43 protein-coding genes (2 of these 43 running past the window's edge) are annotated in these 57,671 nt (G+C 41.6%); 15 read left to right on the top strand and 28 right to left on the bottom strand.

The genetic code is table 11. The features are described 5' to 3' along the window. The 4 genes from HLV59_RS03870 to HLV59_RS03855 all read right to left on the bottom strand — a co-directional run. Positions 1–13,285, bottom strand: the 5' portion of a protein-coding gene (locus HLV59_RS03870; protein ID WP_171429371.1) for a BapA/Bap/LapF family large adhesin. 10,097 nt of this gene lie to the left of the window's left edge; 13,285 of the gene's 23,382 nt are visible here — the first part of the coding sequence; it begins with the start codon at positions 13,283–13,285; its stop codon lies beyond the left edge, outside the window. A gap of 457 nt (positions 13,286–13,742) precedes the next feature. Then, on the bottom strand, positions 13,743–15,245 hold the full coding sequence (locus tag HLV59_RS03865) for a cation:proton antiporter (RefSeq protein WP_016143311.1): 1,503 nt from the start codon (positions 15,243–15,245) through the stop codon (positions 13,743–13,745). A gap of 236 nt (positions 15,246–15,481) precedes the next feature. Next, the gene (gene ypfJ, locus HLV59_RS03860; RefSeq protein ID WP_171429370.1) at positions 15,482–16,381 is read right to left on the bottom strand and encodes a KPN_02809 family neutral zinc metallopeptidase; all 900 of its coding nucleotides are present in this window, start codon (positions 16,379–16,381) and stop codon (positions 15,482–15,484) included. A gap of 27 nt (positions 16,382–16,408) precedes the next feature. After that, the gene (locus HLV59_RS03855; protein ID WP_031949147.1) at positions 16,409–17,338 is read right to left on the bottom strand and encodes a DUF808 domain-containing protein; all 930 of its coding nucleotides are present in this window, start codon (positions 17,336–17,338) and stop codon (positions 16,409–16,411) included. A 207-nt stretch (positions 17,339–17,545) separates the two neighbouring features. Between HLV59_RS03855 and trpS the strand changes: the two genes are divergently transcribed. Then, the gene (gene trpS / locus HLV59_RS03850) at positions 17,546–18,559 is read left to right on the top strand and encodes a tryptophan--tRNA ligase (protein WP_002116097.1); all 1,014 of its coding nucleotides are present in this window, start codon (positions 17,546–17,548) and stop codon (positions 18,557–18,559) included. A 413-nt stretch (positions 18,560–18,972) separates the two neighbouring features. On the opposite strand, the gene sucD is transcribed toward trpS, so the two are convergent. The 10 genes from sucD to sdhC form a co-directional block, all read right to left on the bottom strand. Beyond that, positions 18,973–19,863 (bottom strand): succinate--CoA ligase subunit alpha, encoded by an 891-nt coding sequence (sucD, locus tag HLV59_RS03845; protein WP_000114637.1) that lies wholly within the window; start codon positions 19,861–19,863, stop codon positions 18,973–18,975. Between the two features lie 14 nt (positions 19,864–19,877). Continuing rightward, positions 19,878–21,044, bottom strand: a complete 1,167-nt coding sequence (gene sucC / locus HLV59_RS03840) for an ADP-forming succinate--CoA ligase subunit beta (RefSeq protein WP_171429369.1) — start codon at positions 21,042–21,044, stop codon at positions 19,878–19,880. Between the two features lie 147 nt (positions 21,045–21,191). Continuing rightward, positions 21,192–22,625: a dihydrolipoyl dehydrogenase gene (gene lpdA, locus HLV59_RS03835; RefSeq protein ID WP_016143314.1), complete on the bottom strand. Its 1,434-nt coding sequence runs from the start codon at positions 22,623–22,625 to the stop codon at positions 21,192–21,194. 61 nt (positions 22,626–22,686) lie between these two features. Then, positions 22,687–23,880, bottom strand: a complete 1,194-nt coding sequence (gene odhB / locus HLV59_RS03830) for a 2-oxoglutarate dehydrogenase complex dihydrolipoyllysine-residue succinyltransferase (protein WP_016143315.1) — start codon at positions 23,878–23,880, stop codon at positions 22,687–22,689. Continuing rightward, positions 23,880–26,720: a 2-oxoglutarate dehydrogenase E1 component gene (locus tag HLV59_RS03825; RefSeq protein ID WP_016143316.1), complete on the bottom strand. Its 2,841-nt coding sequence runs from the start codon at positions 26,718–26,720 to the stop codon at positions 23,880–23,882. The genes odhB and HLV59_RS03825 overlap by 1 nt, the downstream gene beginning before the upstream one ends. Positions 26,721–26,877: 157 nt before the next feature. Continuing rightward, positions 26,878–27,006 carry a hypothetical protein gene (locus HLV59_RS03815; protein ID WP_002116082.1) on the bottom strand — a complete coding sequence of 43 codons (129 nt, stop codon included), beginning with the start codon at positions 27,004–27,006 and terminating at the stop codon, positions 26,878–26,880. 283 nt (positions 27,007–27,289) lie between these two features. After that, positions 27,290–28,000, bottom strand: coding sequence for a succinate dehydrogenase iron-sulfur subunit (locus HLV59_RS03810; protein ID WP_002116292.1), 711 nt, complete (start codon positions 27,998–28,000; stop codon positions 27,290–27,292). A 14-nt stretch (positions 28,001–28,014) separates the two neighbouring features. After that, a complete protein-coding gene (gene sdhA / locus HLV59_RS03805; RefSeq protein WP_002116225.1) occupies positions 28,015–29,850 on the bottom strand; it encodes a succinate dehydrogenase flavoprotein subunit in 1,836 nt (611 codons plus the stop codon). A gap of 12 nt (positions 29,851–29,862) precedes the next feature. Beyond that, a complete protein-coding gene (gene sdhD, locus HLV59_RS03800) occupies positions 29,863–30,228 on the bottom strand; it encodes a succinate dehydrogenase, hydrophobic membrane anchor protein (protein ID WP_000833672.1) in 366 nt (121 codons plus the stop codon). Continuing rightward, entirely contained in the window at positions 30,228–30,629 is a 402-nt protein-coding gene (gene sdhC / locus HLV59_RS03795) for a succinate dehydrogenase, cytochrome b556 subunit (RefSeq protein ID WP_075384165.1), read from the bottom strand. Before sdhC ends, sdhD begins: the two co-directional genes overlap by 1 nt. Before the next feature lie 475 nt (positions 30,630–31,104). Between sdhC and HLV59_RS03790 the strand changes: the two genes are divergently transcribed. Both HLV59_RS03790 and gltA read left to right on the top strand, forming a co-directional pair. After that, positions 31,105–31,230: a hypothetical protein gene (locus HLV59_RS03790; protein ID WP_079381127.1), complete on the top strand. Its 126-nt coding sequence runs from the start codon at positions 31,105–31,107 to the stop codon at positions 31,228–31,230. 343 nt (positions 31,231–31,573) lie between these two features. After that, positions 31,574–32,848, top strand: coding sequence for a citrate synthase (gene gltA / locus HLV59_RS03785; protein WP_002116327.1), 1,275 nt, complete (start codon positions 31,574–31,576; stop codon positions 32,846–32,848). 74 nt (positions 32,849–32,922) lie between these two features. Here the strand turns inward: gltA and HLV59_RS03780 are convergent, their stop codons facing one another. Beyond that, positions 32,923–33,408: a DUF1289 domain-containing protein gene (locus HLV59_RS03780; RefSeq protein WP_005064555.1), complete on the bottom strand. Its 486-nt coding sequence runs from the start codon at positions 33,406–33,408 to the stop codon at positions 32,923–32,925. A gap of 111 nt (positions 33,409–33,519) precedes the next feature. Between HLV59_RS03780 and trhO the strand changes: the two genes are divergently transcribed. After that, the gene (gene trhO / locus HLV59_RS03775; protein WP_171429368.1) at positions 33,520–34,452 is read left to right on the top strand and encodes an oxygen-dependent tRNA uridine(34) hydroxylase TrhO; all 933 of its coding nucleotides are present in this window, start codon (positions 33,520–33,522) and stop codon (positions 34,450–34,452) included. A 124-nt stretch (positions 34,453–34,576) separates the two neighbouring features. Here trhO and HLV59_RS03770 read toward each other — a convergent pair whose 3' ends face one another. Both HLV59_RS03770 and HLV59_RS03765 read right to left on the bottom strand, forming a co-directional pair. Then, positions 34,577–35,101: a YecA/YgfB family protein gene (locus HLV59_RS03770; protein WP_002116105.1), complete on the bottom strand. Its 525-nt coding sequence runs from the start codon at positions 35,099–35,101 to the stop codon at positions 34,577–34,579. Positions 35,102–35,175: 74 nt separating this feature from the next. Next, positions 35,176–35,382: a PA3496 family putative envelope integrity protein gene (locus tag HLV59_RS03765; protein WP_002116495.1), complete on the bottom strand. Its 207-nt coding sequence runs from the start codon at positions 35,380–35,382 to the stop codon at positions 35,176–35,178. Between the two features lie 358 nt (positions 35,383–35,740). On the opposite strand from HLV59_RS03765, the gene rpoD reads away from it, so the two are divergent. The 6 genes from rpoD to HLV59_RS03735 all read left to right on the top strand — a co-directional run bounded on the left by rpoD (position 35,741) and on the right by HLV59_RS03735 (position 42,321). After that, a complete protein-coding gene (gene rpoD / locus HLV59_RS03760; RefSeq protein ID WP_171429367.1) occupies positions 35,741–37,624 on the top strand; it encodes an RNA polymerase sigma factor RpoD in 1,884 nt (627 codons plus the stop codon). A gap of 97 nt (positions 37,625–37,721) precedes the next feature. Then, positions 37,722–38,009 (top strand): YbeD family protein, encoded by a 288-nt coding sequence (locus HLV59_RS03755; RefSeq protein ID WP_002116017.1) that lies wholly within the window; start codon positions 37,722–37,724, stop codon positions 38,007–38,009. A 202-nt stretch (positions 38,010–38,211) separates the two neighbouring features. Continuing rightward, entirely contained in the window at positions 38,212–38,865 is a 654-nt protein-coding gene (gene lipB, locus HLV59_RS03750) for a lipoyl(octanoyl) transferase LipB (protein WP_016143319.1), read from the top strand. A gap of 81 nt (positions 38,866–38,946) precedes the next feature. After that, complete coding sequence (locus tag HLV59_RS03745; protein ID WP_005072911.1) at positions 38,947–39,480, top strand: hypothetical protein; 534 nt, start codon at positions 38,947–38,949, stop codon at positions 39,478–39,480. Between the two features lies 1 nt (position 39,481). Further along, entirely contained in the window at positions 39,482–40,666 is a 1,185-nt protein-coding gene (locus HLV59_RS03740; protein ID WP_171429366.1) for an iron-containing alcohol dehydrogenase, read from the top strand. 251 nt (positions 40,667–40,917) lie between these two features. Further along, positions 40,918–42,321: an APC family permease gene (locus HLV59_RS03735; RefSeq protein ID WP_016143321.1), complete on the top strand. Its 1,404-nt coding sequence runs from the start codon at positions 40,918–40,920 to the stop codon at positions 42,319–42,321. A 47-nt stretch (positions 42,322–42,368) separates the two neighbouring features. Here the strand turns inward: HLV59_RS03735 and HLV59_RS03730 are convergent, their stop codons facing one another. Continuing rightward, positions 42,369–42,929, bottom strand: a complete 561-nt coding sequence (locus HLV59_RS03730; RefSeq protein ID WP_171429365.1) for a flavodoxin family protein — start codon at positions 42,927–42,929, stop codon at positions 42,369–42,371. Positions 42,930–43,046: 117 nt separating this feature from the next. On the opposite strand from HLV59_RS03730, the gene HLV59_RS03725 reads away from it, so the two are divergent. Further along, a complete protein-coding gene (locus tag HLV59_RS03725) occupies positions 43,047–43,427 on the top strand; it encodes a winged helix-turn-helix transcriptional regulator (protein ID WP_171429364.1) in 381 nt (126 codons plus the stop codon). 71 nt (positions 43,428–43,498) lie between these two features. On the opposite strand, the gene HLV59_RS03720 is transcribed toward HLV59_RS03725, so the two are convergent. From HLV59_RS03720 to HLV59_RS03710, 3 genes are all read right to left on the bottom strand, one after another. Beyond that, positions 43,499–44,131 carry a hypothetical protein gene (locus HLV59_RS03720; protein WP_171430574.1) on the bottom strand — a complete coding sequence of 211 codons (633 nt, stop codon included), beginning with the start codon at positions 44,129–44,131 and terminating at the stop codon, positions 43,499–43,501. Between the two features lie 16 nt (positions 44,132–44,147). Beyond that, positions 44,148–44,957: a DUF6502 family protein gene (locus tag HLV59_RS03715; protein ID WP_016143325.1), complete on the bottom strand. Its 810-nt coding sequence runs from the start codon at positions 44,955–44,957 to the stop codon at positions 44,148–44,150. A gap of 85 nt (positions 44,958–45,042) precedes the next feature. Further along, a complete protein-coding gene (locus HLV59_RS03710; RefSeq protein WP_171429363.1) occupies positions 45,043–46,233 on the bottom strand; it encodes a cupin-like domain-containing protein in 1,191 nt (396 codons plus the stop codon). Positions 46,234–46,334: 101 nt separating this feature from the next. Here HLV59_RS03710 and HLV59_RS03705 point away from each other — a divergent pair, with 101 nt between their 5' ends. Then, positions 46,335–47,864: a PT dipeptide repeat lipoprotein gene (locus HLV59_RS03705; RefSeq protein ID WP_171429362.1), complete on the top strand. Its 1,530-nt coding sequence runs from the start codon at positions 46,335–46,337 to the stop codon at positions 47,862–47,864. A gap of 59 nt (positions 47,865–47,923) precedes the next feature. Here the strand turns inward: HLV59_RS03705 and HLV59_RS03700 are convergent, their stop codons facing one another. The 7 genes from HLV59_RS03700 to rplU form a co-directional block, all read right to left on the bottom strand. Beyond that, positions 47,924–48,397, bottom strand: a complete 474-nt coding sequence (locus HLV59_RS03700; protein ID WP_171429361.1) for a tRNA (cytidine(34)-2'-O)-methyltransferase — start codon at positions 48,395–48,397, stop codon at positions 47,924–47,926. A 43-nt stretch (positions 48,398–48,440) separates the two neighbouring features. Beyond that, complete coding sequence (cysG, locus tag HLV59_RS03695; protein ID WP_016143328.1) at positions 48,441–49,814, bottom strand: siroheme synthase CysG; 1,374 nt, start codon at positions 49,812–49,814, stop codon at positions 48,441–48,443. A 67-nt stretch (positions 49,815–49,881) separates the two neighbouring features. Next, a complete protein-coding gene (gene serS, locus HLV59_RS03690) occupies positions 49,882–51,153 on the bottom strand; it encodes a serine--tRNA ligase (protein WP_081172896.1) in 1,272 nt (423 codons plus the stop codon). 118 nt (positions 51,154–51,271) lie between these two features. Beyond that, the gene (locus HLV59_RS03685; protein WP_031949155.1) at positions 51,272–52,072 is read right to left on the bottom strand and encodes an RsiV family protein; all 801 of its coding nucleotides are present in this window, start codon (positions 52,070–52,072) and stop codon (positions 51,272–51,274) included. A gap of 117 nt (positions 52,073–52,189) precedes the next feature. Next, complete coding sequence (lolA, locus tag HLV59_RS03680; protein ID WP_016143331.1) at positions 52,190–52,885, bottom strand: outer membrane lipoprotein chaperone LolA; 696 nt, start codon at positions 52,883–52,885, stop codon at positions 52,190–52,192. A gap of 239 nt (positions 52,886–53,124) precedes the next feature. Then, positions 53,125–53,382 (bottom strand): 50S ribosomal protein L27, encoded by a 258-nt coding sequence (gene rpmA / locus HLV59_RS03675; RefSeq protein ID WP_002116037.1) that lies wholly within the window; start codon positions 53,380–53,382, stop codon positions 53,125–53,127. Positions 53,383–53,400: 18 nt separating this feature from the next. Further along, the gene (gene rplU / locus HLV59_RS03670) at positions 53,401–53,712 is read right to left on the bottom strand and encodes a 50S ribosomal protein L21 (RefSeq protein WP_000271409.1); all 312 of its coding nucleotides are present in this window, start codon (positions 53,710–53,712) and stop codon (positions 53,401–53,403) included. Between the two features lie 441 nt (positions 53,713–54,153). Here rplU and sdsA point away from each other — a divergent pair, with 441 nt between their 5' ends. The 3 genes from sdsA to HLV59_RS03655 all read left to right on the top strand — a co-directional run. Further along, a complete protein-coding gene (gene sdsA, locus HLV59_RS03665; RefSeq protein WP_016143332.1) occupies positions 54,154–55,131 on the top strand; it encodes an All-trans-nonaprenyl-diphosphate synthase in 978 nt (325 codons plus the stop codon). Between the two features lie 14 nt (positions 55,132–55,145). After that, positions 55,146–57,206 carry a site-specific recombinase gene (locus HLV59_RS03660; RefSeq protein ID WP_171429360.1) on the top strand — a complete coding sequence of 687 codons (2,061 nt, stop codon included), beginning with the start codon at positions 55,146–55,148 and terminating at the stop codon, positions 57,204–57,206. A gap of 183 nt (positions 57,207–57,389) precedes the next feature. Beyond that, positions 57,390–57,671: the 5' end (the start) of a phosphatase PAP2 family protein gene (locus tag HLV59_RS03655; protein WP_061874892.1), read on the top strand. Its footprint extends 345 nt past the window's final position; only the first 282 of its 627 coding nucleotides appear in the window; the start codon lies at positions 57,390–57,392; the stop codon falls past the right edge of the window.

The following is a 57,671-nucleotide window of genomic DNA, read 5'->3' as shown; positions in this document are numbered from 1 at the left end:
GGCCTTCGCCTGTGACAGGAATCGCTGCGGTGATGAAGCCGTTGGTAATATCAGCGGCTGTCACGGTGTAGTTAGTACCGTTCACATTCACTACTGTGCCATCGATTGCATCTGGTCCCAACGCCACTTGTGCATTGAAGGTACCGTCTGTGCCTAGCTCGTCTGCATTTAAGATACCGTCGCCATTTAAGTCTTCAGGAATCGTGATCGCACCGATCAGGTCTGCAGGTAAGGTATCTACAGTGACTGTGATGTCTGCATCTGCAACATCAAGGTTACCTTGCGCATCCACTGCTTCTGCATGGATGGTCACAGGGCCTTCGCCTGTGACAGGAATCGCTGCGGTGATGAAGCCGTTGGTAATATCAGCAGCTGTCACGGTGTAGTTAGTACCGTTCACATTCACCACTGTGCCATCGATTGCATCTGGTCCCAACGCCACTTGTGCATTGAAGGTACCGTCTGTGCCTAGCTCGTCTGCATTTAAGATACCGTCGCCATTTAAGTCTTCAGGAATCGTGATCGCACCGATCAGGTCTGCAGGTAAGGTATCTACAGTGACTGTGATGTCTGCATCTGCAACATCAAGGTTACCTTGCGCATCCACTGCTTCTGCATGGATGGTCACAGGGCCTTCGCCTGTGACAGGAATCGCTGCGGTGATGAAGCCGTTGGTAATATCAGCAGCTGTCACGGTGTAGTTAGTACCGTTCACATTCACCACTGTGCCATCGATTGCATCTGGTCCCAACGCCACTTGTGCATTGAAGGTACCGTCTGTGCCTAGCTCGTCTGCATTTAAGATACCGTCGCCATTTAAGTCTTCAGGAATCGTGATCGCACCGATCAGGTCTGCAGGTAAGGTATCTACAGTGACTGTGATGTCTGCATCTGCAACATCAAGGTTACCTTGCGCATCCACTGCTTCTGCATGGATGGTCACAGGGCCTTCGCCTGTGACAGGAATCGCTGCGGTGATGAAGCCGTTGGTAATATCAGCGGCTGTCACGGTGTAGTTAGTACCGTTCACATTCACTACTGTGCCATCGATTGCATCTGGTCCCAACGCCACTTGTGCATTGAAGGTACCGTCTGTGCCTAGCTCGTCTGCATTTAAGATACCGTCGCCATTTAAGTCTTCAGGAATCGTGATCGCACCGATCAGGTCTGCAGGTAAGGTATCTACAGTGACTGTGATGTCTGCATCTGCAACATCAAGGTTACCTTGCGCATCCACTGCTTCTGCATGGATGGTCACAGGGCCTTCGCCTGTAACAGGAATCGCTGCAGTGATGAAGCCGTTGGTAATATCAGCAGCTGTCACGGTGTAGTTAGTACCGTTCACATTCACCACTGTGCCATCGATTGCATCTGGTCCCAACGCCACTTGTGCATTGAAGGTACCGTCTGTGCCTAGCTCGTCTGCATTTAAGATTCCGTCGCCATTTAAGTCTTCAGGAATCGTGATCGCACCGATCAGGTCTGCAGGTAAGGTATCTACAGTGACTGTGATGTCTGCATCTGCAACATCAAGGTTACCTTGCGCATCCACTGCTTCTGCATGGATGGTCACAGGGCCTTCGCCTGTGACAGGAATCGCTGCGGTGATGAAGCCGTTGGTAATATCAGCAGCTGTCACGGTGTAGTTAGTACCGTTCACATTCACCACTGTGCCATCGATTGCATCTGGTCCCAACGCCACTTGTGCATTGAAGGTACCGTCTGTGCCTAGCTCGTCTGCATTTAAGATACCGTCGCCATTTAAGTCTTCAGGAATCGTGATCGCACCGATCAGGTCTGCAGGTAAGGTATCTACAGTGACTGTGATGTCTGCATCTGCAACATCAAGGTTACCTTGCGCATCCACTGCTTCTGCATGGATGGTCACAGGGCCTTCGCCTGTGACAGGAATCGCTGCGGTGATGAAGCCGTTGGTAATATCAGCGGCTGTCACGGTGTAGTTAGTACCGTTCACATTCACTACTGTGCCATCGATTGCATCTGGTCCCAACGCCACTTGTGCATTGAAGGTACCGTCTGTGCCTAGCTCGTCTGCATTTAAGATACCGTCGCCATTTAAGTCTTCAGGAATCGTGATCGCACCGATCAGGTCTGCAGGTAAGGTATCTACAGTGACTGTGATGTCTGCATCTGCAACATCAAGGTTACCTTGCGCATCCACTGCTTCTGCATGGATGGTCACAGGGCCTTCGCCTGTAACAGGAATCGCTGCAGTGATGAAGCCGTTGGTAATATCAGCAGCTGTCACGGTGTAGTTAGTACCGTTCACATTCACCACTGTGCCATCGATTGCATCTGGTCCCAACGCCACTTGTGCATTGAAGGTACCGTCTGTGCCTAGCTCGTCTGCATTTAAGATTCCGTCGCCATTTAAGTCTTCAGGAATCGTGATCGCACCGATCAGGTCTGCAGGTAAGGTATCAATAGTAAGCGTAGCTGTATCTGTAGCTGTATTTCCAGCTGGATCAGTTGCGGTTACAGTCACTGTATGTGGGCCGTCTGTTAACGCAGGCAGTGTATTGTCTGCAAGCGTCCAAGTACCATCGCCATTGTTGGTGGCTGGATAGTCAACACCATCCACAGTCACAACCACGGTTGCTGTTGGGTCATTAATCGCCCCTGTTAAAGCAGGAGTCGTATCATTAGTAACCACATCATCTAAAGATACTACTGGAACGCTAGTATCAATCGTCACCACTGCTGTATCGGTACCCGCATTGCCTGCAGGGTCTGTTGCCGTCACGGTAATGGTATGTGGACCATCAGTTAACGCAGGAAGTGTATTGTCTGCAAGCGTCCAGGTGCCGTCACCATTGTTCACTGCCGGATAGTCAACACCATCCACATTCACAACGACTGTTGCTGTCGGATCGTTCACTGTACCGGTTAACGCAGGTGTGCTGTCGTTGGTGAGTACATCATCAAGGGCAACCACCGGCGGTGTGATGTCTGCAGAGACTGTGCCTGTACCCGGCAATGATGTATTGCCTGCAGGGTCAGTCGCTGTTGCAGTCACTGTATCGCCATCTACCAGGTTACCCGGGTTTGGTACTGACCAGCTGCCGTCTGTGCCTGCCACGACTGTTGCAGTGGTGCCATCAGGGAAGCTGACTGTCACGGTTGAACCAGGTTCTGCTGTACCGCTCACCGGGTCAGTTGCATTGATTGGATCAAGTACCGGTGCATTTGGTGCGGTGGTATCAATCGTCACCACTGCTGTATCGGTACCCGCATTGCCTGCAGGGTCTGTTGCCGTCACGGTAATGGTATGTGGACCATCAGTTAACGCAGGAAGTGTATTGTCTGCAAGCGTCCAGGTGCCGTCACCATTGTTCACTGCCGGATAGTCAACACCATCCACATTCACAACGACTGTTGCTGCCGGATCGTTCACTGTACCGGTTAACGCAGGGGTGCTGTCGTTGGTGAGTACATCATCAAGGGCAACCACCGGCGGTGTGATGTCTGCAGAGACTGTGCCTGTACCCGGCAATGATGTATTGCCTGCAGGGTCAGTCGCTGTTGCAGTCACTGTATCGCCATCTACCAGGTTACCCGGGTTTGGTACTGACCAGCTGCCGTCTGTGCCTGCCACGACTGTTGCAGTGGTGCCATCAGGGAAGCTGACTGTCACGGTTGAACCAGGTTCTGCTGTACCGCTCACCGGGTCAGTTGCATTGATTGGATCAAGTACCGGTGCATTTGGTGCAGTGGTATCAATCGTCACCACTGCCGTATCGGTACCCGCATTGCCTGCAGGGTCTGTTGCCGTCACGGTAATGGTATGTGGACCATCAGTTAACGCAGGAAGTGTATTGTCTGCAAGCGTCCAGGTTCCGTCACCATTGTTCACTGCCGGATAGTCAACACCATCCACATTCACAACCACAGTTGCTGTCGGATCGTTCACTGTACCGGTTAACGCAGGTGTGCTGTCGTTGGTGAGTACATCATCAAGGGCAACCACCGGCGGTGTGATGTCTGCAGAGACTGTGCCTGTACCCGGCAATGATGTATTGCCTGCAGGGTCAGTCGCTGTTGCAGTCACTGTATCGCCATCTACCAGGTTACCCGGGTTTGGTACTGACCAGCTGCCGTCTGTGCCTGCCACCACTGTTGCAGTGGTGCCATCAGGGAAGCTGACTGTCACGGTTGAACCAGGTTCTGCTGTACCGCTCACCGGGTCAGTTGCATTGATTGGATCAAGTACCGGTGCATTTGGTGCGGTGGTATCAATCGTCACCACTGCTGTATCGGTACCCGCATTGCCTGCAGGGTCTGTTGCAGTCACGGTAATGGTATGTGGACCATCAGTTAACGCAGGAAGTGTATTGTCTGCAAGCGTCCAGGTGCCGTCACCATTGTTCACTGCCGGATAGTCAACACCATCCACATTCACAACGACTGTTGCTGTCGGATCGTTCACTGTACCGGTTAACGCAGGTGTGCTGTCGTTGGTGAGTACATCATCAAGGGCAACCACCGGCGGTGTGATGTCTGCAGAGACTGTGCCTGTACCCGGCAATGATGTATTGCCTGCAGGGTCAGTCGCTGTTGCAGTCACTGTATCGCCATCTACCAGGTTACCCGGGTTTGGTACTGACCAGCTGCCGTCTGTGCCTGCCACGACTGTTGCAGTGGTGCCATCAGGGAAGCTGACTGTCACGGTTGAACCAGGTTCTGCTGTACCGCTCACCGGGTCAGTTGCATTGATTGGATCAAGTACCGGTGCATTTGGTGCGGTGGTATCAATCGTCACCACTGCTGTATCGGTACCCGCATTGCCTGCTGCATCGGTTGCAGTCACGGTAATGGTATGTGGACCATCAGTTAATGCAGGAAGTGTATTGTCTGCAAGCGTCCAGGTGCCGTCACCATTGTTCACTGCCGGATAGTCAACACCATCCACATTCACAACGACTGTTGCTGTCGGATCGTTCACTGTACCGGTTAACGCAGGTGTGCTGTCGTTGGTGAGTACATCATCAAGGGCAACCACCGGCGGTGTGATGTCTGCAGAGACTGTGCCTGTACCCGGCAATGATGTATTGCCTGCAGGGTCAGTCGCTGTTGCAGTCACTGTATCGCCATCTACCAGGTTACCCGGGTTTGGTACTGACCAGCTGCCGTCTGTGCCTGCCACGACTGTTGCAGTGGTGCCATCAGGGAAGCTGACTGTCACGGTTGAACCAGGTTCTGCTGTACCGCTCACCGGGTCAGTTGCATTGATTGGATCAAGTACCGGTGCATTTGGTGCGGTGGTATCAATCGTCACCACTGCCGTATCGGTACCCGCATTGCCTGCAGGGTCTGTTGCCGTCACGGTAATGGTATGTGGACCATCAGTTAACGCAGGAAGTGTATTGTCTGCAAGCGTCCAGGTGCCGTCACCATTGTTCACTGCCGGATAGTCAACACCATCCACATTCACAACGACTGTTGCTGTCGGATCGTTCACTGTACCGGTTAACGCAGGTGTGCTGTCGTTGGTGAGTACATCATCAAGGGCAACCACCGGCGGTGTGATGTCTGCAGAGACTGTGCCTGTACCCGGCAATGATGTATTGCCTGCAGGGTCAGTCGCTGTTGCAGTCACTGTATCGCCATCTACCAGGTTACCCGGGTTTGGTACTGACCAGCTGCCGTCTGTGCCTGCCACGACTGTTGCAGTGGTGCCATCAGGGAAGCTGACTGTCACGGTTGAACCAGGTTCTGCTGTACCGCTCACCGGGTCAGTTGCATTGATTGGATCAAGTACCGGTGCATTTGGTGCGGTGGTATCAATCGTCACCACTGCCGTATCGGTACCCGCATTGCCTGCAGGGTCTGTTGCAGTCACGGTAATGGTATGTGGACCATCAGTTAATGCAGGAAGTGTATTGTCTGCAAGCGTCCAGGTGCCGTCACCATTGTTCACTGCCGGATAGTCAACACCATCCACATTCACAACGACTGTTGCTGTCGGATCGTTCACTGTACCGGTTAACGCAGGTGTGCTGTCGTTGGTGAGTACATCATCAAGGGCAACCACCGGCGGTGTGATGTCTGCAGAGACTGTGCCTGTACCCGGCAATGATGTATTGCCTGCAGGGTCAGTCGCTGTTGCAGTCACTGTATCGCCATCTACCAGGTTACCCGGGTTTGGTACTGACCAGCTGCCGTCTGTGCCTGCCACGACTGTTGCAGTGGTGCCATCAGGGAAGCTGACTGTCACGGTTGAACCAGGTTCTGCTGTACCGCTCACCGGGTCAGTTGCATTGATTGGATCAAGTACCGGTGCATTTGGTGCAGTGGTATCAATCGTCACCACTGCCGTATCGGTACCCGCATTGCCTGCAGGGTCTGTTGCCGTCACGGTAATGGTATGTGGACCATCAGTTAACGCAGGAAGTGTATTGTCTGCAAGCGTCCAGGTGCCGTCACCATTGTTCACTGCCGGATAGTCAACACCATCCACATTCACAACGACTGTTGCTGCCGGATCGTTCACTGTACCGGTTAACGCAGGGGTGCTGTCGTTGGTGAGTACATCATCAAGGGCAACCACCGGCGGTGTGATGTCTGCAGAGACTGTGCCTGTACCCGGCAATGATGTATTGCCTGCAGGGTCAGTCGCTGTTGCAGTCACTGTATCGCCATCTACCAGGTTACCCGGGTTTGGTACTGACCAGCTGCCGTCTGTGCCTGCCACGACTGTTGCAGTGGTGCCATCAGGGAAGCTGACTGTCACGGTTGAACCAGGTTCTGCTGTACCGCTCACCGGGTCAGTTGCATTGATTGGATCAAGTACCGGTGCATTTGGTGCGGTGGTATCAATCGTCACCACTGCTGTATCGGTACCCGCATTGCCTGCTGCATCGGTTGCAGTCACGGTAATGGTATGTGGACCATCAGTTAATGCAGGAAGTGTATTGTCTGCAAGCGTCCAGGTGCCGTCACCATTGTTCACTGCCGGATAGTCAACACCATCCACATTCACAACGACTGTTGCTGTCGGATCGTTCACTGTACCGGTTAACGCAGGTGTGCTGTCGTTGGTGAGTACATCATCAAGGGCAACCACCGGCGGTGTGATGTCTGCAGAGACTGTGCCTGTACCCGGCAATGATGTATTGCCTGCAGGGTCAGTCGCTGTTGCAGTCACTGTATCGCCATCTACCAGGTTACCCGGGTTTGGTACTGACCAGCTGCCGTCTGTGCCTGCCACGACTGTTGCAGTGGTGCCATCAGGGAAGCTGACTGTCACGGTTGAACCAGGTTCTGCTGTACCGCTCACCGGGTCAGTTGCATTGATTGGATCAAGTACCGGTGCATTTGGTGCGGTGGTATCAATCGTCACCACTGCCGTATCGGTACCCGCATTGCCTGCAGGGTCTGTTGCCGTCACGGTAATGGTATGTGGACCATCAGTTAACGCAGGAAGTGTATTGTCTGCAAGCGTCCAGGTTCCGTCACCATTGTTCACTGCCGGATAGTCAACACCATCCACATTCACAACCACAGTTGCTGTCGGATCGTTCACTGTACCGGTTAACGCAGGTGTGCTGTCGTTGGTGAGTACATCATCAAGGGCAACCACCGGCGGTGTGATGTCTGCAGAGACTGTGCCTGTACCCGGCAATGATGTATTGCCTGCAGGGTCAGTCGCTGTTGCAGTCACTGTATCGCCATCTACCAGGTTACCCGGGTTTGGTACTGACCAGCTGCCGTCTGTGCCTGCCACGACTGTTGCAGTGGTGCCATCAGGGAAGCTGACTGTCACGGTTGAACCAGGTTCTGCTGTACCGCTCACCGGGTCAGTTGCATTGATTGGATCAAGTACCGGTGCATTTGGTGCGGTGGTATCAATCGTCACCACTGCCGTATCGGTACCCGCATTGCCTGCAGGGTCTGTTGCCGTCACGGTAATGGTATGTGGACCATCAGTTAACGCAGGAAGTGTATTGTCTGCAAGCGTCCAGGTGCCGTCACCATTGTTCACTGCCGGATAGTCAACACCATCCACATTCACAACGACTGTTGCTGTCGGATCGTTCACTGTACCGGTTAACGCAGGTGTGCTGTCGTTGGTGAGTACATCATCAAGGGCAACCACCGGCGGTGTGATGTCTGCAGAGACTGTGCCTGTACCCGGCAATGATGTATTGCCTGCAGGGTCAGTCGCTGTTGCAGTCACTGTATCGCCATCTACCAGGTTACCCGGGTTTGGTACTGACCAGCTGCCGTCTGTGCCTGCCACGACTGTTGCAGTGGTGCCATCAGGGAAGCTGACTGTCACGGTTGAACCAGGTTCTGCTGTACCGCTCACCGGGTCAGTTGCATTGATTGGATCAAGTACCGGTGCATTTGGTGCAGTGGTATCAATCGTCACCACTGCCGTATCGGTACCCGCATTGCCTGCAGGGTCTGTTGCCGTCACGGTAATGGTATGTGGACCATCAGTTAACGCAGGAAGTGTATTGTCTGCAAGCGTCCAGGTGCCGTCACCATTGTTCACTGCCGGATAGTCAACACCATCCACATTCACAACGACTGTTGCTGTCGGATCGTTCACTGTACCGGTTAACGCAGGGGTGCTGTCGTTGGTGAGTACATCATCAAGGGCAACCACCGGCGGTGTGATGTCTGCAGAGACTGTGCCTGTACCCGGCAATGATGTATTGCCTGCAGGGTCAGTCGCTGTTGCAGTCACTGTATCGCCATCTACCAGGTTACCCGGGTTTGGTACTGACCAGCTGCCGTCTGTGCCTGCCACGACTGTTGCAGTGGTGCCATCAGGGAAGCTGACTGTCACGGTTGAACCAGGTTCTGCTGTACCGCTCACCGGGTCAGTTGCATTGATTGGATCAAGTACCGGTGCATTTGGTGCGGTGGTATCAATCGTCACCACTGCCGTATCGGTACCCGCATTGCCTGCAGGGTCTGTTGCCGTCACGGTAATGGTATGTGGACCATCAGTTAACGCAGGAAGTGTATTGTCTGCAAGCGTCCAGGTTCCGTCACCATTGTTCACTGCCGGATAGTCAACACCATCCACATTCACAACCACAGTTGCTGTCGGATCGTTCACTGTACCGGTTAACGCAGGTGTGCTGTCGTTGGTGAGTACATCATCAAGGGCAACCACCGGCGGTGTGATGTCTGCAGAGACTGTGCCTGTACCCGGCAATGATGTATTGCCTGCAGGGTCAGTCGCTGTTGCAGTCACTGTATCGCCATCTACCAGGTTACCCGGGTTTGGTACTGACCAGCTGCCGTCTGTGCCTGCCACGACTGTTGCAGTGGTGCCATCAGGGAAGCTGACTGTCACGGTTGAACCAGGTTCTGCTGTACCGCTCACCGGGTCAGTTGCATTGATTGGATCAAGTACCGGTGCATTTGGTGCGGTGGTATCAATCGTCACCACTGCCGTATCGGTACCCGCATTGCCTGCAGGGTCTGTTGCCGTCACGGTAATGGTATGTGGACCATCAGTTAACGCAGGAAGTGTATTGTCTGCAAGCGTCCAGGTGCCGTCACCATTGTTCACTGCCGGATAGTCAACACCATCCACATTCACAACGACTGTTGCTGTCGGATCGTTCACTGTACCGGTTAACGCAGGTGTGCTGTCGTTGGTGAGTACATCATCAAGGGCAACCACCGGCGGTGTGATGTCTGCAGAGACTGTGCCTGTACCCGGCAATGATGTATTGCCTGCAGGGTCAGTCGCTGTTGCAGTCACTGTATCGCCATCTACCAGGTTACCCGGGTTTGGTACTGACCAGCTGCCGTCTGTGCCTGCCACGACTGTTGCAGTGGTGCCATCAGGGAAGCTGACTGTCACGGTTGAACCAGGTTCTGCTGTACCGCTCACCGGGTCAGTTGCATTGATTGGATCAAGTACCGGTGCATTTGGTGCAGTGGTATCAATCGTCACCACTGCCGTATCGGTACCCGCATTGCCTGCAGGGTCTGTTGCCGTCACGGTAATGGTATGTGGACCATCAGTTAACGCAGGAAGTGTATTGTCTGCAAGCGTCCAGGTGCCGTCACCATTGTTCACTGCCGGATAGTCAACACCATCCACATTCACAACGACTGTTGCTGCCGGATCGTTCACTGTACCGGTTAACGCAGGGGTGCTGTCGTTGGTGAGTACATCATCAAGGGCAACCACCGGCGGTGTGATGTCTGCAGAGACTGTGCCTGTACCCGGCAATGATGTATTGCCTGCAGGGTCAGTCGCTGTTGCAGTCACTGTATCGCCATCTACCAGGTTACCCGGGTTTGGTACTGACCAGCTGCCGTCTGTGCCTGCCACGACTGTTGCAGTGGTGCCATCAGGGAAGCTGACTGTCACGGTTGAACCAGGTTCTGCTGTACCGCTCACCGGGTCAGTTGCATTGATTGGATCAAGTACCGGTGCATTTGGTGCAGTGGTATCAATCGTCACCACTGCCGTATCGGTACCCGCATTGCCTGCTGCATCGGTTGCAGTCACGGTAATGGTATGTGGACCATCAGTTAATGCAGGAAGTGTATTGTCTGCAAGCGTCCAGGTGCCGTCACCATTGTTAGTCGCCGGATAGTCAACACCATCTACAGTCACCACTACTGTTGCTGCCGGATCGTTCACTGTACCGGTTAACGCAGGTGTACTGTCGTTAGTGAGCACATCATCAAGAGCGACTGCTGGTGCAACTGCATCAACCACAGCTGTTGCTGGGCCTGAGGTATTGCCTGCTGGATCTTCTGTTACTGCTGTTACCGTATCACCATCATTTAAGCCAGGGTTTGGCACAGTCCACGTACCATCCGGTCCTGCTACAACACTTGCCGTACTACCATCTGGATAAGTCACAGTCACTGTTGAACCAGGCTCTGCTGTACCTGTAATTGGATCGGTCCCATTAACTGGGTCGATCACTGGCGCGTTCGGTGCAGCTGTATCAACTGTCACAACACCTGTATCTGTACCTGCATTGCCTGCTGCATCGGTTGCAGTCACGGTAATGGTATGTGGACCATCAGTTAACGCAGGAAGTGTATTGTCTGCAAGCGTCCAGGTGCCGTCACCATTGTTAGTCGCCGGATAGTCAACACCATCCACATTCACAACCACAGTGGCTGTTGGATCGTTCACTGTACCAGTTAACGCAGGTGTGCTGTCATTAGTTAATAGATCATTTAGAATAACTGCTGGTGCAACTGCATCAACAGTAGCTGTACCTGGTAAAGATGGGTTGCCTGCTGGATCAGTAGCAATTGCCTCAACTTTATCACCATCATTTAAGCCTGGGTTTGGTACAGTCCAAATACCATCCGGTCCGGCTACAACTGTTGCTGTGTCACCATTAGGATAGGTTACTGTTACTGTTGAACCAGGTTCTGCTGTACCTGTAATTGGGTCTGTCCCGTTAACAGGGTCAATCACTGGCGCTGAAGGAGCAGCTGTATCCAGTGTATAAGTTTGTGTATCGTTAACTGTGCTGCTATTACCTGCTGCATCAGTGAAGGTTACTTTAGCATCAATGGTTTTATCTGTATCAGCAACCAAACCGCTGCCAGGTACACTTACTGTCCATGTACCTGCTGCACTGTCTACAGTTGCAGTATACGTCTGGCCATTGATCACAACAGTGACCACTGTATTTGCTGCATCTGCCGGAACATTTTTCAATACACCTGTAACAGTGACATTGCCTGACGCTTCTGATGCATTAATTACATTATCAGAAGTAACAGAATCAACTGCAAAGTTAACACCAGCTGTATTTGGTGCAGCTGTGTCAACAGTCACAACACCGGTATCAGTACCTTTATTACCTGCTGCATCAGTTGCAGTCACGGTAACAGTATGTGGTCCATCGGTGAGTGTTGGCAATGTATTGTCTGCAAGCGTCCAGGTGCCGTCACCGTTATTTACTGCAGGATAATCAACACCATCAATAGTAACCACAACAGTCGCTGACGGATCATTTACAGTACCTGTTAATGCAGGAGTATTATCATTAGTAGAAACATCTTCAAGTACTACTGTCGGTACTGACGTGTCAAGTGTGTATGTTTGCGTATCGTTAACAGTACTGCTGTTACCTGCTGCATCAGTGAAGGTTACTTTGGCATCAATGGTTTTATCTGTATCAGCAACCAAACCGCTACCCGGTACATTTACTGTCCATGTACCCGCTACACTATCTACAGTTGCAGTATATGTCTGGCCATTGATCACAACAGTGACCACTGTATTTGCTGCATCTGCCGGAATATTTTTTAGAACACCAGTAATCGTGACATCACCAGCTGCTTCTGATGCGTTAATCACATTATCAGCTGTTACAAGATCAACTGAGAAATCAACTTCATCTGTAGTAGGAGCAGCAGTATCAACTGTATATGTTTGCGTATCGTTAACTGTGCTGCTATTACCTGCTGCATCAGTGAAGGTTACTTTGGCATCAATGGTTTTATCTGTATCAGCAACCAAACCACTACCTGGTACGCTTACTGTCCATGTACCTGCAACCTTGTCTACAGTTGCGGTATAAGTCACCCCATTAATAACAACTGTAACGGCCGTAGTGGCCGCATCTGCTGGAATATTTTTAAGAACGCCAGTAATCGTAACGTTACCAGCTGCTTCTGATGAATTGATTACATTATCTGAAGTAACAGGATTAACTGAGAAACTTACCCCATCTGTACTTGGTGGTGTTGTATCGGTAGGTGTTGAAGAATCATCATCACTATCACTGTTCGACGCTGCAGCAATAATACCACCCGCAACTAAGGGGATAGCCCATAACCATGGGTTTATACCTGCATCGTGATAAAGTAATGGTTCAATTGAAGAAATAGGTTGATAAATAACATCAGATACCAGTTCTTGTGGGGCTTCTGCTGGTAAAGCAGCAGGTAAATCTTCTGCTACCAGAGCTTGAGGTTCAACATCACTGTCGGCATCTGCATCAGCGTCTGCATCGGCGTCCGCATCATTTTCAGCATCTTTGAATTTTGCCCAAATTAGCTGTCCATTTTCATCTTGAAAAACGAGGCTGTTATCTTTAGGCTCAGCAGTTCCACTAAAGAAGCCTTCAATAACAATGGTTTGTCCATTTTTCAGTCGAATTACTGCATTGGTACCCTCCCTATTTACGACCAACACATCACTGGCAGCCACTTTTACCAATACAACCGACGCTTCTGAAAGTTTTGCAGAAGTTCCCTCTGTTGTTGCTAAGGTCTTATGATTATCCTTAGCAATAATTTGTATTTCAGGCATATCTGTATTCCTTTTATATTATTGATTTAAATGATTTTATGTATAATTCTTTTTACTTAATGTTTCTAAGTTTTTGACCTACAACTTAAAAACATTAAGTAATGTGATCATTTTTACATTAAACACTTTAAAATAAAAAAAACAAATACTAAAGTACCTAAAGAAAAAATTTTAATTAATACAAATTATATATAAGTCTTTATTAGGTTTTTCTTATGTTAATTTAATGAAAAATCACGTTAAACGTTTTATATATAAAACAAATTTATTATTTATCTATTTACCATTTGTTGAAAAATCATTTAATTAAAATATTCATATAACAATTATTAATATCTTAATAAAATAAAATATATTATTAATGATATATATAGAAAAAAAAGGCTTTAGGTAATATTTTACTATTACACTAAAACCTAATTTTTAAATGATTTATAAAATTTAAAACTGTTTATATTTAGAAATTATCTGGACTCTCAAATCTTTTTACTTCTTGTAACTTATTCGGGTCATGCATTGTTGCAATGCCATCCTCAGTTTTTTGGTCTACAAGAATATCTGGATTAAAAACAGTGATTGTCTCTCTACCCAACGCATCTTCGCCAACAATATACTGAAAGCCTCTTCGATTCATCTTATGACACAATCTTTGATAAAAACCTTTTAAGCCTTCAGTTTCTTCATTAGGATTGTAATAAAAAGCATTCATCACAGCTGGCAAGCCCAGACCACACACGATGCCCGATAACAACACACTAATAAAAGTATAACCAATCAGGATACTGCTATAAGGACTTAATGCAGGAATATTGGCAACCGCCAAAATCAATGCAAGTGAAATCCCCCCTCGCACCCCACCCCAAGATAAAATAGTTAAACTACCGTTATAGCTTTTCATTTTCCGCATATTCGGGAAAAAGGCAAAAGCCATGAAGTTGGCTGCAAAACGAGAGATATGGAGAATAAAGAACGCAACAATACCGCCTAAAATCAGGCTAAAGTTTAAATCTAGAATAAATAGCTCTAAACCAATTAAAGTAAACAGGAATGAGTTGATGATTCCTTCTACTGTATGCCAGAAATGGTTAACTTCTTGAATCTCACGCTCTTCTCGTATTTCTTTCCATTTGTTCCCAACAATTAAGCCACCAATTACACAAGCGATTGGTGCTGATGCATGCGCAAATAAAGCAACCAAATATGCTCCGCTGGCAAGTAGCGCGGTGGTTAAAATCAGGGACTCCATTTCATGTTTACCACGTAATAGACGTAACACCCCTACCCCAAATGCCCAACCAATCCCGACAGCAACAACAATTTCATAGAGTAGAGCTTCTAATGTCGCCACCAATGAGAAGTGTTCGCCCTGTAAAACATTAAGTAAAGTCATAAACAATGCAATACACATTGCATCATTAAATAGTGATTCACCTTCTAGCTTAACAATTAAATGATGGGGTGCACGAATCGAACTAAGTACACCTTTAATACCAATTGGATCTGTTGCTCCTAAAGCTGCACCTAAAAGTAACAACACCAGAATTGGCACGTGATATCCAACTAGTAATTGGAATCCATAAAGTAAACCACCAAACAATACGGCGCAAAGTACTAAAGCAATCGTTGCTAAAATACTAATTTGTTTCCAATAACTTTTTAGATCTGAAATTTTAAATTTGAGTGCCGAAGAAGTTAGAATAAAACAAATAACACCATTAATTAAAAAATCATAAAAATCGATATGGCGTACTGCTTCTTCAATATTATGAATATTAATGGTAATAAACTGGTTACCGTTTAGTAAGCTAGCACCCCACTGTAAAATAAAGACAAAAATTGCCGAAACAAGAGGAACACCAATCGCCTGAGGAAAGCCTAAAATACGCTTATTAAAGATCGTGGTAGCAATTGATAGTGCAAAAACCACAGTGAATGCTTGTAGTAGAAAAAAATTACCCATGAATACCCTTCTTCTGGGTCAACGACCAAATAAAACTTTGCTAGATCGACCAAACTTAATAAAAAACTGACATGAACAATGCCATAATCATAAAAAACAGAAATTAGGAGACAAGTTTAACCAATTGATTGAACAATCTATCAATCTGTTAAATTTCTTAACATTATTTACAGTGATAATCTAAAGAAAAAAGATGAGCTTATTAAATATGTTTAACAAGTCTCATCCTATAAATTTTAAACTGGATTATTAAAAGTATCGCATTGGTTAATATCACCGGTTTTTAACCCGACCTGAAACCAGTGCATTCGCTGTTCACTGCTCCCGTGAGTAAAGCTATCAGGAACAACCTGACCCGTAGAGCGCTTCTGTAAATAATCATCACCAATTTTTTGAGCGGCATCCATCGCTTCTTCAATGTCACCTTGTTCTAAAAATTGAGTTCGCTGTTGATTATGACTCGCCCAAATACCTGCTAAACAGTCAGCTTGTAATTCTTGGCGAACAGACAATTGGTTCCCCTCTGTTTGGCGTACTTGTGCACGAGCTTGCTGGACTTGTGATGAAATACCGAGCAAAGTTTGAATATGATGCCCTACCTCATGTGCGACAACATAAGCTTGTGCAAAATCCCCAGCTTGATCTTGTCTAGAAAGCTCAGTTTGGTTCTGCTCACCAGAGATTCCCATTTGCTGACGCATGTCTTTGAAGAATTCTGTATCAATATACACCTTCTGGTCTGCCGGACAATAAAATGGTCCCATAGCAGATTGAGCAGTACCACATCCCGACTGAACCATTCCGCTAAACAATACTAATGTTGGTGGCGTATAGCTTTTACCTAACTGTTTAAATATAGGAGTCCACGTATCCTCCGTATCAGCCAAAACCGTTCCAACAAAATCCGAGGCTTCTTTTTGCTCTGCCGTTAAACTTTCTGGTGCAGTTGCATTTGATTGTTGTGAGGCAGTAACTTGCTGCGTTGCTTGATAAGCCTGTTGTGGATCAACACCAAAGAACTTCCAAGCAACAAATGCAACAACCAAACCAATAATACTGATACCACCAGTTCTAACACCGCCACCACCTCGACGGTCCTCAACATTGCTACTAATTCGACGACCTTTCCAGCGCATAATTTCCCTCTTCTTTTTAGAATGGCATCATGAACCCGATGCTTTTTTAGGCCACATTTTTTGTATTAAGCTTACGATTAATAAAACAATTGCACCAGCAACCAATCCTATTCCAAAGTTAATCAGTGTCGGGGTTAAAGCACCAATGATATTACCCACTGCAGGTATTGTTTCTACATGGTCAACTGTGTTTTCTGTTAAGTGATGAAGCAACGGAATCGTATGATTAATAATCCCGCCTCCCACTAAAAACATTGCAATAGTGCCCACGATTGAAAGTAATTTCATCAAAATAGGAGCAAAAGCTAATAGACCTCGACCTATAGTTTGCTTAAATGAGGTCGACTGTTCTGTTAAATATAATCCCAAATCATCAATTTTAACAATCATACCAACTAGGCCATAAACGCCGATCGTCATCACAATTGCAATAACGCTTAGAACGCTTACCTTTGTCATTAAAGTAGCTGTAGCAACTGTACCGAGCGTAATCACCACGATCTCAGCCGATAAAATAAAGTCAGTTCTTACTGCTCCTTTTATTTTTTCCTTTTCAAAAGTTGCTAAGTCTAATTCTTCATTTTCAAGCTCTGCTTTTGCTTCCTCTGAGGTAGAGGCTTTTTTATGCATAAAAGTATGAAGAACTTTTTCTACGCCCTCATAACATAAGAATAAACCACCTAGCATTAATAAAGGATTAATGAGCCAAGGGGCAATCACGCTAATTAATAATGCTAAAGGCACTAAAATAAGTTTATTAACAAATGATCCCTTCGCCACCTTCCAAACAATAGGTAACTCACGGTCTGAACGGACGCCCGTCACCTGTTGAGCATTTAAGGCCAAATCATCACCTAAAACTCCGGCAGTTTTCTTAGCTGCCATTTTGCTCATTAAAGCGACGTCATCTAAAATCGTTGCAATATCGTCTAGTAGTAAAAGTAAGCCACTCGCCATTTCTTATCCAAGTTTGTATTTATTAAGCTATTGTAAGATGATTTTTTTGAATTTCTGTAATTTTACTGAATAAATTCACAATATTATTTTAAGAAAAGTTTACCCAATCGCTGACGAAAATTTTTTATTTCCCGTACAATAATGCCAATCTTTTATATTACAGGGCTTACTACCCCTGATTAAGCCAATACGATAGTGGAATAAATAATGAGTAATGTTGATCAGCGTCCAATTATTTTGACAGGCGACCGCCCAACCGGACAACTTCATCTTGGACATTTTGTCGGTTCTTTGCGTTCACGTGTAGGTTTACAGGATAGCCATCATCAACATCTCTTGTTAGCAGATGCACAAGCATTAACAGATAATGCAGATAACCCGGATAAAGTCCGTCGCAATATTTTGGAAGTTGCCCTAGATTATTTAGCTGTAGGCATTGATCCAACCAAAACCACAATTTGTGTTCAATCTTGCTTACCAGCATTGAATGAACTCACCATGCTCTATCTTAACTTTGTGACTGTTGCACGTTTAGAACGTAACCCAACCATTAAATCTGAAATTCAAATGCGCGGTTTCGAACGTGACATTCCCGCAGGTTTCCTTTGCTACCCTGTTGCACAAGCGGCTGACATTACCGCTTTTAAAGCGACTGTGGTTCCAGTGGGTGAAGATCAGATTCCAATGATTGAACAAACGAATGAAATCGTACGCCGAGTTAATCGCCAAATCGGTCAAGATCTTTTGCCTGAATGTAAAGCTTTGCTTTCTAATATGGCACGTCTACCTGGTTTTGATGGTAAAGCGAAAATGTCTAAATCATTAGGCAACACCATCGTTTTAAATGCTTCTGATAAAGACATTAAAAAAGCTGTTAATGCGATGTACACCGACCCTAATCACCTTCGTATTGAAGATCCAGGTCAAGTTGAAGGCAATATTGTATTTACCTACTTAGATGCATTTGATCCAAATAAAGAAGAAGTTGAAGAATTAAAAGCACACTATCGTCGCGGTGGTCTTGGTGATGGTACAGTTAAAAAACGTCTTGAAGGTGTGTTAAAAGAATTAATTACACCTATTCGTGAACGTCGCGAAGAACTTGCTAAAGATCCTGATTACATTATGGATGTTTTACGCCAAGGTACAGATAAGTGCCGTCTTATTACTCAACAGACTTTAGACGAAGTTAAAGATGGTTTAGGTTTATTTAAATTTTAATCCTCTTTAAAAAACTAAAAGCCCTTCAGGGCTTTTTTTATGCTTATTTGGTTAATACAATTCATTTTTTAGAATTACTAACGTATTGACGACCATTCACACGCTTTTACCCTATTAACGTGAAGTAACACTTATTAACGCTAATAGCGATGAAGAATTTCTTAACACTCTCTATTATTCACTATGTAGGTTACATCATATGAGCCTCACGACATTTCTCCTTAAACCGAAACTGTTTTTTACAGATTCGTTGTTCTACGCAATGATCACCCCAATCATTGCGTATTTTTTTGCCTAAAAATTTTATTTTGAATCAATGTTACTAATAAAATTCTACTTATTTGTCTTTAATAAATAAAAAAGCACCGCATCATTTTCAGATGCGGTGCTTTTTAAGATTCAGGATAAAGCGATTAAGCTAAGCCTTTCTCTTTTAAAACTTGCAACATAGTTGAACCAAGCTCAGCTGGGCTACGAGTGTAAGCCATACCTGCTTTTTCAAATGCAGCGAATTTCTCTTCAGCAGTACCTTGACCACCAGAAATGATCGCACCAGCGTGACCCATACGCTTACCTTTAGGAGCAGTTACACCAGCGATGTAACCTACTACAGGCTTAGTCACGTTAGATTTGATGAATTCAGCAGCTTCTTCTTCAGCTGTACCACCGATCTCACCGATCATGATGATTGCATCAGTATCTGGATCGTCTTGGAACAATTGAAGAGCTTCGATTTGGTTCATACCTGGGATTGGGTCACCACCGATACCGATACAAGTAGACTGACCTAAACCAAGCTTAGTTGTTTGAGCAACAGCTTCATAAGTCAATGTACCTGAACGTGAGATGATACCAATACGACCTGGTTGGTGGATATGACCAGGCATAATACCAATCTTACATTCACCCGGAGTGATCACGCCTGGACAGTTAGGACCAACTAAACGAGTACCGTTACCGTTAGTTTCTAAATAGCGTTTTGCTTTAAGCATGTCGATTGTTGGAACACCTTCAGTGATCACAACGATTAAGCCAACACCTGAATCAACCGCTTCAACGATTGAGTCTAAAACGAAAGGAGCTGGTACATAGATTACAGATGCATCTGCATTTGTTTCACGTACAGCTTCTTTCATTGTGTTGAATACCGGTAAGTCAAGGTGAGTAGTACCACCTTTACCTGGAGTAACACCACCAACAACTTTTGTACCGTAGTCTAAAGCTTGTGCAGAGTGGAAAGTACCGTTTTTACCAGTAAAACCTTGTACCAATACTTTAGTGTCTTTATTAATTAATACGCTCATGATTGATACTCCCCTTACGCTTTAACTGCAGCTACAACTTTTTCTGCGGCATCAGACAAGCCGTTTGCAGAAATTAATTTCAAACCAGATTCATCAAGTAATTTAGCACCTAACTCAGCGTTGTTACCTTCTAAACGAACAACAACTGGAACAGTTACGTTTACTTCTTGAACCGCTGCAATAATCGCTTCAGCAATCATGTCACAACGTACGATACCACCGAAGATGTTGATTAAAACACCTTGTACAGATGTATCAGCAAGGATGATTTTGAACGCTTCGATTACGCGCTCTTTAGTTGCACCGCCACCAACGTCAAGGAAGTTTGCAGGCTGACCACCATAAAGTTTAATGATGTCCATAGTTGCCATTGCAAGACCAGCACCGTTAACCATACAACCGATGTTACCTTCTAAAGCAACATAGTTAAGATCAAATTCAGATGCTTTTAATTCACGCTCATTCTCTTGAGATTTGTCACGTAAAGCAGCAACTTTAGGTAAACGGTAAAGCGCGTTAGAGTCGATACCAACTTTCGCATCAACACATAAAATTTCGCCATTTTCACGAACTGAAAGTGGGTTAATTTCAAATAATGCAAAGTCATTTTCAACAAATGCTTGGTAAGCAGCTGTCATGATTTTTACAAATTGACCGATTTGCTTGTCTTTCAAATCTAATGCAAACGCAACTTCACGCGCTTGGAATGGTTGTAAGCCAACTAATGGATCAACTTCAACTTTGATAATTTTTTCTGGAGTTTCTTCAGCAACTTTCTCGATTTCTACACCACCTTCTGTAGAAGCCATGAAAGTAATACGACGGCTAGAACGATCTACAACCGCGCCCAAGTAAAGCTCACGCTCAACTGGATATACGTCTTCAGCAACAATAATGCTGTTTACTGGTTGACCATTTGCATCTGTTTGATACGTTACAAGACGAGTACCAATGATATTGTTTGCAAATTCGATAACGTCTTCTTTAGATTTTGCAACTTTAACGCCACCAGCCTTACCACGACCACCAGCATGAACTTGCGCTTTCATTACCGCGAATTTACCACCAAGCTGTTCAAATGCAGCAACTGCTTCGTCTGCATTGGTAGCCAAGATACCTTCTTGTACTGGCATACCATATTCTTTCAATAACGCTTTAGCTTGATACTCATGTAAGTTCATTTAGTTACCTACTTAACTTTGTTTGTTGTCTTCAATTTGCGCAACATTCTCATGTTGTATATGCAAATTGCTGTCTACGTCTTTCACCTTGATGCTTTTTTAATCACACCATCGAATGTGAAAAAGAGCGGAGAACCGCTCTTTATTTTATTTACGCTTACGTTGAATCGCGTGAATTGCACGACCATCTACAGCAAGTGCAGCTTCATGAACAACTTCAGAGAATGTTGGATGACCAAATGTCATTAACTGAAGATCTTCAACAGAAGATACAAATTCAAGAGCGATCATACCTTGGTGTACGATATCAGATGCAGCAGGTCCAATAACATGCATACCTAATAAACGGTCAGTTTTTGCATCAGCAACAAACTTAACAAAACCAGCACCTTCACCCGCCGCTAAAGCACGACCATTTACAGCAAAACCGAATTGACCAGTTTTAACTTCATGACCTTTTTCTTTAGCTTGTTCTTCAGTTAAACCAACCCAAGCCGCTTCCGGATGTGTATAAATAACAGAAATGATTGTGTCATAGTTCACTTGAGCTGCATGACCGTGAATACGCTCAACAGCCATTACACCTTCTTCCATTGCTTTATGAGCAAGCATTGGACCGCGAACTAAGTCACCAATCGCGTATACACCTTCTACAGAAGTTGCACAGTGATCGTTTACTTCTACTAGACCACGTTCAGTCAATTTAATGCCTGAATCATCTGCCAATAAACCTTCTGCGTAAGCTTTACGGCCTACACAAACGATTAATTTGTCAAAAGTCTGAGTTTTTTCTTCGCCACCTTGAGTGTATTTAACAGTCACTTCACGACCATTAACTTCAGTACCAGAAACTTTAGCACCAATACGAATATCAAGGCCTTGCTTAGTTAAAAGTTTTTGGTAGTCTTTCGCCAAAGCTTTATCAGCCATTGGTAAGAATGCATCCATTGCTTCGAAAACAACAACTTCAGCACCAAGACGACGCCAAACAGAACCAAGCTCTAAACCGATTACACCAGCACCAATTACACCTAAACGCTTAGGTACTTCTGGGAAGTTCAATGCACCAGTTGAATCAACAATAATATCTTGATCTACAGGAGCTACTGGAATATTTACAGGCACAGAACCAGACGCAAGAATAACGTATTTAGGTTCTAAAACTTGAGTTTCACCTTCATGAGAAACGAACTCAACTTTTTTACCAGCAAGTAATTTACCTGTACCTTTTAACCATTCAATACCATTGCCTTTAAGCAATTGATCGATACCACCAGTTAATTGGTCAACAATTTTGTCTTTACGAGCAAGAAGCTTAGCAAGATCAAAATTCACTTCACCTGTAGTGATACCGTGGTCAGCTAAGTGATGTACTGTATCTTCATAACGGTGAGAAGAGTCAAGTAATGCTTTAGAAGGAATACAACCTACGTTTAAGCATGTACCACCTAAAGATGGCTTACCGTTGTGAATACGTTTTTCGATACAAGCGACTTTAAAACCTAGTTGAGCAGCGCGAATCGCAGCTTCATAACCACCAGGACCACCGCCAATAACAACAAGATCAAACTGTTGAGACATTGTTTATCTCCATGGTCCGAGATAGAGGATCACTCTACCTCGGTAATATTATTCGAAGAAATTAAAGATCAAGGATGAGTTTAGCTGGCTCTTCTAACAATTCTTTGATTGCTACCAAGAAACCTACAGCTTCTTTACCATCGATCATACGGTGGTCATAAGAAAGTGCTAAATACATCATTGGCAAGATTTCAACTTGACCATTTACAGCCATAGGACGCTCTTGGATTTTGTGCATACCCAAGATACCAGTTTGTGGCTGATTCAAAATTGGAGTTGAAAGTAATGAACCGAAAGTACCACCGTTAGTGATTGTGAAAGTACCACCAGTCATTTCTTCGATAGACAATTTACCATCACGTGCTTTACCAGCATAAGCAGCAATACCTGCTTCAACTTCTGCATAGCTCATACGGTCAGTATCACGTAATACTGGAACAACAAGACCACGATCAGAAGATACTGCAACACCGATGTCATAGTAACCGTGATAAACAATATCATCGCCATCAATTGAAGCGTTTACAGCTGGGTAGCGTTTAAGTGCTTCAGTCGCAGCTTTAACAAAGAATGACATGAAGCCTAAACGAGCACCATGGCGTTTTTCAAACGCATCTTTATATTGCTTACGCAATTCCATGATTGGCTTCATGTTAACTTCGTTGAATGTAGTTAACATTGCTGTTTCTTGAGTAGCAGCAAGAAGACGCTCAGCAACACGCTTACGTAAACGAGTCATTGGAACACGTTTTTCGATACGTTCACCAACAGCTACACTTAACGGAGTAACGTTAGCAGCTGGTTTAGCTTGATGGTTTGCAACATCTTCTTTAGTGATACGACCACCACGACCAGTACCTTGTACGTCAGCAGCAGCAATACCAGATTCAGTTAAAGCTTTACGAACCGCAGGAGCTTGGTCAGATACAGTTTCTGTACGTTCAACAACAGGCGCTGCACCAGCTTGAGTTTGAGCAACTGCTTGTTCTACTGCTGCAGGAGCAGCAGCTGCGCCAGCACCAGCTTCAAACTGAGCAATTACTTCGTCAGAAAGAACTGTATCGCCTTCATCTTTAATGATCGCAACTAAGCTACCATCAGCAGGAGCAACCACTTCTAAAACAACTTTGTCGGTTTCAATATCACAGATCACTTCGTCACGTGATACAGGTTCACCCACCTTTTTGTGCCAAGTTGCGATGGTTCCATCTGCAACAGACTCTGGGAATACCGGTGCTTTAATTTCGGTTGCCATTATTGAGAATCTCCTGATTGTTCAGCTTCGATTGCCAATGCATCATTAATTAGCTGAGCTTGTTGTTTTGCATGCAAGTACGGTGAGCCACAAGCTGGTGCAGCAGAAGCTTCACGACCTGCAAAACTGATACGGATTTGTTTGCCAGATTTTAAGATATCATCATATAAACGCGGTGCGATAAATAACCATGCGCCTTGATTCTTCGGCTCTTCTTGTGCCCAAACAAGTTCTTTTACGTTTGGATATGCAGCCAAGATTTCAGCAAGACGCTGCTCTGGATATGGATACAACTGTTCAATACGTACAATTGCGACATTAGTTAAGTTTTGCTCACGACGTTTTTCAAGTAAGTCGTAATAAACTTTACCACCACAAAGTACAAGACGAGTTACATCTGACTTGTTAATTTGATCGATTTCGTCAATTACAGTTTGGAATGAACCATTTGCAAGCTCTTCTAAAGTAGAAGTCGCAAGTTTATGACGAAGTAAAGATTTCGGTGACATTACAATCAATGGCTTACGAATTGGGCGTACAGCTTGACGACGTAATGCGTGGAAAATCTGTGCAGGTGTCGTTGGAGTGATCACTTGCATATTATCTTCAGCACATAACTGTAAGAAACGTTCTAAACGAGCTGATGAGTGTTCTGGGCCTTGACCTTCGAAACCGTGTGGTAACAACATTGTTAAACCACAAACACGTTCCCACTTAGTTTCACCAGAAGCAATGAACTGGTCAATTACAACCTGAGCACAGTTTACGAAGTCACCAAATTGTGCTTCCCAAATAATTAAGCTCTTAGGAATTGTAGTTGCGTAACCATATTCAAATGCAAGAACAGCTTCTTCAGATAAAAGAGAGTCGTAAATCGCAAAACGTGGTTGGTTCTCTTTAACATGACAAAGAGGAATGTAAGTTGAACCATCAGCTTGGTTATGCAATTTCGCATGACGGTGTGAGAAGGTACCACGACCCACGTCTTCACCAGTAATACGAACTAGATAATCTTCATCTAATAAAGTTGCATAAGCTAAAGTTTCTGCTGCACCCCAGTTTAATGGAGTTTCACCAGTTTGCATTTTTACGCGGTCTTCAATTACTTTTTGAACCTGACGCTGCATTACAAACCCTTCAGGAAGTTTGCTCATGCCCTCGCCTAATTCTTTAAGGCGATTCAAGTCAAATGAAGTATCCCAATCGTCTGTGTAGTCATGGCCCAAATATGGAGTCCAATCAACAAACATTTTGGTATTTGGCTCAAGCACTAAAGCATTCGCCACATGATTACCAGCTTCTAAATCAGAACGGTAATCTTCAACCATTTGGTCAGCTTCAGCACGATCAAGTATTTTCTCTTGAACAAGTTGATCAGCATAAAGTGTACGAGTAGTTGCTTTCTTAGCAATTACTTGATACATCAATGGTTGTGTACCAGATGGCTCATCTGCTTCGTTATGGCCGCGACGACGATAACAGAACAAGTCAATTACGACATCTTTACGGAATTCGTGACGGAAATCATGTGCTAATTGAGTAGCAAAGATAACAGCTTCAGGATCATCACCATTTACGTGGAAAATTGGTGCCTGAATCATTTTAGCAACGTCAGTACAATATTCAGTAGAACGTGCATCACGTGGATCAGAAGTTGTGAAACCTACTTGGTTGTTCACAATAATATGAACTGTACCACCAACCGTATAGCCACGAGTTTGTGACATTTGGAAGGTTTCCATGTTCACGCCCTGACCTGCAAATGCCGCATCACCATGAACAATAACTGGTAGTACGTCATCACCGCCAATGTCTCTACGACGTACTTGACGTGCACGTACAGAACCTTCAACTACAGGACCAACAATTTCCAAGTGAGATGGGTTAAATGCCAATGCCAAGTGAACTTCGCCACCCGGAGTCATTACATTACTTGAGAAACCTTGGTGGTATTTAACGTCGCCAGAACCTTTTTTATGAATTGATTTACCTTCGAACTCACCAAATAAGTCCGCAGGGTTTTTACCCATAATATTCACAAGAAGGTTTAAACGGCCACGGTGTGGCATACCGATAACAACTTCTTTACAACCTACAGCACCAGCACGCTGAATAATCTCGTTTACCATAGGAATAAAAGATTCGCCGCCTTCAACACCAAAGCGTTTAGCGCCAACGTATTTATTACCTAAGTATTTTTCAAGACCTTCTGCAGCTGTTAAACGCTCTAAGAAGCCTTTCTTTTGATCATTTGTGTAATTGAATTTACCACGAACACTCTCAAGACGTTGTTGAATCCAACGCTTTTCTTTTGTGTCCACGATATGCATGTATTCAACACCGATTGAACCACAATAGATTGCTTCCATTGCTTCAATCATTTCAGCAAGTGTTGCTTCACTCTTGCCGATCTCAAGATTGCCTGTATTGAATACTGTGTCTAAATCTGATTTGGTTAAACCGTGAGCTGAAAGATCTAAATCTGGAATCTCTTCACGCTTAGCAAGACCTAATGGATCTAATTTAGCTTTTTGATGTCCGCGATTACGATAAGCAGCAATAAGTTGTAAAACGCCAATTTGACGACGCTCATGCTCAGTACTTACAGTACTTTGTACAACAGGTTGAACACGATTAGCATTACGTCCTAGTAATAGGAATTGCTCACGCACAGCGCTGTGTGGTTGGTCACCCTTTGGATATTTATCGAAATATTGGCGCCAGTCCTCAGCTACAGAGGTTGGGGAAGTCAGGTACTGCTCGTAAAGTTCTTCAATATACGCTGCACTATCAGCGGAAAGTTCAGTGTCAAGACGCAATGCGTCAGCAACTTCTTGCATTTGTGGACCCATTTCCTATTGCAAAAAATATTACAGGCTGCCTTTTAAGCATACCCATGATGCATAATGCCAAATTGGTAAAAAAGGCATTACTTACCCAACAGGTCACTAAGACCATGGGGCGTCATACTACCTAGAGAGAAAACTCCATAGGTAATTAATGAATCACAACGCCCTCAATGGCATCATCACTCACCTTATACTCGATTAAAACCGAGCAATTTTTTGCAAATCTTTTTAGAAAAATTAACTTTAAAATTAACTTTTCTAAAATGACTTTAACCATAAAAATTAAGCACAGATCTAAGATCGTGCTACTTAAATTAATTTCACTAGTATACGCTTTTTTCACCTATAACTTTGTGGCAAATCGTATCATGTTCTTAAACAACGATTGATTTTTTTGACACATACCACCTATAAATTGGCGAAATACATAAGCGATTTTATCTTTTAATATACGGTGCAATATATAAAATCCTCGCTCTTTTCGACCAAAGTCTAAAGTTTACATTATAAAGTTAAAAAAAAACGCACATCAAGGATGCGCGTTTTCTATTTGTGCAGAATTAACCCGCTTGATCTAATAGCATATTACGGATGTGACCGATTGCTTTAGTAGGGTTTAGTCCTTTAGGACATACTGACACACAGTTCATAATACCTTTACAACGGAACAAACTGAATGGATCGTCAAGACGAGCCAAACGGTCTGCAGTAGCAGTATCACGAGAGTCGATGATAAAACGGTATGCATTCAACAATGCTGAAGGACCCAAGAATTTATCAGGGTTCCACCAGAATGATGGGCATGAAGTTGAACAACATGCACAAAGAATACATTCATACAAACCATTTAAGTGTTCACGCTCTTCAGGAGACTGTAAACGCTCTTTAGGTGGAGCTGGTTGGTTATTGATCAAGAATGGCTGAATTTTGTCATATTGATCATAGAATTGGTTCATATCAACAACCAAATCTTTAACAACCGGCAAACCTGGTAATGGACGAATTACAATTTTCTCAGGCAGGTCGTTTAAATTCCATAAACAAGCCAAACCATTTTTACCATTAATGTTTACACCATCCGAACCACAAATACCTTCACGGCATGAACGACGGAACGTTAATGATTCATCTTGAACCTTCAAAGCAAGTAATGCATCAAGCAACATACGGTGCTTATCAGTCAATTCAAGCTTGAAAGTTTGCATGTACGGCGCTTTATCCTTATCAGGATCATAGCGGTAGATTTCGAATGTACGAGTACCTCTACTCATCTTTATACTCCCGATTAGAATGTACGTGGTGCTGGTGGAATTGCATCAACAGTCAACGGCTTGAAGCGCACTGGCTTATATTCCAAACGGTTGTCTGATGAATACCATAAAGTATGCTTCATCCACTCATCATCACGGCGACCGTATGAATAAGTTGGGTGATCAGCTGGCAATTCATAATCAACTACAGTATGCGCACCACGACATTCTTTACGCGCAGCAGCTGAAATTAATGTAGCTTTTGCAACTTCATATAAGTTTTCAACTTCAAGCGCTTCAACACGTGCAGTGTTAAATACTTTAGATTTATCTTTCAAGTGAATGTTGCGCACACGTGGCTCAAGAGCAAGAATCTCTTTAACACCTTTATCAAGCAAAGCTTGAGTACGGAATACACCAGCGTGGTCTTGAACGATATCACGAATCGCATCAGCAACTTCTTGTGCATTTTCACCAGAAGTTGATTCATCCAACTTACGTACGCGATCTAATGTTTGCTCTAATACGTTTGTTGGAAGCGGTGCATATTCATCACCATGATGCTTAGTTACGTAGTCGATAATGTGCTCACCAGCAGCTTTACCAAATACAACCAAGTCAAGAAGTGAGTTAGTACCTAAACGGTTTGCACCATGTACTGATACACAAGAACATTCACCAATTGCATAGAAACCTTTTACAGGTTTAGTGTAGTTGTCTGTACCTGCTTCAGGTAAGCACACTTGACCATGCATATTTGTAGGAATACCACCCATTTGATAATGGATTGTTGGTACTACAGGAATTGGTTCTTTAGTAATGTCAACATTCGCGAATTTTTTACCAATCTCAAATACAGATGGTAAACGCTTCATGATTGTGTCAGCACCTAAGTGGGTCATATCAAGTAAGATATAATCACCTTTTGGACCACAACCACGACCTTCTTTAATTTCTTGGTCCATAGAACGTGATACGAAGTCACGTGGAGCCAAGTCTTTTAAAGTTGGTGCATAACGTTCCATGAACGGTTCGCCGTCTTTGTTACGAAGGATCGCACCTTCACCACGACAACCTTCAGTCAACAATACGCCTGCGCCCGCAACACCTGTTGGGTGGAATTGCCAGAATTCCATATCTTGTAATGGAATACCAGCACGAGCAGCCATACCAAGACCGTCACCAGTGTTGATATAAGCATTCGTTGATGCACGGTAAACACGACCAGCACCACCGGTCGCAAACAATGTCGCTTTTGCTTGGAATACTGCGATATTACCAGTTTCTTGGTCAATCGCTGTTACACCAAGAACATCACCTGCTTCGTTACGGATCAAATCAAGAGCGATCCATTCAACGAAGAACTGAGTGCCCATTTTCACGTTGCTTTGATAAAGCGTGTGTAATAATGCGTGACCAGTACGGTCAGCAGCAGCACAAGCACGTGGAACTGGTTTATCACCATAGTTCGCAGAGTGACCACCGAACGGACGCTGGTAAATTGTACCATCAGCGTTACGGTCAAAAGGCATACCCATGTGTTCAAGTTCATATACAACTTTTGGTGCTTCACGACACATAAATTCAATTGCGTCTTGGTCACCTAACCAGTCAGAACCTTTTACCGTATCGTAAAAGTGGAAATGCCAGTTATCTTCTTGCATGTTACCTAACGACGCACCGATACCGCCCTGAGCAGCAACTGTATGTGAACGTGTCGGGAAAACTTTAGTAAGTACTGCAACTTTCAAACCTGCTTGAGCAAGTTGGTAAGATGCACGCATACCAGAACCACCACCACCAACGATAACTGCATCGAAAGTGAGGTTTTGAATATTTGAATAATCTTCTTTAGGGGTTATCGCGCCCATGATATCTTCCTATCAATTCGCCCAGAAAATCTGGATACCCCAGATTGCGTACACAAACACTGCAATAATGACAGCCGTCGTCAGTACAAGGCGTAAACCTTTCGCTGAAGGACCCATTTGACGAGTAGTGACATAGTCAGTGAAAACTTGCCACATACCAATCCATGCGTGTGCGATAAGCGATAAAATTGCCAATAAAGAAAAAATCTTCATTGGTAATGTCATCATGAAGCCAGCCCACTGTTGATAGTCAAATCCACCTTTGCAGAGAATCCAACCAAAAAGAACAACAGTATAAGCTGCTAATACAACCGCACTTACACGCTGGATAAACCAATCACGAGAACCTGAACCAGTTAAACCTGTAGCACTTTTCATTAGAACATAATCCATACAAAGGCTGCGATAATGGCTACCACAGATAAGATCAATGAAATTGTCGCTGCAATACGACCACTTTGCAGTTCTTCAGCAAAACCTAAATCTGCAAGTAAGTGCTTAACTCCAGCAATAAAGTGGAATATCAAGCCGGCTGCAAATACCCAAACAACAAAACGTACAAGGATATTTCCAAAAACGACATTTTTAACGTAGTCAAATCCTTCTGGTGAAGATAATGATTTATCTAGAATCCATAAGAGAACTGGTACTAATAAGAAAACGATGACACCTGATAAACGGTGTAAAATTGATGCAATAGCCACGGGTGAGCGTAAATTTACCGCTAACACCTGACCCATGGACAAATTGACAGGTCTGTTGCTTTTCACAGCGGGCATCCTGTAGGTAGAAACTCCGACCGGAGTTTGTTGAATTAATTCCAAGGAAAGCTGGCATTGTTAGGCAAGCACAGCTCATGCCTAACCTATAAACGACACTGAATTATAAAACGCGAAGTATCAAAATACAAACAATCCACTTTGCCATTTCAGCAAAAAACCATTAAATAAGAATCATTCAAAACAATATTACATTATTAGGTCAATAAAAAAACTATACCTATATACATCATGTCCTTGTTTAAAATAACTTTTTATTTAATTTCATTTTTTCTGAAATTTCTTTTAAATAAGCCGATTTTAGACTAAAGATAAAGTTATAAATTCCTCATATCAATAGAAAAATGATCGCAATACCCTCCTATTTTCAATGTGAGTCACATTTTCAAATAAGTGAACAGACTTATATTTCAGTTAGATATTAAGCGATCTACACTAATTTTTCGAAAGTGAATTTCATTAAAAAACAGTTCTTATGATTTTAAACTCGTCTGATAAGCTATTTTTTATACAATTAAACTTAAAAAAAGAACAATATTCTTTGTTACAACTAAATAAAAATACAATTTTTTTTGAGTATAAATTTGAAATTACATCATGAGTTTTATGATTTTTTTAAGCGGAGTGGCATTTTCTACCGTCTTATTATTCTGAATTGCAATTTATAAATTTGCTTACAATTGTACTCATCCTTCATTTTTTTTCTGCACGTTCTTGTTGAATTGACTTATTATACCATCCCGATGCAGTGATTTTACTGACTTTTTTGCTCGGGTCTTGATGACTAACTCTCTGTGGGAACGTCATTTTTTATCCATAAGTATAATTGACAAAATTTCAGTACTCACTAATCTTATAGCAAATTTTGACACCGTCTGATTCGCACATGAGAACATTAGGATTTCGAGTCAGATCAACATTCACCAGGACAGGAGATCTATTGAATGTCTGAAGCAAATGGCAAAAAAGCCGTATTACATCTTGATGGCAAAGAAATTGGATTACCAATCTACAGTGGCACTTTAGGTCCAGATGTAATTGATGTCAGCAGCATACTGAAAGAAGGTCATTTTACTTTCGATCCTGGTTTTATGGCGACAGCCGCATGCGAATCTAAAATTACTTTTATTGATGGTGACAAAGGTATTTTATTACACCGCGGCTACCCAATTGATCAGTTAGCAACTCAAGCAGACTATCTTGAAACTTGTTATTTATTATTAAATGGTGAGCTTCCAACTGCTGAACAAAAAGTTGAGTTTGATACGAAAGTACGTGCTCACACTATGGTTCACGATCAAGTTAGCCGTTTCTTCAATGGTTTCCGTCGTGATGCTCACCCAATGGCGATCATGGTCGGTGTTGTAGGTGCATTATCTGCGTTCTATCACAACAACCTAGATATTGAAGACATCAACCACCGTGAAATCACTGCAATTCGCTTAATTGCAAAAATTCCAACACTTGCTGCTTGGAGTTACAAATATACAGTAGGTCAACCATTCATCTATCCACGTAACGATTTAAGTTATGCGGAAAACTTCTTGCACATGATGTTTGCTACTCCTGCTGACCGTGATTACAAAGTTAATCCTGTTCTTGCTCGCGCAATGGATCGTATTTTCACGCTTCATGCTGACCATGAGCAAAATGCTTCTACATCTACAGTACGTCTTGCTGGTTCTACTGGTGCAAACCCGTATGCATGTATCTCTGCTGGTATCTCTGCACTTTGGGGACCTGCTCACGGTGGTGCAAACGAAGCAGTTCTTAAGATGCTTGATGAAATCGGTAGCGTTGAAAACGTTGCAGAGTTCATGGAAAAAGTTAAACGCAAAGAAGTTAAACTTATGGGCTTCGGTCACCGCGTTTACAAAAACTTCGATCCACGTGCTAAAGTGATGAAGCAAACTTGTGACGAAGTTCTTGAAGCATTAGGTATCAACGATCCTCAATTAGCACTTGCTATGGAACTTGAGCGTATCGCATTGAACGACCCGTACTTCGTTGAGCGTAAACTTTACCCTAACGTAGACTTCTACTCAGGTATCATCCTTAAAGCGATTGGTATCCCAACAGAAATGTTTACTGTAATCTTCGCTCTTGCTCGTACAGTTGGTTGGATCAGCCACTGGTTAGAAATGCACAGCGGCCCTTACAAAATCGGTCGTCCTCGTCAGCTTTATACTGGTGAAACTCAACGCGACATCAAACGTTAATATTCGAAAGAAAATTAATGAAAAAAAAGCTGCCTTCTGGCAGCTTTTTTATTTACGTCTTTTCTACTCTAGACTTATTCTTCTTCATACATAGTTAACAAGTGATGGCTAATTCCATCTGCTCGCAACCAAGCCAACTCATAGCTCGCTTTAGCCAAAGCCAAAACACGTCTTTCGAACTCAACCCATATGGTTTTGACTTGAGACTCCGAAATACCCAAACCACTCTCGTGTGCTAGATGTTTATTCTTTTCACATATCTTTAAAGCGTGATAAAGCTTACGGCCTTGGCTCGCCCCTTCCATTAACCGAACACGCTTACTTAAAATGAAGCCCTCAACATGCTGTAAGTCCGCATGAGGCAGCATCGGTACTAAGATTTGATTCAACTGATCGTCTAAACGCTTCCATACAGCCAAACGCTGCTCTGCCGTATAAGTATTCCATTGAATCACCTCGTGATTAAAACGACGACAACCACGACAAACCTGATCACCAAAAACTGTTGAACAACGCCCTGCACATGGGGTGAGAGAGAGCGTTCGATGATCATTACTCAAAACAAACTCCTTAAATAAACCATATACTTTTTATGGTTTTCTCGCTTATTACAAATTTTCGCGCTAAAATATGCGCCTTAAATTTCTATCTTAATACATTTGGAGTTTTCCATGAACGCTACTGTAGAACAGCTTGCACCTGTAGAACAGCAAGCGACCGCAGGTTGGGTTGTTGCCGCACTATATCAATTTAAAGAAGTTCAAGATCCTGCCGATCTTCAACAACGCTTATTAGACTTAGTGAAAACAATTAATCTTTGCGGAACTCTGATTGTAGCAGGTGAAGGAATTAATGGTACTGTTGCTGGCGATCGCGTAGCAATTGATACGTTACATCAATTTTTGCTCAATGAAGGCTTCGTCTCTATGGAATACAAAGAATCCCATAGTTCTGACAAGCCTTTCCGCAAAATGAAAATTAAGCTTAAAGAAGAAATTGTAACTTTAGGCGTTGAAGTTAAACCTCGCGACTTAGTGGGTCACTACCTTGATCCTAAAGAGTGGAATGATTTAATTGCTCGTGATGATGTAATTTTAATCGACACACGTAATGATTACGAATATAAAGCGGGTACATTTAAGGGCGCGATTGACCCTAAAACAGAAACATTCCGTGAATTCCCAGAATACGTTAAGAAAGAATTAGAGCAACATAAAGATAAAAAAATTGCGATGTTCTGTACTGGTGGTATTCGCTGTGAAAAATCAACGTCTTTACTTCTTCAAGAAGGATTTAAAGAGGTTTACCACCTTAAAGGCGGTATTCTTAAGTACCTAGAAGAAACCCCTGCTGATGAAAGCTTATGGGAAGGCGAATGTTTCGTATTTGACGGACGTACTGCTGTAACTCATGGCGTCGAAGAAGGCGTTAACATTAAATGTCATGCTTGTGGTTGGCCTTTAACTCCTGAAGAGTCGGCTCTACCTAGTTATGAACACGGTGTTTCTTGCGTTTATTGCATCGACAAGACCACAGAAAAGCAAAAAGCTGGTTTCCGTATGCGACAGTCACAAATTGCTGCTGCAAAACGTAAACGCCTATAAAACTATAATATAGTTTTTAAAGGGCATTTAGAATTCTAACTGCCCTTTTTTATTTTATATCACTAAATTTTTCGTAATAAAAAACGCCCTAGAAAGGACGTTATTTATTATTTCTTCTAATAAATTAATTTGGAGTATGGTACATCAAATATAATTCATTCAAATTATCTGGGATTTCTTCTGCCAGTTCATCCATTAACTGTCCATTACGACGGAAAGATTCCATCTGTGGATCTTCTTCATCAATTCCACTAAATACCATCATTGGTAAAGTTAAATCAATTAATTGTTCTTCATATTCAGGTGCAAACCATGCATCTTCATTTAAGAACATTGCATCAACAAATCCAACACTCCAGTCACCTAAGCTAGACTCAACATCGGCTTCTTCAATTTCAAACGGAAATTCAATTCCATTTTCATTTGCTAAGTCTTGTCGAATTGACTCTAACCACGCTTTGATCTGCTGAATAATTTCGGCAGGAACTTTTTTATGGTTATTATCAAATAATTCATCTAACCAACGATCAAACTGAGGGCCTACTGCAATTGCACACAGAAAACCATGAGTTGCAGCGAAATCTAGACCATACTCATTGTGGTCTCCATCTAGATATTCACTTAATTGGTCTAAATCTAACGCACTCATTGTGTTACCTGACTATAAAAAAGAAATCTACGATAGCATAGCATCTAAGCTGACGATGCCCTATTCAGATTTGATTAGTCTTCATCATCAAGATCATCATCGTCTAAATCGTAATCAAAATCTTTTAACTCACGCTCCAAACGGCGTTGAGCCAATAGATCATCAATTAATCTACGTTTTTCTAATGATTCTTTCGCAGTGATTTTGCCTGATGACTCATCAAAACCGACATCATCATCATCACCGTAGTTATCATCTAATTCAAAATCTGTAGAAGACACTAAAACTACCTCTAATGAAAAAATGTGAATGGGTCTAGCCGCTATTTATCTTGGTTATTTAAACGTGTCAAGTTTTATTTATATTTTTTTCATTAAACTGCATATTTGTACTTTTTTTCGCCCAAAAAATTGTGTATTTATAAACCTGAACTATTTTTTTGATCAGAAAAAAATTCTATGATCTTTTCGATGATTTAACCTTGAAAAAAATGATTTTAGCCCAATATTCAAAAAACAGACGTGAATTCAAAGATATTTTTTATTTAACGGTTGCTGATCAAAGCCAAAACATTTCAAGCAAATTGTGCTATCATGCACGGTTTTTCACTGCCACAGATTCAACAAAGAGTAAGCAAAGATGAGCGATATGCATTCCCCTACTTCTCAAGTAGCGGCTCTGATTAGCCGAGGCAAAGAACAAGGTTACTTAACTTACGCTGAGGTTAACGATCATCTGCCGGACTCGATTACTGAAAGCGAACAGATTGAAGACATTATTCAAATGCTTCAAGACGTTGGTATTCCTGTACACGAGCGTGCACCTGAATCTGACGATACCATGTTCGGTGAGTCGGCTGACGCAACTGATGAGGTTGCTGAAGAAGAAGCTGCTGCCGTACTTGCATCGGTTGAAAATGAGCCTGGACGTACGACAGACCCTGTACGTATGTACATGCGTGAAATGGGTACAGTTGAGCTGTTAACCCGTGAAGGTGAAATCAGCATTGCCAAGCGTATTGAAGAAGGTATCCGTGATGTCCTTAATTCAATTGCTTACTGGCCAAATGCTGTTGAAGTTGTATTAAAAGAATATAATGATTTCTTAACTGGCGAACGCCGTCTTGCCGATATTTTATCTGGCTACCTCGATCCTGAAACTGATGAAGATATTCCAGAAGTTTTAGAAGAAGTTGAAGAGCTTGAGGAAGACGAGTCATCTTCAAAAGCAACGAAAGAAGTTAAGCTTGATGATGACGATGAAGAAGAAGAGTCTGAAGGTGATGACGACTCTGAAGGTGATTCAGGTCCAGACCCAGAAGTTGCAAAAGTTCGTTTCACCGAGCTTGAAGCTGCTTGGGCTAAAACAAAAGCTGTTGTTGAAAAACATGGTCGTAACAGCCCAGAGGCAGAAGAAGCTTTAGAAGCTTTAGCTACTGTGTTTATGATGTTTAAATTTACACCACGTTTATTTGACATCATCTCTGAAATGATCCGTGGTACACATGAGCAAATTCGTGCCAATGAACGTGAAATCATGCGTTATGCAGTACGTCGTGGCCGTATGGATCGTACTCAATTCCGTACATCTTTCCCTAAACAAGAATCTAATCCAGCTTGGTTAGATGAACAAATTGCTAAAGCCCCTGCTGAAATCAAGGCGCATTTAGAAAAAGTTCGTCCAGATGTTTTAGCATTCCAACAAAAGATTGCAGATATTGAGAAAGAGCTTAGTTTAAGCGTTGCTGAAATTAAAGATATCTCTAAACGTATGGCGATTGGCGAAGCGAAAGCACGTCGTGCCAAGAAAGAAATGGTAGAAGCCAACCTCCGTTTGGTAATTTCGATTGCGAAGAAATATACTAACCGTGGTTTACAGTTCCTTGACTTGATTCAAGAAGGGAACATTGGTTTGATGAAAGCTGTAGACAAGTTTGAATACCGTCGTGGTTATAAATTCTCGACCTATGCAACTTGGTGGATTCGTCAGGCGATTACCCGTTCGATTGCCGATCAGGCTCGTACGATTCGTATTCCAGTGCACATGATTGAAACGATTAACAAGATCAACCGTGTATCTCGTCAATTGTTACAAGAAATGGGCCGTGAACCAACACCTGAAGAATTAGGTGAACGTTTAGAAATGGATGAAGTTAAGGTTCGTAAAGTACTTAAAATTGCTAAAGAACCAATTTCAATGGAAACACCCATTGGTGATGATGAAGATTCGCATCTTGGCGATTTCATTGAAGATCAAAACATCACTTCTCCAATTGATGCTGCGACTTCAGAAGGCTTAAAAGAAGCAACTCGTGAAGTATTGGAAAACTTAACTGAACGTGAAGCGAAAGTATTGAAGATGCGTTTTGGTATTGATATGCCAACCGATCACACACTTGAAGAAGTTGGTAAACAATTTGACGTAACACGTGAACGTATCCGTCAGATTGAAGCGAAAGCATTGCGTAAATTACGCCACCCTTCTCGTTCTGAACACTTACGTTCTTTCTTGGAAAATGACTAAGTTTTGAAAGCTTGAAATTTCAAAACCAAGCCCCATTTAATAGAAAGAGCTATAAACGCCTGCGCTAATGCAGGCGTTTCAAATCATGAGGTAACTTATGTTAGACCGCACTCCATCTCGCGAACTACAAGAACATCTTTGGGTATTTCCGATGGATTATCCAATTAAACTTATTGGCGATGCGGGTGAAGAATTACGTGTTGCTGTAGTCGATATCTTAGTGAAACATTTCCCAGACTTCGATCACTCAACATTAAAAGTTCAAGAATCTCGCACTGGCAAGTATCATTCTTTAACAGCACAATTGCGCTTTGAAGAATTGGAACAAGTTCATGCACTTTATGCTGACTTGGCTGCTTGTCCGCAGATTAGAACTGCGCTTTAATTTTAAGTTCTTCAATAAATACCACAGTCAGGCATTCTTACTGTGGTATTTTTTTGGAAATTTTAAAACCGCCACACCACGAAAAACCTTACAAATATTTAGAATTCCTTTTATAAAATCCTTTAAAATTACAAGGTTTTCGGCTTTATCTAGTAGATATTCACTGGACGCCGCATAAACTAACCTACAGGAAGATATTGTGATGAGCCTTGATAAACCTAACTTAATCATTCGGCAATGGAACGATTTACAAGATTATCAAAGCAAATTTGAAACCATGAAACTCTTAACAAATGAGCGAGATCAAAATACGCCCGATGAGTTATGGTTACTTCAGCATCATAATGTTTTAACTCAAGGTCAAGCTGGCAAACCTGAACATATCCTCATTTCATCAGATATTCCTGTAGTACAAACTGATCGTGGAGGGCAAGTAACTTGGCATGGACCTGGTCAACTTGTGGCTTACTTTATGTTTGATCTTAATCGTCTAAAATGGAACGTACGAACGTTAGTCAGTTTTGCTGAACAATTCATGATAGATGTTTTAAAAAAATATGGAATTGAAGCGTATGCTAAGCCTGATGCACCGGGAGTATATGTAGATGGCCGTAAGATTGGTTCCTTAGGTTTTAAAATCCGTCGTGGCCGTAGCTACCATGGGTTAGCGCTAAATCTGGACTGTGCCCTAGACGGGTTCCAGACAATCAATCCTTGTGGCTACGCAGGTTTAGAAATGGTGCGTATACAAGATTTGGTGACTCCTTATCCATCATTCACTCAACTTTGCCAAGACTTTATTGAGTATATTAAGAACACGGGGTACTTTAATGACCCAGAAGTCAAAACCGAATAAATCGCTTTGCGATGAAATAAAAATGGATTAGAGTAATTACTCTAAATTTGCTTTTGCATAATTTTAACAAGGGATACGCGAGTGATTTCGACAAAAGCTGTAAAGCCTACTCTGCAACTTGCCTACGTTAAGCTCATGATGGATGTTGTTGGTCGTGGCTTAGTCATGGCGAGTCAAGTGGACACTGAAATACAAGAGGAAGTATCTAAATTTCCTGTTCACTTTGTACTTTCAATGAATGTTTTCCCAAATGGACCAGCATTTTTTGCTCGAGTCACAGAAGACAAACAGTTAGAGCTACTCAAAAGAGCTGAAAGAAAGCCAGACTTAACTATTACATTCAAACATGTAACTCATGCCTTTTTAGTATTTTCTTTTCAAGAAAGTACTGCCCAAGCATTTGCTAATGACCGAATGATTGCTGATGGTGATGTATCTGCTGCCATTCGCTTAGTACGCTGTCTAAATAAAATGGAATCTCTTATTTTACCTAAATTGGTTGCGTCTCTTGCAGTCAAAGAATACCCAACCGAACTAACCCTAAAAGAAAAATTCAACGAAGCTGCAAATATTTATTTAAAAGTAGCTAAATCCTATTTCAAGCGGAGCGCATAACATGGCTAAACCATATTACGAATTCTTTTGTCCTGTAAAAGTCATTGCTGGTAATGCTGCGTTAGAACATATTCCGTTTGAACTTGCGACTTTAGGCGCGAAACGCCCGCTCATCATTACAGATAAAGGTGTGCGCGCAAATGGCTTACTCAACCCGATTGAAGCTGCATTCAGCACGACTGATGCTGTCATTGGTCATGTTTTCGATGATGTCCCACCAGACTCAAGTTTAGAAGTTGTTCGTCTTGCAGCAGAAGCTTATCGTACAAACAAATGTGATGCGATTATTGCCGTAGGTGGTGGTTCAGTTATCGATACTTCTAAAGCAACTAACATTTTAGTGTCTGAAGGTGGAGATGACTTACTTCAATATTCTGGTGCACACAATCTACCAAAACCATTAAAACCATTTTTCGTAATCCCGACTACATCAGGTACGGGATCTGAAGTGACTATGGTTGCCGTGGTTTCAGATACGCAAAAGAATGTTAAGTTAGCGTTCGCTTCTTATTACCTAATGCCACATGCAGCGATTCTAGATCCACGTATGACGCTTACATTGCCTCCTCATTTAACGGCAATGACAGGTATGGATGCATTAACACATTGTGTTGAAGCTTATACATGTATGGCTGCTAATCCACTTAGTGATGCTTATGCAAGTGCTGGCATTAAAAAAATCAGCGAGAACTTATTTAATGTCTTAGAAAATCCAAATGACTCACAAGGTCGTTTAGAACTAGCACAAGCCTCTACAATGGCGGGAATTGCATTTTCTAACTCAATGGTAGGCCTTGTACACTCTTTAGGTCATGCTTTAGGTGCTGTGGCTCACCTGCCTCACGGTTTATGCATGAATTTATTCTTGCCCTATGTACTTGAATACAATAAGCAAGTAAATGGCCAGAAAATTGGTGAGTTACTATTGCCCTTAGCCGGTGCTGATATCTATGCCCAAACTCCAGCAACCCAACGTGCAGACAGAGCGATTGCTACGATTTTAGCAATGCGTGATCGTCTATTTACTTTAACTAAGTTACCACGCACTTTACACGAAACAGGCAAAGTAACTGAAGCACAGCTCGATGAAGTTGCAGAGAAAGCACTAAATGATGGCTCAATTATTTACAATCCTAAAGAAGCAAGCCTAAAAGATATCCGAGATATCTTACAAAAGGCATGGTAATACCATAAGTTAAATTAAAAAAATTCTCATAAAATCCTGATTTTTATATAAAATCAGGATTTTTTTTATAGATGTGAATCTGTATTCATCATTTTATTTGTAAATATGGCAAAAAATTTGCTAAAAAATCGATGAAAGTACTGACAATTTGCATCAATTTAGGATAGATTGGCGCACTTTATCTTTTTCTGTAGGGGGGATCGTTCGTCTCAAACGATCCTTAACACCAAGCTGATCCTTGATCAACGATTATGAGGATAACGCCGTTGACAACTATCTCTGGGACTCCGTCTGTAGTTAAACTACAAAAAACGTTAGGTCTTTGGCATATTATTATTATTGGTTTAGCCTATATTCAGCCAATGACATTATTTGACACATTCGGTCTAGTTTCCGAAGAAAGTCATTACCATGTTCCGACTTCGTATATTTTTGCATTAATTGCAATTTTGCTAACATCAATTAGTTACGGACATATGATTAAGCGCTATCCGTCTTCAGGTTCAGCTTATACTTATGCACAAAAATCCATCCATCCCAATGTTGGATTTATGGTCGGTTGGTCATCTTGGTTAGATTATTTGCTTTCACCAATGGTCAATATTATTTTGGCTGGTATTTATCTTGATGCATTATTCCCTACAGTCAATCATTGGGTATGGGTGATTGTATTAACAGCGTTCATGACTGGTATTAACTTACGCGGTGCACGTTTTGTTGCTAATTTTAATAGCCTCATTGTATTTGTACAGTTACTCGTGATCGGTATATTTACTTATCTGGTCTATAGCAAATTACAAATGGGCTATAATGCAGAAGGTCCAATTACAGAAGCAACCCGTTATCAGTTATGGAGCTTAGAGCCTTTCTGGAATGAGTTGACATCCGTAGGAGCATTGGTCACTGGTGCAACATTACTTTGCTTCTCGTTTACCGGGTTCGACTCTTTAAGTTCTTTAGCAGAAGAAACAAAAGATACTGAAAAAACATTACCTAAAGCGATTTTCTTAACAGCACTTATCGCTGGAGTAATCTTTGTCATCAGTACTTACTTCATGCAAATTTACTTCCCTAATGACCCTAAAAACTACTTTGAAGATGTTGCAGCAACACAGCCAGACATTTTATTACTAGTAGGTGGTTCATTATTTCAGTCATATGTTCTTGCTTTTGCAATCATTACTGTCATGGCATCTGGTATTTCAGCTCATGCAGGTGTATCACGCTTGATGTATGCGATGGGACGTGATGGTGTAATCAATAAAAAAATCTTTGGTCATGTTAGTCCAAAAAATTATACGCCTTCATACAATATTCTTATTGTAGGTGTTGTAGCACTAGCAGCAGGCTTCATGAGCTTAGATATTGTCATTTCAATGATTAGCTTTGGGGCATTAACGGCATTCACATTTGTTAATTTATCCGTGATTTCACGTTATGCTTTACGTGATGGCCGCACGAAGAATTTCAAAGATATTTTTAACTTCGTCATTATTCCACTTCTTGGTTTCTTTAGTATCTTCGCCTTATGGCTTGAGATTGAAGAGACGGCCTTAAAATATGGTTTGTGGTGGGCAATGTTCGGTATTTTATATCTAGGTTATAAAACCAAAGGATTTAAATATCAGGCACCACAACATAATGAACATGAGTAACCCATTGTAAAAAAGGCGCTTTAAGCGCCTTTTTTTTATAGGTCAGATTAACCAAAAATTTTATTGACAATACTTTGCACACGTTGAGCATAAAGCTTCGCTGTTTCAAGGTCACCAGTAGGAACTTCCTCTACACTTGCATCAGAAGGCGATTGAACTAAAAGCCCAACTGAACCACCTAAGTTATTCACATCTTCACGTGTTGCGTCTTTTGTATTCGCAGGTAATAAACCAAGACTTACCCAAATTCCACCATGCTGCGATGCTAAAGTTTGTAATTGGATGAGAGTTACTTGCTTATCACCATTTAAGCTCGCGCTGTTTGTGAAACCTGCAAATACTTTATCTTGCCAACCACGTGTAAACCATACTTTTGAAGTTGCATCAGCAAACTTTTTAAACTGCCATGGTGCTGTGCCCATATAAGTCGGAGTACCAAAGACAATCCCCTTCGCATCATTTAATGTCTGCCAATCTTGATCAGTAATATTCCCCTCTTGATCAATTTGGATGAGCTGCGCATTAATTTCATTTGCAAACGTTTCAGCCACTACCTTGGTATGGCCATAACCAGAGAAATATACAACCGCGATATTAGAGTTAGACATGGGAGAAAACCTTTGTTTTATTAAATTCCACTTTATGATATATTTTAGAAACTAGGTGTCAATTAGTTACTAGTTGGTAACTAGGGTAATTTTTTAAGAAATTAGCAGGTAAATACTATGAATGAGTGTCTAAAATATAATGTTTTTCAACAACATTGCCCTGCTCGTTTATTTTTTGAAAAAATTGCAGATAAGTGGGTTTTATTGATTTTAAATGTGCTTGAAGAGGAAACTCAGCATTTCAATTTACTCAAAAAGAATATTCAAGGAATTTCGCCGAAAGTGCTATCTCAAAAATTAAAATTGTTGGAAAGAGATGGTTTTATCGAACGTAAAATCCAGAATACTTCTCCTATTCGTGTTGATTACTCACTGACTTCTTTAGGGCAAAATGTAGCTGCAATGGCATTCCAATTAAAGGAATGGGCTGAAACCAATATTGAACAGGTTTTAGCAGCCCAAATGACTTATGATGAAAAAGTACTAGAACAGGCTTAACTTAGAGTTCCTCTAAAATTTCAATGAACTTTATCGATTAGGCTGTGTTCTTAACTTAAAGATGGCTCAACTTAATTAATTTTAATCGGTTCAGGTGACGCACTTATTTTAAATTGAATAGTTAAAGGTTCGCATTGTTTTAACTCCTGACCATTTTTCAAATAGCTACTTTCTAAACCATATTTCCAAGTACCATTCATGATTTCAAATGCAGGATAATTGACAATAAAAGTTTTGGTTTCATTAGGCTGGTACTCGTAGGTTTGAGTCTCTTTACACTCATTTTCTGGATAAGAACGCTTTGTATTTCCAAGTAAATAGAGTTGTAAAGGTACATAACACGCAGGTTGCTTTTCTTGTATTTTCTCTAATCCCTTATTAGTTTGAGTAATTTGCAAAGCAATTGTGCCGTTTAGAGTTAACTGCTGCGCATATTTAAAAACTGTTTCTTTTTCTATGGGTTCACGCGTTACATTATTAAGAAACTGTAATTTACGCTGTAGGCCATAACAATCATCTTCAACAGGAGCAGGTAACCAGATTTCATTATCTTTTGAGTCACCTTTCTCTCCATCAGCTGGTGTCTCATAATCACCCGGTTTACCAGGTTTAGTCGGATATCCCGACCCTCCTAAACTGGCGCCGCCTGCAAATAAATCCTCTCCGCAGGCGGTCAAAAGACCGCCTATTAAAATCAAGCTCATGGATATTATTAATTTTTTATAAGTTGTTTTCGTCATATTGATAAGCTCCGAAACGGAAAGTTTTAGTTGCACCCTTTTTTCCTTCATCTAGTGCACAACGTTCAATGGCTAACTTGAGTACTTGTAGTGATAAATCTTCCCATAAGCGCAAACTTGCTTCTTTGAGTAAAGTGATTGATTCATCTGTTAGTTCATCAGCAAAAATTGCTTGTTCTAAATAGGGTTCTTTTTCTGGTTCAAATAAATTATGAACTCCGGCAGCTAAATGTGCTTCTAAATTACTTGTTAATAATTTTCGAACTTCGAATTGCTCCACATCAGGCATAAAACTACGCTGCTGTAACATCACAAGGCCATCTTCTTCTTTGACAATATTAAGGCGTTCGAGTTCGTTCAAAATAGATCGCGGATGTTTTTCAGTTGAAACTTTCTTTACTAAATTTTCAAAGCTAATCTGATCATTACTTACAAATGGAATTTTTTCTGCCAAACCCTCTGCAAGCCACAAACCAATCACCCTAGCAGGCACACTTACTGGCTCTGCTACTTTTGCCTCTGTTAAAGGCTGCCCAGCCTGCATCGCCTTTTTAAATGCATTGACGTCTTTGCGATGTAAACCTGAAAGTAAACTAACTGCTGAATCAGTTGGCTTTTGCTCTATACGCTCTAGCTCAGTTAAAGCCTGTTGATAGAAAACTGGTTTTAAAGCAGTCACAAAGTCGTTATATCCAACTCCCGAACGAATTAACCACTGTGTCAGGTATTCCATTAACATTAATACCTGCTTTTGATTAAGTTCTGCATTGTTCGTTTGGAGTGTGGTCATAGGGTAACAATTTTCCTTCATATTTGAAAAACAGTATGGGCCGAGCAATTGTCACACTGAACGGTTTAAGATGCAATTTTCATTCTTAGACCTCTTTTGGAAACCGATCAACATAATGATTTGGTGCATTAAAATGGGTAAAAGAAATACTTATTGAGACATCTAAACTTTCTACGCTATGCCACCAACCAATCGGGATGAATAGAGCATCCCCAGCATTCAAAATACATTCAACAGGAGTAATTAATTTTGCTAAAGGATATTTTTCAAAATCAATTTTATTTGTATTACTCAACTCACTAAATACCCAATGATCGTTATACAGATGGGGAACTTGTAAGGCAGGAATTAAAGTTACTTTTTTGCTCCCATAAATTTGAACTAACATATTATTTGTTAAATCATGATGTAAGGGTGTAAAAGTTCCTTTAGGTCCAAACCATAGAAAACTACGTTCATTTTTTAAAGCCAAATTACAGTAACCATCTCCAAAATCACCAATATCTAAAAATAATTCTTGAAGCATCTGATGACTATTAGATGCATTATTTGCAGTCATATAAAAATTATTGCTCGCATCAACTGACATAACTTTTGAGACAAACTCTGCCATCTTCATTTTTTGCTTTAGTGATGGAGAATGTCTTTCAAACTGCTCATCTAAATTTCTATTCATCTGAACTTCAATTGAATGATGGCCAAATTTAGAAGAAAAATATTCTGGAGACCATTTACGTAAAGCTGACCAATGTTCTATTCCTTTTTTTAAAATTACAGGCCGATGTTGACTATAGTAATCCTTCATAAAATCAGAAAAACCTGGAGCAGTAATTGAAGGAACTTTTTTACTATAGTCAGAGTTTAGCTGTGCCAACTCATCTACAGTTTCTATTAACCATTCACGCTTTTTAAGTTGATGATGCTTTTTCTTTAAAATTTTATATAACTGATTATTTTCTAAATTATTTAAATATTCTTTTACTTCTAAGCCATCATGCCCCTTCTCTATTAATTTTTTTATAATTTCCGCAGACGTTACCTCATTTAGAACTTGTTCAATTATCCATTCTTGATCGTGATCAGATAGAGTCTGAAGATTCAAATCATTTACTTTAAGTTTTGGACCAAATCCATTCGCTTTTAATACCTCAACCAATTGTTCAATTCCGCATCCTTTTTCTAAGTTTTCTTCAAGCCAGTTTTTCCATTCAAATGGCAACTGATCAAACCATTTTTTGCTTTGTTCGAATATTTCAATTTGATTATAAGCTGCCATGTTGAACCTTTTTTCAAATTTGATCTTTACAACTGCATTATAATTGATCTATTTTAAAAATGTTAAATTTTCACATTTTTAATAAAAAAAGGGTTCATGTGATGAATAATATAGTAAAAGGAAGCAGCATTGCTTTGATTTTTATAGCTTTAAGTGGTTGTGGGTCTGATGATAATGATTCGACACCGACACCAACACCAACACCAACACCAACACCAACACCAACACCAACACCAACACCAACACCAACACCAACACCAACAAGTGTAGCGGACCGCTTCGTTGGAAGTTGGTTAGCAGGCAAAGGAGGTTGTATTAACGGCTCTGCTCTAAAAATGAACGTCATCAAGGTTTCAGATAACAGCGTTCGATTTGCCAGTGAAACTGTACGCTATGAAAATGAATCAAACTGTACAGGTAACATTGTGGCAAGTTACCGCCAAGCTGAAGATTTTAGTCTTGTTTCAAATATGGGAGCGCCACAGACCGTACAAACATCAAGCTACAACAAAGTAGATTGGCAGCTTGTAGTAGCAGGAAAGCTAACTCAGAAACAGCCAGCCATTCTGGGTTTTAAAAATGCAAACCAATTCTGTCTAGTTCCTACAGATGAGCCAAATGCAATACATAACTATCTCCAGCAAGCAAACTTTGATCTCACAAATACGTGCTTCACAAAAACCACACCACCAGCAAGTATGCAAAAGCCAACACAAGTATTGGCAACAGCAAGTTATAGATTAGGAGACAATAAAGAATCTTGGGCAGATGTATTAAATCAACTGAATGACCAAGGACGTCAAGGCTATGCCCTTCTCACGCCATCTGTAAGTTTAGATAATCCTGACGGCAGTTTTGCGCTGTATAAAAATTTATATGTCAAAAATAATAAATCCACTGACACATACACCTACAAAACTGTGGATGTTAAAACGAATTCAGTGGCAAACCGTTATTTACTATGGGTGAATGAGTTAAATAAACAAGGTAGCTTAGGTTATATATATAAGCTTTCATTTGGCGAGGTTACATCTGATACAGACAAATATTTATTTGTGAAAAATGATAAGAAACCAGCAACATATTCTTATTCTAATCGCTTCTTAACCAACACTTCTCGCACAAGCATTTTAAATGCCTTCAATGAACTTGGTGCACAGGGTTGTAAACTAATTTACGCTAACTCAGAGTTCACCAATAATGGCACAACGAATGGAACTTTCTATGTACCTACTTGTGTAAATAGCAGCACACATAACGGGACTTATGCTTATCGTTATTTTGAAGTTCCACAACATATTCCGTTTAACAAGGATGATGCAATTAAGCTTGAAAAACTTCTTAAAGAGCAGGCAGCCGAAGGTTACAGACTAGTTGATGCAAACAATAATCTAGGCTTCTTTAATATTGATGGTTACTTATTTGAGCGTGATAGTGAAAATACAGGACCTATTGAATACAAAGTATTTATTGAAGATGCTGCATCCGAAACAGATGAGCCATATATCTTTGAAAATCGGATTCAAGATCAGGGTAAATTAGGCTGGTTCTTTGCAGTTCGACTTGGATCGGTCTATACCAACTCCCCAACAAATTATGACTTAGCAAGTGGTGTTGTTTTCCCTAAATAAGACATCTAAAAACAAATAAGGCCACAACTGTGGCCTTATTTGTTTTAAAAGCTATAAACTTATCCTAAGTTTTTAAAACCCTGCTGACGCCATGCTTCATAAACAATCACGGCCGTTGCATTAGATAAATTTAAACTTCTTGAGTTTTCAGCCATTGGCAAACGAATCCACTGTTCTTCTGGAAACATTAAGCGAACATGCTCAGGCAAGCCTCGTGTTTCTGGTCCCATCAGTAAAGCTACTGGTCGATTCAAATCAACTGTATGCGGAGTCGCTGAGCCTTTAGTGGTGAGTGGAAAAACATGCTCGACACCTTTAGCTTTTAAATCTGCAAGGCAAAGCTCTATGTTGTCCCAAATTTGCATACGAGCCCATTCATGATAATCAAGACCTGCTCGTTTGAGCTTCTTATCATCTAATTCAAAACCTAGAGGTTTGACTAAGTGCAACTGTGCGCCCGTATTAGCACATAAACGAATGATATTGCCTGTATTGGCAGGAATTTCAGGCTCGTAGAGGACAACATGAATCACAAATTTTCTCGACTTAAATAACCAGCAATAAACTCAGATGAACTTACTGCCATTTTAACTGTTCACGTAAACTCACCACTTCACCAATAATGGTTAAAGTTGGTGCTACGATATGATGTTCAGACACTTTAGTTGCAATATCAGCTAATGTTCCAACAACAACTTTCTGTTCTGGTGTGGTTCCTTTAGAGATTAAAGCCACTGGCATATCAGCACGTTGACCATGAGCAATAAGTTGCTCACAAATACGCTCCAAGCCAACTAGCCCCATATATAAAACCAAAGTTTGATTTTCATAAACCAGTTCATTCCAAGGGAGTTCAGGTGAACCCTCCTTTAAATGTCCAGTCAAGAAACGAACACTTTGCGCATAATCACGATGTGTTAAAGGAATACCTGCATAAGCTGAACAGCCTGATGCTGCAGTTATACCCGGTACAACTTGGAAAGTGACATTCGCCTCAACTAGCTCTTGAATCTCCTCACCACCACGCCCAAAGATAAATGGATCACCACCTTTTAGACGACAAACACGCTTTCCTTTTTGAGCATACTCCACCAATAAAGCATTGATGCCATCTTGGGGAACAGAGTGATTTGAACGAGCTTTACCCACATAAATTTTAGTCGCATCACGGCGGCAAAGTTCTAAAATGGGCGCAGAAACAAGACGATCATAAATCACCACATCTGCTTGCTGCATAAGACGTAATGCTTTTAGTGTCAGTAACTCTGGATCACCGGGTCCTGCCCCTACCAAATAAACTTCACCTTTAGGTGCAGTCCATTCCGTTAAGGCTTGCTGAATCAAATCATTTGCAACTTCTAAATTGTCATTAAAAACTTGTTCTTTTAATGGGCTAGCATATAAGTTTTCCCAAAAAATCCGACGCTCATCTGGATTGGGAATTCTTTCTTTTACCTGCTTACGCCATTGACCAGAAAACTCAGCAAGTTTCCCCATGCCGTGCGGAACAATCGTTTCTATTTGAGTACGAAGTTGTCTTGATAAAACTGGCGATGCACCATTTGACGCAACAGAGATAATCAATGGAGAACGGTCAATAATAGCTGGAACCATAAAGCGGCAGTGTGGAATATCATCGACACTATTTACCAGTAAATTACGCGCTTCACATTGTTCAAAAACAGCTTTATTCACTTGTGCATCATTAGTTGCAGCAATAACTAATCGATATGGTGTATTTAATATTTTTTCGGCAAAGGACTCGGCAAAATACTCCCCACCTGTCGTTTTGACTAACTGTAAAAGCTGCTCTTCAATTGCAGGAGCAATAATATCGATTACTGCTCCTGCTTTGGCTAAAAGGTTTGCTTTGCGCAGCGCAATATGCCCACCACCCACAATCAGACAATGTTGCTGTTGCAACTTTAAAGAGATTGGAAAAATATCCACCTTAAACCTCTACATTAATCATCTGATTTAGGTTAAGCAAAAACCGTGCACAATTTAGATGCAAAGCTTAGTCAATAAAAGTTGCACCACCCATATATGGGCGTAATACTTCTGGAATCTCGATAGAACCGTCTTCACGTTGGTAATTTTCCATTACAGCAAGCAAAGTACGGCCTACAGCCAAACCTGAACCATTTAGTGTGTGCACCAATTCGGTCTTCTTTTGATCCATTCTGTAGCGTGCTTTCATGCGGCGTGCCTGAAAATCACCCATATTAGAGCAGCTTGAGATTTCACGATATGTATTTTGACTTGGAACCCAAACTTCTAAATCGTAAGTTTTAGTCGCACCGAAGCCCATATCCCCACCACAGAGCAAAATTTTACGGTATGGCAAACCGAGTGCCTGCAAAATGCCCTCAGCATGTGCAGTAAGCTCTTCAAGTGCCTGCATTGATGTTTCAGGTTTAACGATTTGCACCATCTCAACTTTATCAAATTGATGCTGACGAATTAAACCACGCGTATCGCGGCCATAAGAGCCTGCTTCACTACGGAAACATGGCGTGTGCGCTGCATATTTTAAAGGTAAACGTTCGGCATCAATAATCTCATCACGAACAAAGTTAGTAACAGGAACTTCTGCTGTAGGGATGAGGTAATATTCTTTTTCGCCTTGAAGTTTGAATAAATCTTCTTCAAATTTTGGTAACTGACCAGTACCGCGCAGTGAATCAGCATTGACTAAATAAGGCACATAAGCTTCTGTATAGCCATTTTTTAAAGTATGGGTATCAAGCATAAACTGCGTTAATGCACGTTGTAGGCGCGCTAAAGAACCTTTTAATACGCTAAAACGTGAACCAGTCAATTTAGTAGCAGTTTCAAACTCTAAACCGCCCATCCACTCACCTAAATCAGTATGATCTTTGATTTCAAAATCAAACTGACGAGGCGTACCCCATTTTGAGATTTCAACGTTATCATCTTCATCCTTACCAGCAGGAACAGATTCATCTGGTAAGTTAGGAATACTCAGCGCTTTTTGTTCAATCTCATTTTGTAACTCTGACAAAGCAACTTCAGCAGCTTTGATTTCGTCCCCAATGGCTTGCATACGCGCCATGATTTCAGAAGCATCACCACCGGATTTTTTAATCTGACCCACTTGTTTTGCACCGGCATTACGTTCTGCCTGCAATTTTTCAGTTTTTGATTGCAAGTCTTTACGGCGAGTTTCTAAAGAAGCCCATTCTTGAACATCTAATTGAACACCACGTTTTGCCAAAGCCGCATTAACAGCTTCAATATTATTTCTGAGTAACTTAGGGTCGATCATAATCAATCATAATATGGGTAAAAAACTGGCTATAGTGTAAGGCCTTCACACTAAAAAATATAGTGATCATCTTCATAACGAATAGCTTTCACACAATTGTTAGAATAGACCACCTATTTTACAAGTTATAGTTTGGCACACTTGGCAAATACTCAGGTTTAATGAATTTACTCGCTTCAAAATATGGCAGCGTTAACTCAGACATTCCTTCTGCATAAGAAGCTAATTCATAGATCGGATAGACAAAAACAATACCATTAGCACCATAGTAAAAATTATCACTTAATTGCAGTTTTTCACGGCTGATATTGTGCTCTTGAAGCCAATTTGTATTTGCTTCAAAAAGAGCATCAACCAACTGTTTTTCAACATCTGGCTGAATAAGTTCAGCAACAGTAATGTGCTTTTTATTTAATAAGTCAAAATTTACGAATTCTTGATGAGACATGCCGTGTGCAGCACCAGCTGAGTATGAATACGTCTGTAATGCAAAGGTAGCAAGATTATAGTTTTGCCCTAAATAGCGAACATAAATTGCACTTTGACTTGAACTTGGTTCACCTTCAGGTACTTCAACTGGTTGATCAGCTAAATTTGCAAAAGCATTCGGATCTGCTTTCTTTATACGATTGGTAAAGTAATCATTAATCCATTTTTGATTGGTCTGTACTGTTTGGAAGTCATACTCAGTACAACCATCTTCTAAGCAAACTTTTGATTTTGGTAATTTTACTGGGATTACTTTTGCTTGAATTACAGGAACACCAGCCTCTTTAGTCTCTTTAACTTTTGCAGTTGAAGTGGCCTGCTCCTCTTTAGCCGCAGACTTTGGTTGGCAACCAGTCACAATTGCCATTGCAGCCATTAATGGAAGAATACAAATAATTTTCTTATCGTAAAGTCGCATAATAATCCCCATGAATTTACCTCTAACACTATACAAAGCGTAGGAATAAGACGGGGTTAAAAAATGTATCTGTCTCTCTTATATAAAAAAGCTACCTTTTACGGTAGCTTTTTTTTGAAGAGGCTTTACTTATTGGTCAATAACATCTGTGCCTTTTGGTGGCGTAAAGTTAAAGACAGATGCTGGAATTGAAGCATTTACTTTCACGTTTTTGAAGCGCACATAGGTGGTTTGACCTAGTGAATCTTGTAACACCATCAGTGTAGGCGCTTTATTTGCACCGAAACTAATGGTTAAGCTTTGGAAAGCACCATCTTCTTTTTTAGGGAATAGTGTGAAATAAAGTTTAGATTTATCGGGTTGTGTTACACGATAAGACTTCATGATTTGGTTAGTATTACCAGAAAGTAATAATGCTGGTGTATCTGCAACCTGATCATCTAAGCTTTGACGGACTGCTTGTTGTAAATCTGGGTCATAGATCCAAACTGTTTTTCCGCTTGTTACAATCGTTTGTTTAGCAGGACTTACTGTTTCCCAATAAAATTTCCCCGGACGCTCAACTTTCATTGAGCCTTTAAATGTCTGGTTCATATGCTGTGCACTTAAACTCTTCTTCTGTGCCACAGTTTTTGCATTTGCTTTAGTTGTTTGTTCAAAGTCGGCAGTCAAACGCTGTAAACCTGATAACTGATTAACCAGGTTCCCAATTGCCTGTTGCTCCGGTGCTGCTACAGGCGCAGCAAACACTGTAGTACTCATTACAGGAGCAAGCACTGACGCGCTAAGTGTAATAGCACACATAGTTTTACGAAGCATATTCATGTCATCACCTTTTTAGTTGCTGTAAGACAACTTACCCTCTTTCAAAGTTATGAAACTTGGTAAGCTCTTAATTCAAGACTCATATTAACCGACAAACTCTGTGCTAATCATTGAGAAAATAAGATATTTTGTTATGTTATTCATGTTGTTTGTAGAATTTCATTCATCATGATGAAGATGAATAAAAATAAATACCATAAAAAAAGCCCACAAAATGTGGGCTTTTTTCGAGCTAAAACTTATACAGTTTCAACTTTTACGTAGCGACGGCCAAATTGACCTTTCACTTCGAATTTTACTACGCCGTCAGCAGTAGCAAATAAAGTATGGTCACGGCCCATACCAACATTTGCACCAGCGTGGAACTCTGTACCACGTTGACGAACGATGATGTTACCAGCAGTTACAGCTTGACCGCCGTAAACTTTAACACCTAACATTTTTGGGTTTGAATCACGACCGTTCTTCGTCGATCCACCGGCTTTTTTAGTTGCCATGTCTCTTACTCCTCGTGATTAGCCTGAAATACCAGTAATTTTCAACTCAGTGAACCATTGACGGTGACCTTGTTGTTTACGGTAGTGTTTACGACGACGCATTTTGATAATGCGGATTTTGTCGTGACGACCATGACCAATCACTTCTGCAGTTACTTTAGCGCCAGCTACAACTGGAGCACCGATTTGAATGTTGTCACCGTTTACAACCATTAATACATCATCAAATGTAATAGTCGCACCAGATTCAGCTTTCAATAATTCAACTTTAAGGGTTTCGCCCTCAACTACACGGTGCTGTTTACCACCGCTTTGGATTACTGCGTACATAATGTACTCCAATCAGCCCGTGTCGTCGTGTCGATAAAGGGATATATCGATCTTAAAACGATCGCCACTGGGGTTATACAAGGCGACAGATTTTAAGTGAAATTTGATCAAACGACAAGTATTTTCTATATATCAGTAAAGCATCATCCGCTATTCTTACAAAATCAAACAGCTTGGACTGGAATTTAGCAGTTTTCATTGATTCTGAATGAAAATTAAAATACAGTTCCAGACACAAATTGCGTCAAGAACAAGTTGTATTAATGCTGATGTCATTAAATTTATTGTTTTGCCGGAAACATCATGTTTTGCTTAAATAAAGAACAAAGAACGCTTAAAGACAATAGAAATGATTAATATCAGCCACTTGTTAACCTGTGCAACACACCTTTAATTGATACACTAACGCCACTTATCTACCAATACGGGGTTTTTCTTCATATGGTCATCGATTTCAAGCAAGACATTCTTGCGCCTGTTGCCTCAGACTTTGCTGCGATGGATCACTTGATTAATGAAGGAATTAGCTCAAAAGTCGGTTTAGTCATGTCTGTCAGCAAACATGTTGTTGAAGCTGGCGGAAAGCGTATGCGTCCAATCATGTGTTTACTCGCAGCCCGTGCTTGTGGTTTAGATAACATGGCAAACGCACAGCGTTTAGCTGCAATCATTGAAATGCTGCATACCGCGACACTCGTCCATGATGATGTGGTAGATGAATCCGGGCTTCGTCGTGGTCGCCCTACAGCAAATGCAACATGGAATAATCAGACAGCCGTTTTAGTTGGCGACTTCCTGATTGCTCGTGCTTTCGATTTACTGGTCGATTTAAACAACATGACTTTATTGAAAGACTTTTCAACAGGTACATGTGAAATTGCTGAAGGTGAAGTATTACAACTTCAATCGCAGCATCAACCAGATACAACTGAAGAAACTTATTTAAAAATTATTCATGGTAAAACGTCTCGCCTATTTGAGCTGGCTACAGAAGGTGCCGCTATTTTGGCTGGACAAGAAGCATATCGTGAACCATTAAGATTGTTTGCCGGTCATTTTGGTAATGCATTCCAAATCATTGATGATATTTTAGACTACACATCAGATGCTGAAACATTAGGTAAAAATATTGGTGATGATTTAATGGAAGGTAAACCAACTTTACCGTTAATTTCTGCATTAGCACACTCAACAGGTGAAGAGCATGCGATTATTCGTCGCAGTATCGCAACTGGTGGAGTAGACCAACTACCTCAGGTTATCGAAATTGTACAAAAGTCTGGTGCTTTAGATTATTGCCACCAACGTGCCCAAGAAGAAACAGAAGCAGCACTGCAAGCTTTATCAAACCTACCAGATACACCATATCGTCAGGCTTTGATTAACTTAACTCAGCTTGCGTTACATCGAATACAATAGATATTATTTTGCCTATGCATATAAATTTTTCAGATCATTTTTTAAAAATAGAGAAGCAGCTTGAGGATCCTCAAGCTGTCATTGATGAAAATCTACTGATTGAACTCGTCAATGTCGTCCGCCCTTCCGATCCACAAGATACGGATGAAATTAAGAAAAAAATACAGGCTTTTATTGAAAGTCTTTTGCGCACACCTACAGCGCCCTTCTTACTACAAACTTTTTTACTACGTTTAATTAACCACTATAAACAAGTCAGCTTATATGCAGACAGTGGGATTCTGTCTTTAGATGGTTTTTGGAATCAGCTTGGGCAAAGATTAGGAGCACATTTTTTACCGCTAATTGAAGACTCAAGCCAACTCAAAATATTAATTGGAAAAATTTTCTATTTAGAAAGTGACAAAATCTGGCTCAATAATATTGCTGATGAAGATTGGGCAAATTTATTTAGTCTTATTGGGCAAAGCCAAAGTAATGTCGATGAGAAGTTAGTCATTCAAAGTGAAATGATTAAAGCCATCACTGTCTTATCTTATCGAATTAGTGGAATTGGGCTTTATCCCGAATTTATTAATGCTCAACCAGAATTAACGGAATATGAATCCCCTTTTCTAGTTCAGAACCGTGAAATTATTGAGTTCATAGAAAAATATAAGAAACAAGAGCTTTCTGATCATGAAATTGCGGTAATTGCCCCTCCCGATGCATCACAAGCATTCGTGATGTTAGAACAATGTCGGGATGTAGTTTTAAAGATTCGCCGTGCGACCAAAAGAATTGGTGTCAGCTTAAGTTTGACTTACTTACTGTCATTACTTGAGCAATGTCTTGATCGAATTGAGTTATTACTTTATCTAGTCGTAGATAACACTAAAGGAAAATATGTCTCTTTAGGACATCTTATTTCTGATTTAACCAAGGCACATTACAGCGAAAAAAGCGTTCGATCTTTGCTCAGCACAACAAGTGAACTTATTGCATTTCAGGTAACAGAGAATGCCAGCCGTACAGGTGAACATTATGTAAGTACCGATACCAAAGGCTTTTGGGGAATGTATAAAGCTGCCGCTGGTGCAGGTGTCATTATTGCCTTTATGGCATCTTTAAAAATTCTTGCTGCAAGAATGACAATGGCTCCGCTTATGCAAGCCTTTACTTTCAGTATGAATTATTCTCTAGGTTTCATTCTGATTCATGTTCTACATTTTACAGTTGCAACCAAGCAACCCGCTATGACTGCTGCGGCCCTCGCTGCAACAGTACAGCAACGTAAAGGTTCTAAAACAGCTCAAATTGCGGAGTTAGCAGCGCTTATTATTAATATTATCCGAACGCAATTTATTGCTATTTTGGGCAATATTTCGATTGCGATTCCTACTGCAGCACTCATTACTTTTGCTTGGCAGTTTTACCTTGATGAACCGTTATTAACCCATACTAAAGCAACTTATCTTCTACACAGTCTAAACCCCTTTACTTCACTAGCAGTTCCACATGCGGCAATTGCTGGAGTATGTCTGTTTTTGTCAGGTCTCATTGCTGGATACTTTGACAACATGGCTGTTTACCGAAAAGTTGGTCCACGCCTAAGAGCGCATCGTCGCTTAGCTAGCTGGTTTGGGCAAGATCGCCTTAACCGTTTTGCTGAATATATTGAACGTAATTTAGGCGCCTTAGCGGGTAACTTCCTATTCGGGATCATGTTAGGAAGTATGGGGACCATAGGTTTTATTTTAGGCTTACCTTTAGATATCCGCCATATTGCCTTTGCATCAGCTAACTTTATTCAAGGTTTGATGACAATTAATGGCAGCCCAGATATTGGCCTGATTATCGTGTCCTTTCTAGGGGTGCTATGCATCGGTCTTACTAACTTATTCGTGAGTTTCACCTTAACGATTATTGTGGCATTACGAGCACGTCGAGTCCGCTTTGAACAATGGAAACCTTTAGCCAAATTGGTTATGACCCATTTTTTAACTCGTCCAAGCGATTTTTTTTGGCCACCAAAACAACCATTAGAACTTGAAGAAAATACGTCAACAAACCATGGAAAAAAAACAGAGCACTAAAAGTTTTGCTTTGTACACAGAATGTGAGTTTCGTCAATTTTGTTGTGATTGTTTTTCCAAATGTTAAAAAATTTTCAAAATGAATTTACGATGATCTATCAGGCTTGAAAAAAAGTGTACTGGCAAGTACACTTTTAACGGCTTTCAGTAGTGGACACTGCTTGAACAAGCAAAGGTATATACATGCCCTATATATTGCTTTTTATTGGTTGTATTTTTTTAGGATTAGGTGTTCTTGGTCTTTTTGTACCAAGACTTCAATCTTTGGATCTTCTCACCGTTCAAATATTGAGTGAAAATCGATCAGATTATCTTAACTCTATTACGATCTTTTTAGCGCGTATAGGTGGTATGCCTTTTGTATGTTTTTTATCCTTTCTGGTATGTCTATATCAAGCATGGTATAAAAAATATATTACTGTTATTTTCATTAGCGTGGGTGTTCTTGGCAGTATCATCACGGGT

It is taken from the genome of Acinetobacter lactucae, assembly GCF_013122135.1.
GTDB classification, from domain to species: domain Bacteria; phylum Pseudomonadota; class Gammaproteobacteria; order Pseudomonadales; family Moraxellaceae; genus Acinetobacter; species Acinetobacter lactucae.
The sequence above is the reverse complement of the archived record's forward strand: the minus strand, read 5'-3'. Positions and strand labels throughout refer to the sequence as shown.

Bases quoted from the DNA above. Each gene is read 5' to 3' on its own strand.
- HLV59_RS03865 (WP_016143311.1), bottom strand. From the start codon at position 15,245: ATGGGTAATTTTTTTCTACTACAAGCATTCACTGTGGTTTTTGCACTA.
- ypfJ (WP_171429370.1), bottom strand. From the start codon at position 16,381: ATGCGCTGGAAAGGTCGTCGAATTAGTAGCAATGTTGAGGACCGTCGA.
- HLV59_RS03855 (WP_031949147.1), bottom strand. From the start codon at position 17,338: ATGGCGAGTGGCTTACTTTTACTACTAGACGATATTGCAACGATTTTA.
- trpS (WP_002116097.1), top strand. From the start codon at position 17,546: ATGAGTAATGTTGATCAGCGTCCAATTATTTTGACAGGCGACCGCCCA.
- sucD (WP_000114637.1), bottom strand. From the start codon at position 19,863: ATGAGCGTATTAATTAATAAAGACACTAAAGTATTGGTACAAGGTTTT.
- sucC (WP_171429369.1), bottom strand. From the start codon at position 21,044: ATGAACTTACATGAGTATCAAGCTAAAGCGTTATTGAAAGAATATGGT.
- lpdA (WP_016143314.1), bottom strand. From the start codon at position 22,625: ATGTCTCAACAGTTTGATCTTGTTGTTATTGGCGGTGGTCCTGGTGGT.
- odhB (WP_016143315.1), bottom strand. From the start codon at position 23,880: ATGGCAACCGAAATTAAAGCACCGGTATTCCCAGAGTCTGTTGCAGAT.
- HLV59_RS03825 (WP_016143316.1), bottom strand. From the start codon at position 26,720: ATGCAAGAAGTTGCTGACGCATTGCGTCTTGACACTGAACTTTCCGCT.
- HLV59_RS03815 (WP_002116082.1), bottom strand. From the start codon at position 27,006: ATGGTTAAAGTCATTTTAGAAAAGTTAATTTTAAAGTTAATTTTTCTA.
- HLV59_RS03810 (WP_002116292.1), bottom strand. From the start codon at position 28,000: ATGAGTAGAGGTACTCGTACATTCGAAATCTACCGCTATGATCCTGAT.
- sdhA (WP_002116225.1), bottom strand. From the start codon at position 29,850: ATGGGCGCGATAACCCCTAAAGAAGATTATTCAAATATTCAAAACCTC.
- sdhD (WP_000833672.1), bottom strand. From the start codon at position 30,228: ATGAAAAGTGCTACAGGTTTAACTGGTTCAGGTTCTCGTGATTGGTTT.
- sdhC (WP_075384165.1), bottom strand. From the start codon at position 30,629: ATGCCCGCTGTGAAAAGCAACAGACCTGTCAATTTGTCCATGGGTCAG.
- HLV59_RS03790 (WP_079381127.1), top strand. From the start codon at position 31,105: ATGATTTTAAACTCGTCTGATAAGCTATTTTTTATACAATTAAACTTA.
- gltA (WP_002116327.1), top strand. From the start codon at position 31,574: ATGTCTGAAGCAAATGGCAAAAAAGCCGTATTACATCTTGATGGCAAA.
- trhO (WP_171429368.1), top strand. From the start codon at position 33,520: ATGAACGCTACTGTAGAACAGCTTGCACCTGTAGAACAGCAAGCGACC.
- HLV59_RS03770 (WP_002116105.1), bottom strand. From the start codon at position 35,101: ATGAGTGCGTTAGATTTAGACCAATTAAGTGAATATCTAGATGGAGAC.
- rpoD (WP_171429367.1), top strand. From the start codon at position 35,741: ATGAGCGATATGCATTCCCCTACTTCTCAAGTAGCGGCTCTGATTAGC.
- HLV59_RS03755 (WP_002116017.1), top strand. From the start codon at position 37,722: ATGTTAGACCGCACTCCATCTCGCGAACTACAAGAACATCTTTGGGTA.
- lipB (WP_016143319.1), top strand. From the start codon at position 38,212: ATGAGCCTTGATAAACCTAACTTAATCATTCGGCAATGGAACGATTTA.
- HLV59_RS03740 (WP_171429366.1), top strand. From the start codon at position 39,482: ATGGCTAAACCATATTACGAATTCTTTTGTCCTGTAAAAGTCATTGCT.
- HLV59_RS03735 (WP_016143321.1), top strand. From the start codon at position 40,918: ATGAGGATAACGCCGTTGACAACTATCTCTGGGACTCCGTCTGTAGTT.
- HLV59_RS03730 (WP_171429365.1), bottom strand. From the start codon at position 42,929: ATGTCTAACTCTAATATCGCGGTTGTATATTTCTCTGGTTATGGCCAT.
- HLV59_RS03725 (WP_171429364.1), top strand. From the start codon at position 43,047: ATGAATGAGTGTCTAAAATATAATGTTTTTCAACAACATTGCCCTGCT.
- HLV59_RS03720 (WP_171430574.1), bottom strand. From the start codon at position 44,131: ATGAGCTTGATTTTAATAGGCGGTCTTTTGACCGCCTGCGGAGAGGAT.
- HLV59_RS03715 (WP_016143325.1), bottom strand. From the start codon at position 44,957: ATGACCACACTCCAAACGAACAATGCAGAACTTAATCAAAAGCAGGTA.
- HLV59_RS03710 (WP_171429363.1), bottom strand. From the start codon at position 46,233: ATGGCAGCTTATAATCAAATTGAAATATTCGAACAAAGCAAAAAATGG.
- HLV59_RS03705 (WP_171429362.1), top strand. From the start codon at position 46,335: ATGAATAATATAGTAAAAGGAAGCAGCATTGCTTTGATTTTTATAGCT.
- serS (WP_081172896.1), bottom strand. From the start codon at position 51,153: ATGATCGACCCTAAGTTACTCAGAAATAATATTGAAGCTGTTAATGCG.
- HLV59_RS03685 (WP_031949155.1), bottom strand. From the start codon at position 52,072: ATGGGGATTATTATGCGACTTTACGATAAGAAAATTATTTGTATTCTT.
- lolA (WP_016143331.1), bottom strand. From the start codon at position 52,885: ATGAATATGCTTCGTAAAACTATGTGTGCTATTACACTTAGCGCGTCA.
- rpmA (WP_002116037.1), bottom strand. From the start codon at position 53,382: ATGGCAACTAAAAAAGCCGGTGGATCGACGAAGAACGGTCGTGATTCA.
- rplU (WP_000271409.1), bottom strand. From the start codon at position 53,712: ATGTACGCAGTAATCCAAAGCGGTGGTAAACAGCACCGTGTAGTTGAG.
- sdsA (WP_016143332.1), top strand. From the start codon at position 54,154: ATGGTCATCGATTTCAAGCAAGACATTCTTGCGCCTGTTGCCTCAGAC.
- HLV59_RS03660 (WP_171429360.1), top strand. From the start codon at position 55,146: ATGCATATAAATTTTTCAGATCATTTTTTAAAAATAGAGAAGCAGCTT.